Genomic DNA, 57,671 nt, shown 5'->3' on the forward strand with positions numbered 1-57,671 from the left:
CAATTTCTTACGCTTGGATAAACTTCGCGTTTCGTCTTTTGAGCTATCGTCGTTATCGTACCAGGAAGACCAGTAGGGGCGGCGTTGTTTGTCGTCATCGTCATCTTCTTTGAAGAAGTCCTCTAGATTGAAGCTGACCCAATAGGCGGACGCATATTTGAGGAAGAAGACTTTGTAGGTCTTCGGTGGCGGTGCGATGTCGACCATCAAATCTTCCAGAATGTCGAGTGCAGCGGGGTCGTCGCAACTGATGACGAGACGTCCATCGTGCGTACGGCGGATCGAGATAGGCGGCGCTTCGGCTTTGCGGACGTCCGCGGGACGCCCGGCTTGTTGATTGTTGCCCGCATCGGCTGAGGCTGCATCAACCGGCGCTGCTTCAACCGGTTTCTCAGTGGCCGGTTCTTTAGCCGCCGCCTTTTCTTCATAGAAATTCGCCAACTGCAGGCGCGGTTGAATCGGTCGGGCAGCGGTCTTGGGTTCGGCCGCTTCATCCTGTTGTTCCTCAGCCGGTTCGTCTGATTTCGGAGTTTCAACTGGCTCGGGGAGAATCAATTCATTGGGAGCGATGTTCGGCCAAATCTTCCGTAGGCGTTCTAAAACCTTTTCGGAATCCTCGGGAGATACCGCTTCCATCAATCGCATCTTGCTGCGGTTCTGGCCGGGAGCCCGGATTTCGCCCAACTTGACCAACAGCTCTTCCACCGAATCCAACTCAATGTCGTTGGCCCACAGCAGCAGGCGGTTGTTGTCCATGTCGGCATCGACACGGAATTTGTCATCTTTTTCGTCCTTTTCATTGGACCCGTAACCGCCATATCCCCAATAGCGCGAGCGGCGGTTGTCCTTTTTCTCTTCTTCGCCACCCATCATGAATTTAATCGAGCCGGCGACCTCGATCGCATCCAGCCGTCGCAATTTGATCACGTCAAACCGCCGACCGCTGCCGTCGAGCTTGGCGATCAATTTGCGGATCATCAGATGGTCGGTCATGGAGGCTTTGGCGATGATGGCCTTGTTCTTTTTATCGACTTCCAATTGCGTGCCGATATCCAAGCCCCCCAGGTCTTCCAACATATTGACCAACGTTTCGGGGTCGGTCGCCGCCAAGCGATAGGTTTGCATGCGGTCGATGTTGTTAAACAGCGAGTCGGACGGATCGGCAGCTACGTCCAGCGATTTGATGGCTTGCGTGATGATGGCCATTTTGTTGGGTGGTGCCGTTGCCATGATGCTGTTGCTGCGGGAATTAACAATCAGCCGCACTTCTTCGGGAGCCGAAGCACCGGCATCCCCTCCCTTTTTTTGCTGTTGTTGCTGCATGCGTTGCATCATTTGTTGCATTTGCTGCTGCATCTGGGGATTCGCAGCGCCGGAGACTTCGGCTGTTCGTTTGATCCCCAGAAGATCTTGTAATTGCACCAACGTTTCTGAAGCGCGGGTATGCTTGAGAAAGAACTCCTGCATCACACGGTCTTGACCGATATCGGATTTCTCCATCAATAGATACGATTGGATCTGCCGCAAATTGGCAACGGTATCCATCGCTTCCAGACGATTGAGCGACTCCACTGCGTCCAGGCGGCCATGTTCGGGGCTGATCAACGGTTTGAGTTGTCCTGCCAAATCCTTGGCAATCAACGTATCGAGCACGAACGATGTGCGGACGTATTCGTGGGGCATCAACTTGGCGAGTTCCTCGGGCGTGACCTCCGGTACGACAGCGGGGTTGAGTTCTTTGATCTTCTTCAGGCTGACCACCGAGAGCATTTCTTCATGCAGGATCATGGTGTAACCCCGCGCCAGCAGGTGGCGATTGATCACGTCGCGAGCTTCGTCGACCTCGTAACTGCGGGTTGTGACAAAATTCAAATAGTCGCCCGGCAATTCCTGCCAGTCCAAGTTGAGATGCGCAACGTCGGCCAACTCCTTGAGTACGACCGGCCAGGGAGCGCCACGGAAATTGAAGCGAACTTCGCCATCACCCAGTCTCTGGAGTTTGAGATCTTCCGGCTTGGGCTCCTCTTCCGGTTTAGCGGGCCGCTTGACGGCTGACGTTCCCGGTTCCGCCTTTTTATCATCCGGTTTTTTGTCTTTGTTCTTGTCGTCACCCGGCTTAGCATTGCCGTCTGGTTTGGCTTGTCCCGGTTGAGGTTGGCCAGGCTGCCCTGGTTGAGAGGGCGAGGAGCGCCGACTCCGTACTCCTGCAGGGACGGCAACAGCTTCTTGGGCCTGACAGAGTTCGGGCAATCCGCTGAGCAACAACCCGCAAACAGCCGACAGAAATATGCGATGCATGGAGCGCATGTGAGACTACCTTTTCGTGTTAGAGAACGCATTCCGAACGGTATTTTTTACCCGTATCACGCAAGTGTGAGTACTCGCGGAAGAATCGATCGACACGGGGCTTGCCTGTGAAATCACGGCGAGCAAGAAATCTCGATTTCCCATTTTATCACGGAATAACTTGGCTACAACTGCGAAATGCTCAATCGCGGACTGTTTAAGAAGATGCGACGGGGAGCGAAATTTGTCTATTTTTGCGTCAAACAGGCGTGAGGAGACAGGCTTGAGGTGGTGAGTGGGAAGTCCATTTCGAACTGGCGGACTAGGCTCTAAGCTTCTCCCCCCGCGACCAATCACGAGAAATCGCTCCCCCGATTCTGGCCGCCGGCCACTAGCCACCGACCACTCTACACAGCCGACGACCCTGGTATATTCCCTAGATCACGTTGCATGGATTGCAGTGATTTGAGTAGAATTCACATCAATGCCGCGTGATGCGTTGTGGGCCCCGCAATGACGTGGGACGATTGCCCCCATTTAGGTTGGGAGAAACCGACGATGTTGCAAGTCGATATGGGAAACACGGAAAAGTACTGCGACGGCATGAGTCGCCGCAGCTTTGTACAGTTGGGCGTCGCCGGCATGGCGACTGCGGGATTGGCCGACGTGTTGCGTGCCAAGGAAACTGCGGCAGAGGGTCAACGGGATCGCTCAGTCATCTTGCTGTGGCTCGATGGCGGACCGGGGCACTTGGATCTTTACGATCTGAAACCGGAAGCACCGGCTGAGATTCGTGGTATGTGGAATCCCATTCCTACGAACGTCCCTGGGTTTGAAATCAGCGAACTGTTTCCCCAACAAGCAAAAATCGCCGACAAGTTTTCAATCGTCCGCTCACTCCATCACGGCACGGGCGATCACTTCGCCGGTGGGCATCGTATGCTGACCTCCAAAGCGATGGGTGTCAGCGGCGGGAACAAATCGGGCAAATTCCCTTCCCTCGGTTCCGTGATCACGCGCGAGTTGGGTGCCAAAAACCCGGGCATGCCCAGCTACATCAGCGTACCGGTTGCCAGTAGCATCGGCTTGCGTCCGGGCTACTTCGGCGGAAACTGGTTGGGCGTGCAACACGATCCGTTTCAGACTGGTGGGGATCCGAACAAAGATAAATTCAAAGTCAAAAACCTGAACCTGGCAAAAGGGTTGTCTTTAACCCGGTTGGAGGATCGCCGCGGGTTGTTGACGCAACTCGACACGATTCCCCGCAATGTCGAAAAGACCGCCACGTTCGATGCCATGGACCGGTTCGACAAAAACGCGTTTGAATTTGTCTCCGGTAAAAGCGCGCGGGAGGCTTTTGACCTCAGCCGTGAAGATCCACGGATTCGCGATCTCTATGGACGGCATACCTGGGGCCAAAGCACATTGTTGGCGCGACGGTTGGTCGAAGCCGGCGCACGGTTTGTCACTTGCCACTTTGGTGGCTGGGACAGTCACTGGGATCTCGAATCGAGAATGAACTCGTATTTGCCGCGGGTCGACGCAGCTGTGTCTGGATTGTTCAAAGACCTGGAGCAGCGCGGGCTGTTGGAAAGCACCATGGTTGTGCTCTGCGGCGAATTCAGCCGCACACCACGGATCAACGACGGTGGCAATGGCGGTCCTCCGTTGAGCAAGGGGACACCCGGTCGCGATCACTGGGGGGCTTCGATGTTCTGCCTGATGGGTGGCGGTGGCATTCGCGGCGGGCAGATAATCGGCTCGACCGATAGCAAGGGCTATCGACCGCTTACCCGCGCCGTCCGTCCGGAGCACATCCATGCCACAATCTACAAAGCCATGGGACTCAACCCGGCGCTACATCTCTTAGACCATCGCGGTCGCCCAACCCCGGTCCTGGAAGATCCCACCCCGATTTCGGAATTGCTGTAACCCCCGGCGCGGGTTCCACAATTTCAACCTTCTTTATGCGCGTCGGCGACGTTGCGAGTAACGTCGTTGAGAATTGATTGTGCGATCGGTCCATGGGCGGCGAACTTGAAAACGCGGGTGCTTTCTCCCGTGATGTCGATTTCAATCCGTAGCACATCGTCAGGCAAGACGCCGGCAACGCGGTCTGCCCATTCGATCAAGCAGACGCCTCCGGCTTCAAAGTATTCCTCGACGCCCAGATCCAGAAACTCATCGACGCTGCCCAACCGATACGTATCGAAATGAAAGACCGGCAGTCGACCGGCGTATTCTTGGATCAATACGAATGTTGGACTCGTAACCAACTTTTCGTCGACCTCCAGCGCCTTGGCAACGGCACGAGTCAGACGCGTCTTACCCGCACCGAGGTTGCCCACCAAAGCAATCACCGCCCCCGCTCGAGCAGCGCGTCCTATGGCAGCGCCTATTGCAGCAGTTTCGACTTCGTCATGTGACGTGTACGTCCAGGTTTTCGGGAAGGATGATTCGGAGCCGGGCACAGTGGGGCTTTCTCAATCAGCTGTCGTTACGGAAAATCAAAACCGGCGGCAATTATAACAGATGCTTCCAGCCTGACACCGGTAGGGGGATCACCTCACCGGCTGCGGTGCGCAATTGCATTTCGTTCCCGTCAACGACCGTGCCGATTCGCGACAGTGGGATCTCCAGCGGTGAGTTGGCCAACAACCGTACAGCGTCATCCTCTGAAACGGTAAACAACAACTCAAAGTCCTCACCGTCGGAGAGGGCATGTTCCCAAGCAGAGCGATCGTCTTGGCCGGCGGCGGTTTGGGCGGCTGGGCTGATGGGGATTGCCGACTCGTCTAAAATAACTCCCACGCCGCTTTCTTCGACAATGTGCTGCAAATCCGCTGCCAAGCCGTCGCTGACATCGAGCATGGCATGCAGGTCCACGGTTTCATGTAGCTTCAAGGCTTCGTTGATGCGGGGCGTGAAGTCGAGGTGTTTGCCCGCTAGACTGCCGCCCAATTCTCCGGTGACAAAGATCGCGTCACCTGGGCGAGCGCCGCTGCGGGTTACGGCGCCGCGGTCGGTTGTTTCACCCAAGGCGGTGATGCTGATGACCAGCGGACCTTGCCAGCTATTGGTATCTCCGCCGGCGATGGCGACACCGAATTGGTCGGCCAACTCCCCGATGCCGGCGTACAGTTCCTCGGCGAATTTCGCGGGGATACCACGGGGCAGGGCGAGGCTGATGACAGCTGCCAAGGGGCGTCCGGCCATCGCGGCAATATCGCTGAGATTGACCGCCAGTGCTTTATGGCCGATTTGCCGGGGCGTCGCCGGGGGCATGGTAAAATGCACCCCTTCCATCAGCATGTCGACCGTGACCAGACAGTTCGCCGGATTTGGAAAGGCTAATGCTGCGGTGTCATCGCCGATTCCCAGCGGGATACGTTCATGAGCGCGGGTCTGTTGGCGAATCCATGCGATCAGTTCAAATTCATGCCGGCCGGTGTTCACCCGAGTGGACCTTAGCTGATTGGGGTTAAAGAGACTCTCGCCCGGATTGTAGGCCCGTACCGATGTGCTGGGAAGGACCGTACGTCTCGGCGCATAAAAACACCGGACCCCAGCTAGCCACGGCGCTGGGATCCGGCGTTAGTCTTCTTACTGCAACCGGTGAGTCAAGGTGATGACAGTCCTAGCATCACGCAGCAGAGTCAGTAACTTTCAATCATGTGTCCATACCACCTGCAACACTAGTCTTGCAGGGGAAGGCTCAATGTTTTTTCGATAATTTGCTCTCCGCGAATGATATGGCATTTCACAGGTGCCAATTCCGAAGCGGCCGAGTTGGCGGTCAGCGATTTGCGTTGTTGATTGAAGGCATACGTCACATGCGTAATCTTATAGGCTTCCCACAACGCCAAGCCCACAACCACATCGCCGGACTTCACTCCTTTGGCAGCCGCTGGGCCGTTGGCACGGACTTCGATGACCTGCAATCCGCCCTTGTAGTGTTTTTGATACTTGTTGGGCAGTTGGTTTTGGCTGATGGAACGGAATCGCAAACCGAGAATCCGCCAGACCATTTGCTGTGGCGTATCTCCACGATAGGAACTGGTGTCACCATTGTTGGCACGAGCCACGATATTCGTGAGGGGTCGTTCGCCGTTGCGTCCGATGCGGAGTTGCAGGGCGACCTCAGAGCCATCGCGTCGTACTGTGACCGGCACCTCTTTGCCGGGATTGATTCCCAACAACGCTCGTTCGAAGTCTGCCCGATCCGACACTGCCACTTTACCCGCCTTGAGGACTTCATCGCCGGGCAACAACCCCGCTTGGAAAGCCGGGCTGTCGGAATGCGTTCCGCTGACAACCATCTTCTTCGTTTCAGGTGACCGGACATCCTTGGTGAGCAAGCCGTGGTAGGTGCCGAATTTTTCGTTGTCCAGCAATCGCGAAATCGTGCGGCGGGCATCATCGATGGGAATCGTGAAGCCGATTCGTTGTGCTCCGGCACGAATGGCGACGTTAATGCCGATGACTTCGCCGTCCAAGTTCACCAACGGCCCACCACTGTTGCCGGGATTGATGCTGGCGTCGGTTTGGATCAGGTTTTTGTAGCCGATCTTTTCATTGACTTCGACATTACGGCCCAATGCGCTAATGATGCCGCGAGTGATCGTGTGGGTGTATCCAAACGCATTGCCCACAGCGAAGACGGTTTCGCCTCGCATCAAGTCACAGGATGTTCCAAAGGGAGCGACGGGCAGCGAGCGTCCGAAGTCGACTTTGATGATCGCCAAGTCCTGACGGCTGTCAAAGGAGATGACATTGGCTTTGGCTTGCGTGCCATCGATCAATTCGACGCGAATCGCGTCTTGGTCGACGTTGTGAATCACGTGCTCGTTGGTAACGATGTAGCCTCGTTCGTCAACAATCACACCGGTTCCCATGCCGTTCACCTTTTTCGGCGAGCCGAATACAGGGTCTTTGGATTGGGTTTTTTCGGTGTGGATATTAACGACAGATTTTTCGACACGCTGGACCGCATTGACCAGCGGTGTCATACGGCGTTCCGATCCAACGCCGTCATTCACCAACCATGTCAAAAGGAGCGCACAACAGAGTCCGGTAATTTGAATCCGTGGTTGCATAAGTCGGGTTCTTCTCGGCGCGGGGGTCTCAAACCGAGGTTGCATCCAGCAACTTCCGGTTCAACGAATGGCAGCGTCATCAAACTGCAGGCGAGACTCAGATCCGTTGTATCTCGATACCAAAGGTCGGGGCGATGTCCGTTAGAATTTCCAATCGGCCACGCAACCCAAAATTGGTTACCCTTCCGCTGCGGGGTCGGCACGTAGTGTCTGTAGCGATTAGGTAATTCGCTAATTGGGTGAATCCGCATATCTCGAAACATTTTCTTCTCAAGTCAACGTACGCTAGAATGCTGTTTTGATATGCCGACACGGCAAATCTCATAGCCTACCGAGATGCTGTGATTTGTAACGGCCACTCAAAATGCTTAACCCGAACGGTCCCATACTCAAATGGCCCCGACCGGGTGGCAACTGCAAACCCGTTTCCCTCAATATAGACAGCAAAGAAACCCGCCATGTCTCGTCGCGAAAAACTCGAGGAATTATTGGCCGCAGATCCGACCGACACTTTTCTGCAATACAGTATCGCCATGGAATACCGAACCGAGGGTGACCTGCCGGCCGCCGAAGTACGATTTCAAACCTTGTTGAAGGCGTCGCCCGACTACGTCCCGACATATTTTCGGCTGGGCGAGGTGTATACGGAACTCGATCGGATCACCGACGCGCGCGAGATCCTGACAACGGGCATCGAAACCGCTCTGCGTATCGGCGACCAGCATGCCGCCGGCGAAATGACCGAATTCCGGGCGAGCTTGGACGATGCCGGATAGGCCGCACTGCAGGTGACGCGGAGATTTCTCAAAACCCTCGACGTTGACAGTCGCAGCAGCTGCTCACTTCGCCCACGACGGCAACACCTGGGTGTCGATGCCGAAGATGGGGATCACCAATAAATAGGTGACCGCAGTGATGAGCAATACGCCCAGCAGGTTCAACAAGATTCCATAGCGAACCATGTCGAGCACGCGAATCCGACCCGAGCCAAATACGATGGCATTGGGGGGCGTGGCAATCGGCAACATGAAAGCACAGCTTGTGGAGACCGTTGCCGGTAGCATGAACAAACGGGGATCGATTCCCAAGCTGACGGCCGCTGCTCCTAAGATCGGCAAAAAGATTTGCGTTGTGGCGACGTTGGAAGTGAACTCCGTAAGAAACGTCAACAGCAGGCAAATTCCCAGCACCATGACCAGGGGATGGCTACCGGCCGCATATTCGGTGAACAGGGTCCCGAAATAAACAGAAAGCTGAGAATTCTCAAACCCAGCAGCAATCGCAAAGCCGCCTCCAAACAGCAACAGCAATCCCCAGGGGAGTCGCGATGCTGTCTCCCAATCCATCAGGAACCGCAGTTTTCCTTGTTCATCGCGTCCACCGGGCAGGCAGAACATGAGCACGACCATCGCCATCACCGTGGTGGAGTCATGCAGAAAACGATGCGTGAACGAACCGGCGATTTGGCGTGCGGCCAACCAGTTTTCTAGCCAGGTTGCCCAACCCTCAAAGATAACGTGATCCTGAAACTGGAATTTACCCCGCAAAACCCACAAGCAGGCGGTCATCACAAATACGCCGAACATCAGCATTTCGCCCATGGTGGGCGGTCCCAACTCTCGAATGCGGTCGCGAAAAAAGCCGCGTCCCAGCGCCGCCAATTGCGGCTGCGGTGGCATTCTTAAGGTCAACAAGACCCACGCGCAAAAAATCAACAGCATCCCCAACGGCACAAATGCCATCATCCATTGTCCGGCGGTGATTTCCGGTCCCTCGGCAAAATGCTGGTCCCAGACTCCCAAAAAGGCGATGTTCGTCGGCGTCCCCACCAAGGTTGTCGAGCCTCCCATGCTGGCGGCATAGGCGATGCCCAGCAACAGCGCCAAGGAGAGCCGCGACAAATCGGGGCGCTCTCCCGATTCTTGTTTGGCGGACAAGACTTCTTCGAGCGAAGTTAAGATCGCCAGCGCGATGGGCAGCATCAAGAGCGTCGAGGCGGTGTTGCTGATCCACATCGATAAAAATGCCGTAGCGCACATGAACCCCAACACGATCCGTCGCGGGCCGGTGCCGATCAGTCGGACGATATGAAAAGCGATCCGTCGGTGCAGTCCCCAACGTTCGATTCCCAACGCGATCATGAACCCGCCCATTGCCAACACAATGCTTTGGTTCATGTAGGCCGTGGGGACTTCCTTAGCGGGCTGAATCCCCAAGAGAGGAAACAGGGCCAACGGCAGCAAACTGGTGGCGGCAATGGGAACGGCTTGCGTGACCCACCACATGACCATCCACAAAACGACTGCCACGAGTCGATGTGCCTCGACCGACATACCTTCGGGGAGGGGACTGAACAACACGCCCAGGAACAGCAGCGGTCCGCACACCAATCCGGTCCGCCCTACCGGTGTCGGCATTGCCTCGTATGCATTGGAAGACATTGAGCTGCGGAGTTTCCTTATCGCGGCTGTTCGACTGATTGTTATCGAATCTTAAGGATGAACGAACTGATGCCCCTCGGGCCGGACGGTGAGTACCGGGCAGGGAGCTTTGCGGACGACTTTTTCAGCCTCACTGCTGGTCAGCATGTGTGCAATCGCGCCGTGGCCGTGTGTGCCCATGACGATCAAATCGATTTCATTTTCGCGAGCGAAATTGATGATCTCCACAAAGGGTGTGCCATGCACCCAGTGCAATTGGGCGTTGCAGCGTTTTTTGTCGTCGTCGGTCAGCCACCCCTCCATGCGTTCTTGCGCATATTGCTCGAACTCCGCTTTCGACGGCATGGGATAGCTTTCAAACATCGGCAGATAAATCACAGGGTCGACGATGACATGCAGCAAATGCAACGTCGCGCCAAAACGCTCCGCCATTTCCACAGCATAGTTAGCCGCTTCGAGACCGGGTTCGGAAAAGTCGGTGGGCAACAGGATATTTTTCAGTTGGATCATGACGTTTATTCAAACTCGCAAGGCCGTTTTTTTTTCACTCAAACGTTCCGACACAATACCACGGCGGGAATCAGGCGACCAGTCGGTTTGTCGCACCGGGGGCTACTGAACGTATAGCTGTTTGCTGATACGGCAGTGCGGATTTTTCATCGAGTTTTGTACTGCTCACCTCGTTGATAATTCCCTCAAAATTGCTTAAAATCGGCATTGTTGGAATGTCGGTTTTTCGTCGAACCAGCTGAACGAAACCCGTGCCGCAAGTTATTTTGTAGAAAAGGGTTGCGAAACTCGTCTTCGCTGATGGATTGGCAGCAAGACTCCCGGGCACGATGATTTGTGTGCGTGCCTCGATCCGGCGACGAATTCGGCAGATTTCACCTCTCCATTTGGCGTTCTTCAGGCTGAAGTTCGCACGAAAGTTGGCTGGGGATTTTAGCAAGCCCGGCAAATAATCGCGGCGTGTCAGACGCCCTGGAACCGATGGAACCAGCGGCCGAAACCGAACCGCGATCCGTATTCATTTCGCGGTGAATGGATTCCTTGGCGAATCGATTCGCCGAATTGAAAATATGTGTATAGCCCTCAAGGAGGCCAGGAATTGTCGACAGGAGACGCAGAGAACATCCAGCAGATGGATATTCGCGATGAGATGCGGAATAGCTATCTGACCTATGCGATGAGCGTAATCGTCAGCCGCGCGTTGCCCGACGTGAGAGATGGTTTGAAACCGTCGCAACGTCGCATCCTGGTGGCGATGAATGACCTGAACCTGGGCCCGAGCAGCGGGCGAGTGAAGTGTCAAAAGATCTCCGGCGACACGTCGGGAAACTATCACCCGCATAGTGGTGAAGGGGTTTATTTGACGCTCGTGCGTCTGGCGCAGGAATGGAACATGCGCCAAGTCCTGGTCGACAAACAGGGGAACTTTGGTTCGCTGGCCGGATTGCCGCCGGCTGCCGCGCGTTATACCGAAGCTCGGCTCTCGGCTGCGGCGACGGAAATGCTGGATGACATCCGCCGCGACACCGTCGACTTTGTGCCGACCTACGATCAACGGCTGACCGAGCCGGTCGTGTTGCCTTCGCGGTTCCCGAATTTGCTGGTAAACGGTTCCAACGGGATCGCGGTCGGCATGCGGACGATGATTCCGCCGCACAATTTGGCCGAGGTTTGCGATGCCGTGCAATTGCTGATCGACGAACCCAACGCCACGCTCGATGATTTGATGGGATGCATCCAAGGTCCGGACTTTCCCACCGGTGGAATCATCTGCGGACAACTCGGCATCCGGCAGGCGTTTAAAGAGGGACGTTCGACAATCGCCGTCCGGGCCCGTACGCATTTCGAACAAGAGAAAAACCACGACGTGATCGTCGTCACCGAAATCCCTTACCTGCAGACGCGTGACGGGATTCGTGAAAAGCTGGAACAAGTGGTCCGCGAAGGTCGCATTAAAGAAATCTCGCAGATCGTCGATCTCACCGACCGTACGATCCCCGCGTGGCAAGTGCGACTGCATATTATCCTCAAGCGGGACGCGGATCGTGAAGTTGTGTTGAACCAACTCTTCCAGTATTCCCCCTTGCAAACAACGCTCAGTTTGAATTTCGTGGCCCTGGTTGGCAGCCGTCCGAAGCAGTTGTCGCTGAAAGAAATCCTCGAAGAATTCGTACGACACCGCGTAACCGTGCTGCGGCGGCGGACTGAGTTTTTGTTGGCCGAAGCCAAAAAGCGTAAGCACACCGTCGAAGGCTTGTTGATCGCGCAGATCAACATCGACAACGTAATCAACACGATTCGGCAGTCGCCCGATCGCAAAGAAGCCTGTGTGCGGCTGCAAAGTCTGGAAGTCGCCAGCGAATTGATCGCCCGCGCCTTGGGGGATCACGGATTCCAGTCATTCCTGGCTGAACGTCATCCCGGAGCGGAAGCCCCGGCAGCGCTAGAGAATTATGGACTGACCGCAAAACAGGCTGAAGCGATCGTCGCCATGCAACTCGGCTCGCTGGCCGGGTTGGAACGAGAAAAACTCGGTGAAGAACACCGCAAACTGTTGGAAGACGTCGACGAATTCCTGCGGTTGCTCTCCGACGAAGCCCACCTGCTGGCTGTCATCCGCGACGAGATGGATCAACTCAAGGGAAAATTCGGCGACACGCGGCGGACCGAAATCAATGATGAAGAAGTCGGCAACGTCAGCAAAGAAGAGTTGATCACCGAAGAAACCATGGTCGTCACGCTGTCGCATCGCGGATACATCAAACGCATCAAGCTCGACAGCTATCAAGCGCAGAACCGCGGTGGCAAGGGCATTATGGGTGCCAAGTCGGATGACGAGGACCCCATCGAACATCTCTTCGTTGCCAGCACGCACGACTATTTGATGTTCTTCACCGATCGCGGAAAGGTGTACTGGCAGAAGGTCTACGACCTGCCATTGGGCAGCCGCGTCGCTAAAGGGCGCGCGCTGGTTAATCTTGTGCGTCTCGAGCCGGACGAGAAGATCTTCCATTGTCTGGCCGTACGTGATTTCGACGGAGAACGGCAACTAGTGCTGGCCACCCGTAATGGCATCGTTAAGAAGACCGCCCTGTCCGCTTACAGCCGCCCGCTGCGTGGCGGATTGATTGCCGTCAAATTGGACGAAGGGGACGAACTGATCGGCGTGGCGATCGTGGGGCCGGGAGAAGATTTGCTGCTCGCCTCGGCCAACGGGATGGCGATTCGTTTTGCCCAAGAAGACGCACGCAGCATGGGCCGCAATACGCGGGGAGTCAAAGGCATTAGCCTCCGCGAAGGGGACTATGCTGTCGGCATGGTCGTCGCCGATCCGGAGTTGAACCTCTTGACCGTTTGTGAAAATGGTTTTGGCAAACGAACGCCGATCGGGGTCGTTGATCATGACGAGCCAGACACCGAGGACACAGATACCGGCGAATCGGATCCGTCTGCTGTTGAGGACGCTCCCGAGGAAACCGAAGCCGCGTCGGAAGAAACGGTCCGCAGCAGCATGAAATACCGCCGGCAAAAACGGGGCGGCAAGGGGGTCATCGATATTCGTACGACGGAACGCAACGGCAAAGTGGTTGCCGTGACAGCGATTTCAGAAGAGGACGAAGTCTTGATGATCACCGCCGGTGGCAAAATTCAACGTGTGCGGGTTGCCGATATTTCGCAGGTCGGACGCAATACGCAAGGGGTGCGGATTATCCGGATGGGCAAAGACGACAGACTGGTCTCTTTGGCCCGCGTACCTCAAGAAGAGATTGACGAGGATGCGGTCGCTGAGGAAGAATAGGTGTAGACCCACTGCCTGCAACAAGGCGGTTCCCTAAAACTCCTCGGCATCCCTGTGACCGTTCGCCTCATTTTCTACAAATACGACTGACTTCGAAAAGATTGAATTCGAAAAGGATGAGGCGATGCGTCTACTAGTAACCGGTGGCTGTGGGTTCATAGGATCGAATTTCATACGCCAACAATTGCAGACCTATGACGACGTCTCGATCGTCAATCTCGACCTGCTGACCTATGCGGGCAACTTGGAAAATCTCCGCGATGTCGAAGACAACCCACGATACGAATTCGTGCGGGGCGACATCTGCGACCGCGAATGTGTGAACAAGATTTTGGAGAGCCAACCGGTCGATGCGGTGATCAATTTCGCCGCAGAAAGTCACGTTGACCGTTCGATTCTCGATAGCGGCCCGTTCATTCAAACAAATATCGTGGGGACACAAATCCTCCTCGACGCCAGCCGAGCCGCCAATGTGGAGCGTTACCTACAGGTCTCCACCGACGAAGTTTACGGCAGCTTGGGCCCGACCGGTTTGTTCACCGAAGAGACGCCTTTAGCGCCGAGCAGCCCTTATTCGGCATCCAAGACCGCGGCAGACCTGTTGGTCAATGCTTATCACCATTCCTTTGGCTTCCCGGCGATCATCACGCGGTGTTCGAACAACTACGGCCCCTATCAGTTTCCTGAAAAATTGATCCCGCTATTCATTTCCAACGCAGCAGCGGACTTGAAATTGCCCGTCTACGGCACCGGCACCAATGTGCGGGACTGGATTCACGTCGAGGACCATTGTCGCGGTATCGATGCGGCGCTGCGTCGCGGGAGCATTGGCGAGGTTTATAACTTCGGCGGCGGCAATGAACGGACCAACCTGGAAATCACGCACGGCATTTTGAAATTGTTGAACAAGCCCGAAAGCTTGATCCACTACGTCACCGACCGCCCCGGACACGATCTACGGTACGCCATCGATTCCAGCAAAGCCGAACGAGAATTGCAGTGGCAGCCCCAGGTCAATTTTGAACAAGGGCTACAGGACACGATCAATTGGTACTTGTCGCAGGCCGAGTGGACCGCCCATATCAAGAGCGGCGAATACCAAACCTATTACGAAGAACAGTACGGCAAACGACTCGAATAAATCTGATTCAACTTTGATGTTAATGAATCACCCGGCCGCCAAGACGTAGGGCAGTGGCGGTCCCCCATCCGAATGAAACGAACGGTCAAGGCAACGAGGACGACAACATATGAAGATTGCAATGGTGGGGACCGGCTATGTCGGTTTAGTGACCGGGACATGCTTTGCTGAGAGCGGCAACGATGTGACCTGCGTGGATATCGACCAAAAGAAAGTCGATATGCTCCTAGGCGGCGAAGTGCCGATTTACGAACCAGGTTTGACAGAACTGGTCAAACGCAATGCTCAAGCGGGACGATTGCATTTCACCACACAGCTGTCAGAAGCTGTCGCCGATTCGCAATGCGCGTTCATCGCAGTCGGCACCCCGCAGGGCGATGATGGTTCGGCCAACATGGGCGCATTTTGGAAGGTCGTCGATTCACTGGCACCCATCCTGCCCGACGATTGTATCGTCGTTGTCAAAAGCACCGTTCCCGTGGGAACCAATCGTGCGGTTTCGGAACGTTTACGCGAATTGACCGGCCGTGTCTGTGACGTTGTCTCCAATCCCGAATTCCTCAAAGAAGGTTGCGCGATTGACGACTTCACCAAACCGGACCGCGTGGTCGTCGGGGTCGAGCGTCCTGAACCTGCTGAAGTTCTCAAAGAGCTTTACAAACCATTTTTACGCACCGAAAAGCCGTTCCTCTCCATGGGTTTGGAGAGTGCGGAGATGACCAAATATGTGGCCAACTGCATGTTGGCCACCAAGATTAGCTTCATCAACGAAATGGCGAACGTCTGTGACGGCGTGGGCGCCGACATCAACGATGTGCGACGCGGCATCGGGCACGATGCACGCATCGGCTTTTCGTTTCTATTTCCGGGCGTGGGTTACGGCGGGTCTTGTTTCCCCAAGGATGTCCGGGCGCTGGCAGCGGTGGCAGCAGCTCACAAAGTCGAGTCACAGATGCTGGACTCCGTCGACAAAGTCAATCAAGCACAAAAAACGGTACTGTTCAGCAAACTGCAGCGGTATTTCGAAGGCGATTTCTCCGGCCGTACAATTGCCATTTGGGGCTTGGCATTCAAACCTCGCACCGACGACATCCGTGAAGCCCCGGCGCTGGTGTTGATTGATCAATTACTGGCTGAAGGTGCTACGGTGCGAGTCCACGATCCTGTGGCAATGGACAATGTCAAACAAATCTACGGCGACAAGATTACCTATTGGGAAGACCAATACGCCGCTCTCGAAGGGGCGGATGCGTTGGCCATCAATACGGAATGGAACGAGTTTCGCAATCCGAAGTTCGACCTGATGTCCAAGAATCTGACACAACCGATCATTTTTGACGGGCGAAATCTTTACGATCCCGCTAAGATGCGCGATCACGGATTCCATTACGAGGGCATCGGCCTGCGTTAAGCGCCCGATGGAAAAGGGGTGCCACTGGCGGCTTGTCCGCCAGTGCAAACAGCGTGACCAGAAAAGCAGTGCTGGACCAACCAGCAGTAGCACCCGGCGCGCCCCATAGACAATATCTATTTGAGGCCGTTCGGCGCAGCCGGACACCTATTATAAAACGGAGTGATCAGTCGATGGACAACGAATTACGCGGCACCTGTCAAGGAATCTTGGATCGCATTGTTCAGCTCAGAGACTCTCTTTGACTTAGCTGGCAAACAGACTCGCTCGCAGGAAATCAACGAACTGATGGGGGCTCCCGGATTTTGGGACGACCAAGAGAAGGCGCAAGCGCTGGTCGGCGAATTGCGCCGGATCACACTGACGATCAAACCGTTGACGGAGTTGGAAGAAAGCTCCGAAGAGATGGAAGTGCTGATGGAATTCTCCGAGGAGGACGACTCCGGCGAGAGTACGACCGAATTGGAAAGTCTCGCCAAGCAACTTGAAAAACGTCTGGAGGCGATGGAACTCAAGGCGATGATGAGCCGACCCGAGGATGGTTGCAACGCCTATGTCAGTATCCAAGCCGGCGAGGGCGGCACCGACGCATCCGACTGGGCGGCGATGTTGTTGCGTATGTATCAGCGTTGGAGCGAAGACAACGGCTACTCGACAGAACTGATTGATATCTCCGCAGCGGAGGAAGCCGGAATCCGCAGTGCCACGATCGCCATCCGCGGCGATTATGTGTACGGATATCTGAAAGGCGAAGTCGGCAATCATCGGCTGATTCGCATTAGCCCGTTTGACTCCGCCGGCCGCCGTCAAACGTCCTTTGCTGCTATCGATATTGTGCCTGAAATCGAGGACGATCTCGACATCGATATCAACTGGGACAAGGATGTGCGAGAAGACACCTACCGCGCCAGCGGGGCAGGGGGGCAGCACGTTAACAAGACCTCGTCGGCCATCCGCTTAACGCACGAATCGACCGGTGTGGTTGTGCAATGCCAAAACGACCGCAGCCAACACAAAAACCGAGCGACAGCGCGGAAGATGTTGCAGGCCAAGCTGTACCAAATCGAGCAGGAAAAGCGGGACAGTGAATTGGCCGCCAAGCGGGGGGACAAATCCCGTATTGGATTTGGTGGTGAAACGATCCGCTCCTACGTGTTGCATCCGCAACAACAGGTCAAGGATCACCGCACAATGCATACCTCGTCCAACCCCACCCGCGTTTTGGACGGCGACTTAAATGCGTTTATCGAAAGCTACCTGCGGTGGAGCTTGACGAATTAGGCTCGCGGCTTGAGGGGTGAGGCCTGAGGAAAGTGCGCGCGTCGTTTGGCCGTCTATTGATATCAATCGGTGACTTCGGCCCAGACGGCCAATTGCACGGCGGCGTCCAGCGGCATTTCGCTCACCCCCAAGGCCACGCGTGTGTGCCGACCGGCGTCGCCGAATAACTCGACGAGAAGTTCCGAAGCGCCGTTGAGCACCTGTGGCTGATGCTGAAACCCCGGAGCGGAGTGGACATAACCTTCCACACGGACAATCCGCGAGACCTGTTGCAGGTCACCGATGCAGGCTTTGATCTGCGCCAGGGCATTGACTACACAGATCCGGGCAGCATCGATCCCCTGTTGTTCGTGCAGTTCAGTCCCCAACTTTCCGCTAAAGACGATCTCCTTACCGATGAAGGGCAATTGCCCACTGGTGACCACCAGGTTGCCGGTCCGCAGCACGGGAACATAGTTGCCCACCGCTGCCGGCGGGGTGGGAAGATCGTAACCAAGTTCTTGCAGCTTTTCTTCGATCGTTTGGCTCATCGAGCTGGCTCGCAGTTAATTCGTGGGTTGGTATTTGAGTGACAGTTCAGCGGACGCGCATCATAACCAAACTCGCCCCGCAAGCCCAATGCCTACGGTCAGGTTTGCCGTCACGCGTGCTAAGCCGCGCTACGCCATTTATTGCGAGGAATCGCCCCCAGCAAAATGACGGCCATCTGACTGACCCAGAACATGGCCAAGGCTTTGAGCACACCGTCGGTAAAGCCGTAGGAATGCAGGCCGATTCCTAATTCGTTCACGCCGAACCAGGACCAAGCGGTGACGATGTTGCCGAAGATGGCCAGCATGGCCAGCCCGCGATCTTTGACCATTCCGCCCCAGCGGGCATGCAGAATCAACGCGTTCCACAACACAATGATCAAGGCACCGTTTTCCTTCGGGTCCCAACCCCAAAAACGTCCCCACGAATCATCGGCCCATAATCCGCCCAACACCGTGCCGAAGAAACTAAAGAACAGGGCAAAACAAACCGTGCCGTAAATCATGCGGCTCATCGTCTTGCTGTTTTGTGGTGTGAATGTGGTGGTAAAGACACCCCAGATTACATAGATCAGACCCAACATGCCGGCCACGAATGTCGTCGCGTAACCCAACGTAATGCAGACCACGTGTGTCGCCAACCAGAACTGCGTGTCGAGCACTGCTTGCAACACGCCGATAGTATCGCCATCGTTGGAAAGCATGTGCGCGATTCCCAGGGAGACAAAACCGGCCGTTGAGGCAATTACGTTGCCGACCCCGATTTTGAAGATCAGTTCCAGCACAATCCCCATCAACACAGCCGCTAGTCCGATGAAGACCGCCGAGCTGTACAGGTTGGTCACCGGGGGACGGCCGGAGATATACATCCGCATGATCACCGCTGCCATCTGCACGCCGCACAGCAAGACAATCAGCCAAAAGGCGGCGCGATTGAAGGGACGGGTCCACCCCAACCAGGAAAGTGCCGTCAGCACAAATGCCAAGATATACAGCGCTGCCGAGTAATAGAATGGCGATGCATGGTTAAACCATGCTTCGGCATTGACCTTGGCAGGGCGGTAATCGACCGGGCGCTCTGTGGCCAACAATTCGTTGTAATCTTCCACGCCGCGATTAAACGCTTTGGCATCTCCCGCTTTATAGGCATCAAAAATCCCCTTCAGCGCCGCCGTCGCAGGGTTTCCAGCTTCACGCTGCAAATCCACGGTCATGAAATAGTTGACCCATGCCATCGAAAATGGTTCCCAACCGTCCCCAGTGGCCTCTTCGTCCTGCGGGGTTGGTACTGAGCGCGGCGGTTGCATGCGGCTGAGGGCCTGGTTCGCCGCGCGGGCACGCTCCAAGACTTCCTTGGTGAGCATCAAGGTTTTCATCGCTGCTTCGCGGTTGTTCTTGAATTCCTCCTCCGTCGGCAAGGGGGGGAACTCGGCAGCTACGAATGCGGCTTGCAGCAACGTATAGCGGCGGACGCGTTTGTCGAGTTCTAAAACCTTGCGCTGAAACACGCTGAGGTGTTCGGCCCCTTGGTCGCGCGAGACCTCCCGCGCTTTATCGACCTGCTCGTTAAATTCCACCGCCTTAGGCCGCAGTTCCGATAACGAATACAGATACCCTTTACGCGGCTTGAGACCCAGATTCTGCTGAACTTCGAGGTTCTCAATCCGAAAGACCCGATGCTCTTCAGCCGCATCGGTCCCCGCTGCGACATCCAAAAACCAGCGGATGGCGGGTTGACGTTTGACGTTGTTGTCCTTGAAATCCTGCTTGTTGGAAATGATCCGCATGCTATTGCGGGCCAATGTGTCGAACGGCTTCACGCGGCCTTCGAAGACCAACGGCAATTTGCCGAATGCGTACAGATCCATTTCGCCCTCAGCTGTCCGAGGCGGCATCGAGACGCGGAGCAGATACAGTGCGCAAATCCCCACGATCAACACCGGGAACCACTGCGCGGCCATCCCGGCCAAGGTCTTGTCAGGCTCTTCGAGCGGAGGCAGCACGCCGTCGTCATCCGTTTTTGAGGAGGACTTCTCGACCGCCTTGGCCGCGGCAACGGGGCGGGACTGGCGATCCATGAAACGGATCAACACCATGCCAAACTGCGCCAACATGCCGATGACCACAATCATGCAACAGACATAGGGAATCATCCAGCCTGGGTTGCTGACGACCTGCAACGTGGTCGTTTCGGTTCCGGTCCGTGGATCTTGAAAATAACCGCTTTGATAGAACGTTTCTCCGGCGAATCGCAACGGGTTGTTCATCCAGATTTTGACTTCACGATCAACCTTGCGCGACTTATCTACGAGTTGAATATTCGAGGAATAATTCCGCGGGGTATCGGTGCCCAGGTAGTCATCCTTGCGAACGTCGAGCAGCGTGACCTGATAGTCCTTATAGGTTCGCTTGAACCGCATCGCCACGTCGTAGGCTTTCCCGTCAGGAGCAGCCACCGAATCGCTGAAATCGACGTTCGATAAGAAGAGGCCGACGAGGTAAGTCCCCAATTCCTCGCCTGTTTTTTTATCCGTGAATTTCAAATAGGCGGAGGTCAAATCGACGCTGCTGTTGCTGTCCGCCCCGGTACTCGCCTTGGCTTCATCAACCGTCCATTGCTGCCCCACACCCGCGGTCGCTGGCGTTTTTTCGCCCGGCTTAAGTTTGCGGGCATTGGAATTTTGCAGGAACTTGACAACTTCAATGTCAAACGGCAAGAACTCATGTTTGATTTTCGCGCCGGTTTTGAGCATCGATTTGGGGATCACAACGACGTCGTCGGTTTCCTTCCCCGAGGGATCAATGACGGCGAGTTCCACTTCGCGGATGTCGCGGACGAAGTTCGCTGTTTGGTTTTCGCTGACCGTTAATTGCGCTTCCTCGTTGGTCAGGCCCACGTACAGTTCGTTGAACATCAACAGCGCGATGCCCCAGTGCAACAAGACGATCCCGCCCCGTTTTTTGAACAGCAGCAGACATCCCCCCAATAACACCACTCCGGCGAACGAGGCTTTGATCAACTGCCACAAAATCCGCATTTCCGATTCGCCCAGGAATCCGGCGTCCGGTTGGAACACGTAATACAGGAAGAGGCCGCCAATGGAGACGTTGACAATTGCCAACGCCCAGCACAGCAATTTGCGCTGCGTGCCGACTTGAAAGAGCGCATATCCCGTTCCCAACCAGGCTGCCCCCAGTCCGGCCAACGAGAGATACCACAATGTTTTCCACTCCAATTTGGGAGCGATTGAGAATCCGGCCTGGTTGGTTCCACTGGCAATCACCAACCAAGTCACAAACATGCCGACGGCGAGCAATGCAAATCCCGCGATCCGCTGCGATCCTTTGGCTTGCAGTTTAAAACGAATGCCGTGGGCAGCGAGCAAGTTGATGCCCATCAATCCGCCGATCAACCAGCCGCCGGGAAACGGAAAGGTCAGCGGCAAACTCACGGTCTCGGAGATTCGAAGCGACTCAGGAATGTCCCAACCGGGGAAGAACGAGGGGGGGAACAAGACTTTCAGTGGAACCCAGGCAATCGCGGTACGGAAGTAATCATCCATCACCTGCCAAATGTCATCCTGCGCCTGAGCCAACGTGCCGATCAACACCAGTACGATCGCCAATGCGAACAGCACCACGGTGAATTTCAGCGAGGCTAACGGCTTGAGCAGCGGATTGATGTTGGCGCGCACAGAGAGTGAGTCCAGGCGTTCATCGTCAAGTGCCACGGTCTTAGAATGGGTTGTGGTACCGGCCACTTTAGGCTCCGTCAGAAGAGGAAAACTGAATCGATCGCAAGAACGTCTCGAATGCGGGCTTTTCACGTGCCGCCAACGCAGACGGGGCTCGCAATTTGAAGAACCAAACGTTGCCCGCACGCATGACAATCGCCCCTAGAATTGTTTCTTGTTTTGCCGCCGATTCCGGACCGACCAACTCGACAAACAATCCTTCCGTCCCGCCGATCGACATCTGTGTCGAATTGGCTTTTAAGTCTTCTTCGGTGGTGTCGGGCAAATTGACTTGCCCCCGCCAACGATTGATATTCGCTAACAGGCCACCCACATTTCCGGGGAGGCTGATGGCTGTGACTTCCCCGTTGTTGTCTCCGCCAGGAATTTCGAAAGCAGCTTTACGCATTCCCCCGGCGGCAATCTCCTTCCAACCCTCTGGAACTTCATACGTTAATTTCTCAGCCGCTGCGGGCGCGGAAGGCGGCATGGGCGGCCGTGCCGATTTGGGTTGTTTCGGAGCCGTATAACGCCGGATTTGATCCTGATTTCCAAATCCAATTTGAGGACCCGACAAAAACATGCCAGCCAACAAAGGAGCCATGCAAACCAGTTGAAGCAGAAATGGGCGGCCCGCTTTGGACCAATTCGTGATCAGAAAATAGAACGCGAAAAAGGGGATAAACAGACATCCCAGGCACGACCAAATACTCTTCTCGTAGGCTACCAATAAAAACCAAAAACTAGCCACGAGGCCACCGACGCCGCCGATGACCTGCAACAGCATCCCAAGTATTTCCATAGCAATAAATCCTCCGGGGGAAATCACCCCGGCTAGGTCGAAAGTTATGTCTAAATGTTGGTACCGGCAAATGCCCGTCCCATACGTTACTTGCTCAACGTTTCAAGCAATGAAATCCTTGGAGCCATGTTACTCAGGGAGAATTGTTGGGCAAAGTTGGCAGCCTATGTGGTCTGCCGAGGAACAGGTTGAAAATCAGGAATGCGCGGACCGAGAGCGCCTGATAACGCCGCGGGGAACCAGCGCGGGGGGAGCCTGAAAAAACGGGTTTTCCAGGCCAACGCCATGTTTAGGAGGGTTAGATCTTATTATAGGCCCGCAGTCCGCAAAAAGTACACGCTGACTTGTCGGATGTGCTGAAAAATACCGGGAAACCCCCGCGCACCCGGAAAACATGGCGTACACTTCGGTGCTGAAGTCACCGTTTCTCCTCGACACCTAAAACCCCAAAGGTAGCATGATGCTACGCGCAGCAATATTCGCCTGTGGAATCTTCGTTTCCCTCTGCGGAACCGCATTCCTCATGACCGATAAAATCGTAGTTTTCCCCAAACGCGAAGCGGTCGCGCTGATGAAGTTGGAAGCGCCCCGGCGTGATCCACTGGGAGCGATACTCTACGGCGCCGTCGCCCCGCGCCGCGAGATTGTGGTCCCCGAATGGGCCGCTTATGCGACTCTCTCCACCGGAGCCGTCGCGGCTGTACTGGCACTGGGTAAGGGACGTTGAGCTCTGTCCGTTCACAAAACCGCGAAGACAATTGCTTATTGATTCTTGGATTCGTCCGTACGAGGATCGGTTCGCAAATAACGCTCCAACGCCAACCCCAATCGCTGGCCAATCATCTGATACCCGGTTGGATGACTGTGCGGCGTGTTCCAGGCGGTTTCTAAAGTCATGCCGACCACGTGGTCCCGCATGTTCTGTCTAATCCAATTGGCCGAAATCCGCTTCCACAACGGATCGTATTGCGGGCCGGTGGTCGGTAGATCTTTTTCCAACGGCCAAGGCTCAACGAACTCCAAGCGGCTCGCAGCGATAAAACGCTCTTGGTGCCCACGTTGCTGTTCGGAGACCAAACTCGGTGCGGCAACGTAAAAGTACGGCCGCGGCGAATTGGCGCCGGGATTGTGTAAGTCAATGAACGCAACCAAACGTTGTTGCTGATCCAACGCTTGCAGTTTTTGCATGGCAGCTTTGACGGCGTTCCATTGCGTGTCGGCAAACCATCCACGATTGTGATCGTAGGGACGTTGGTTCTTTCCGCCATTGCCTGTCGCCGTATTGTCGATGTCCATGATCGGCACGAAATAGACAACTGTCTGTTTGCGCAGTTGCACGGCGCGGGGATCATCACCCGTGAGCCATTCCACGAATCCGCGTCCCACCCAACTCGCGCCCGATTCCCAAGCGTGTTGCCGCGCTTGGACCCACACCGCCATCCGCGTGCCGTCATCATCGCCACCTTCGGTGACAGTGAGCGCAGGAACAACGCGACCGGCACGTGTGCGACAAAGCGTAAATGCCTTCGCATGCGGAGACGACTTGTCCAGTCTTTTGGCCAAAGCTTCGGCGTCGCTGGGAACAAACGGCGGGCCCCAAGCAAACCAAGCGGTGGTTGCATCAATCTTCGCCGTCCAGACAGCGCGATCCTTGTCGCGCACGCCGGGCTGGGTTTGCGTCCACTGCTTCTGGTCGATGCTCATTGCCGCTCGGCTCGGCAACGCCCAATTCGCGCTGAGCGCTTGTCCGTTGGTGCGTTTGAGTTGGTCCGCCACAACCTCCAAGCGAATGGTTTCGCCCGGCTGAATTCCGTCCAGGCGAAAATACCACCAACAGGGCCAACCGAATTGGGGATCTCCGGCCGGGCGGATCGAGACGCGACGTGCGGTTTGATCAATCTGCACAACCTGAGCCGATCCGCCGGGAAAATCGGACGTGACCCGAAGCTCCTCGGCGCAAAGCGTTGTCGTACAAACAGCGATCGCGAAAAACGCCGCAACGCCTTTTACAATGTCAGACAGCATCCGGTGAAGCTTTCCGCTTACGATATGTGCGCACCCTTGGTCTCGACATACACCGCATACAGCGACTGGCTGGCGGTCATGAACAGACGATTGCGTTTCGTGCCGCCGAAGCAGACGTTGGAGCAAATTTCGGGCAGCAGGATTTGCCCGATACGGTCGCCATCGGGAGCAAAGATGTGCACGCCGTCGTAACCTTCGCCAACCCACCCGGCACTGGCCCAGATGTTGCCATCTTCATCGGCGCGAATCCCGTCAGCGAATCCCGCCTTGCCGTCGAGTTCCATTGACGCAAACACTTGGCGATTGGCCAACGTCTTGCCGTCAACGACATCCCAGACTTTGATGTCTTTCGGTGCGTCGGGGTAGTGCGACGCCCCGGTGTCGGCGACGTAGAGTTTTTTGTAATCGGGTGAAAAGCAGAGGCCGTTGGGTTTGTAGATCTCGTCAGCGACCTTGTCCATCTTGCCGGTTTTGGCATCGATACGATAGACCGCTTCCTTGATATGCAGTGGTCCCTTGACCCCTTCGTAGTTCAGCAAGCTGCCGTAACCCGGGTCGGTGAACCAGATGGCCCCGTCGTGAGGGTGCACGACCGCATCGTTGGGAGCGTTGAGCGGTTTGCCTTCCCATTTGTCGGCCAAGACAGTCATGCTGCCGTCGTATTCATATCGCACAACGCGGCGGTGTCCGTGCTGACACGAGATTTGCCGTCCCTGATAGTCGAAGGTGTTGCCGTTGCTGTTTCCCACCGGATTGCGAAACGTGCTGACATGTCCGTCTTCTTCCAGCCAGCGATGTTGGACGTTATTGGGAATGTCACTCCACAACAAATACTTCCCGACTCCGTTCCAGGCCGGCCCTTCGGCCCACAGCGTGCCACGATATAGCCGTTGAATCGGCGCGTTGCCCAATTTGTATTTGGCGAATCGAGGATCTAAGACCACCACATCGGGATCGGGATATCGAACGGGTGGCGCATCAGGACCGTAATCCCGTCCAAAGGCGAGATTGGCCGTCGCTGCCGCAGTTGCCGCAGCGGTGGCCAGAAACGAACGGCGTCCCAATCGAACGGCGGGCGCGGACGCCGGAACGTTCTCCTCAGCGTTTCCGTTGGCGATTTCAGTCATGGTTGTCTCCTCTCAAGGTGGAAGGTTCATCGTGACGGTTTGCGAAACAGAACGCGACTCAACCGCAGTCCCACATCACTCGAGTCAGATCACTAGAGCCGGATAAAGATGTTGTGCTTCTCAAGATGGCGTACAAACAGATAGTTAATGGCCATGAAGACAAACGTGATAAACCAGCAGTACCACAAAGGCGAATCATTCGGTGCGAGGTTATGCATCGAGTGTCCCACGACGTGGTGGATCGCATAAGCGGCCAGAGGATTCATACCGAAGGTACGGAACACGCCGATATGCATGCCGTTGATATCCGACAGCAAAATGAACAACGCATAAATCGCAATCGCGACCCCTGTGGCGAAGAGGATAAACGAAACGCTGACCATCCGCTTGTACATCATCCAATAGTTCCACTGCCGTCCATACTCGTAGTGCTGCGCACCTAAAAGGCTTCGGTTGAGTTGCTCCAATTCTTTCTGTTGCTTCTCATCCAATTCCGGCATCGCTTCTAACTCATCTCTCTTTTTGAGACGGTCGTTGACAGATTTTTGATCGGGGTGCGGCGGCATGACAAATGGCGGTTCGGCCAACAGGTCCGATAACCCGCGGCCCGCAGCCTTGCTGAAATCAGGGATCATGGGATCCTGCGCATACTTTGCCACGTCGCCCGGTTTTTGCGGAGCGTTGTTCGCCATTTGCTTGAGGAGCGGCTTGGGTTTTTTCTCTTTCCCTTTTTTGCCTTTCCCTGGTTTGCCCTTGGCCTTTTTATCCTTGGCCGGTTTGCCTTCTTCTTTCTTGCCTTCTTCTTTTTTATCCGTTGCTTTTTCGCCTGCGGTCTTTTTGTCCTCGGCCTTTTTGTCCTCGGCCTTTTTGTCTTTGGCTTGGGATTCTTTCGCCGGCTCTTCCTTTGCCGGCTCTTCCTTTGCCGGTTCTGCTTTTGCTGGTTCTGCCTTCTCTTTCTGGTCCTTAGCTTTTTCGTCGCTGGCCTTTTTGTCTCCGCCTTCTTTTTCGGAGGCTTCTTTTTTCGCGGCTGGTTTTTCCGGGGCTGCGGGGAGCGGGGTGTCGTAGAACCGTGTGCCGCAAGAGAGTATGTAGCCGATGATCATGAACACAGCAGCAAACAGAAAGATCTTGCCACCGGCGTTTTTGCGGGTATTCGTCGCCAGAATGTCATAGACCAGCGAACCGGCCAACATGGCTACCGACCAGGACATGATTCCAAAAAATCCGCCATCCCAACACCGATTGCCGCCCGTCTCCCAGAGCTGCACCATCCAGTTGTGCTCATAGCCGTGTACGAATCCCCAGTTGAACCACCACGAGAAGAGCATGTGGAAGACCAAGCAACCGATCATTGCCAGAAACCTGACCAAGGGTCCGGCGGCGATGACCGGCATCACAAAAATCTGACAAACGGCAATAATGCTGAGCACTTCCCAGAGGTTGGACTTGATCAACCTCATGATGAACTGAGTGGTCTTTCTGACTTTCACCTCTTTCATCATTCCGCTGTCGCCGTCGTCGACTTGAATGGTTTCTTCGGCGCTAAAATCACTCCAGTTTTTAAATTCGCCTCCAAAGCCGTACAACATCAATGACACCAAAATTAACGCGAGCGAGCGACGAAAGTAGGTCGAGTAGGTTGTCAGCGCACTGAATTTCTCCAAGCGTTTCAGGATCGTCAACCGATAGGAGAATCCGACGGCGAAGATGAATCCCGGCATGATCCAGTCGGCGAACGTGACGTAGTTGTCGTTATGTTTCCAAAATGGACTGATGGCTTGGAAGTGAGCGAAGTTCACGATGAACATGCTCAGCACGGTAAAACCGCGAAACTGGTCCATGGAATCCACACGGCCAAGTGTCGGTTGAGAACTCATAATAACAACGCCTTCAGTCCGAGAATCGAGAATAATGCTATACGCTGGCTATCAATGTATTGACGGTCGGAACATTAAGTAGACCGCACGAGATGCCAATAGGAATCGTTCAAATTTATTGAGACATGACCGGACGACCGGGTGGCGGATTGCGCGGTTGTTGCCAATCCCAGTCGGTCGTGTAGTCAATATCCAAGTAGGGGGTTTCCACCGGTTTGCCCCCTTGTTTCTTAGAAATTAGCAGCGCGTCCAACGCACCGCTAGTGACCAAGGTCCGCTCAGCGGGCCAGGTCGGTTGGCCGGTATGAAACATTTTCTCCGCCCCCTCCAATAGGAAATTGAAGTGTGCGAACGGACGGGCTTCCTGCGTCCAAAATAAGGTCGAGGTGATTTCGTCGCTGTCCGCTTCGCGCCACGCAACCGACCACCCTTGCAGCGCGGGATTGAGTTGCAGCACACTGGCCCGCAATCCGTCCTGATAGTCGATCACAAACAGCACCGGGTGCGGAACCAATTCTCGCATGTCTTGGTCGGGAGAAATCGGGCGTGCTTTTTGGCGGGATAAAGCGGCGCGAAACAACTCTTGATCGTACACGCCCCGCTCACCGGCCTCCCATACCGCTTCGTCTTCCAGGCAATAGACCGACTTGATGCCGGTCTCGCCCCCTTGACGTCGCTCGGCGAGGCATTGCACCATCTCTAAGGCATGAAACCCATATGCGTCGAGTGACCCGTAGGAGACGGCGACGATCTCTTCCAGCTTCGCGCCTCGCTTGGTGTTCGCCGGAGGATACCGCCACAATCCCGGCAACGAGGACCCCGCCATAAAGGGGATCTTGAGCCGCTGCGTCGCATCATAGATCTCTTTGGCGTCGGCCCAATTGTCGGCGACATGCTTGTCATGAAAAATTGGGACCACCCGGCCGCTGCTTTCAAAGACTTTGCGAACTTCGGCAAACAGCCGTTTCTTGGGATAGATTGTCTGTCCGGTGTCTGACTTCGGATATTGACCGTGCTCGGCGATCAACAAAATGCCGTCGACGGCAAGTTCCCCCGTTCCCAGCGTCAGAGCTCCTTCGATCGTGTCGAAAACCGGCACGCCATGCTCTTTGGCTAAGCGACGACTCGTGTCGTTTTTGGGGACTTGATCGGTATACAGCGAAACGAGTTGTAGCTTGGGAAACTCGCCTTTTCCATCGAGAGTCTTGGTCAGCATCAACTGGCTGACAATGACGTCGGCATGCGAGTTATGCCGATATTCGGTGACCACAGCGGCGATGCGCGGCAATTTTTGTTTGGCCGGCGCAACAGCAGCATCGTCAGCACTCACTCCACCAGGGGCGGCAATCCAACCGATCAGCGGAATGACCAATACCAGACAGGCAAGAGTTGTTCCGAATATGCGCTGCATTAGACATTTTCCAGACAAGGTGAGAGTTCATTTGCTTCCATGCTAAGGAATCCGCCCCGCATTCGCCATCTCACGACCCACAACTTCGATTTTTAGCTGAACTTCACCGGGCAAACGTCACTTTGGCAGAAATGGCATACACGACTGCTCAATCCCGGGTGAGGCCATCACAAATCTCTTGCGAAGAGGACCATCGCACCACAACCGAGGTCGCCGCTGCTGCAGTATCACTCGTCCGGACAACAGGTTGCGACAACGTTATTTGTGGACTTGCTATCGCTCTGTTGACCGGTCATAACAGGACCTCTCCGCCGTACATTCCCGACAGCATCCAGGGCAACCTCGGCCGTGCGGCCTTAGCAGACAACAACGTGCTAAATGCAATAAAATCAAGTGCTTTTGGCATTTCAGGGAGGATTTTCATGGCCACTGTTACGCCAAAAACCAACGAAGCCGATCGCCTGCCCCCGCAGGATATTGAGGCGGAAAAAAGCTTGTTGGGCAGTATGTTGCTGGTCAACGACGTGATCGACGAAGTCGTCGAGTTAGTGACGCCCGATCACTTTTATGTGAAAGCCCACATGCAGATTTGCGATGCGATTTATCGCATGCACGAATCGGGCAACCGCGGGATCGATGTCGTCACAGTCGCCGAACAACTGCAACGAACCGACCTGCTCGAGGAGGTCGGCGGTGTCGGACATCTGAGCGAAATCCTCAACACCGTCCCGCACGCTGCTCACGCAAAATACTACGCACAAATTGTCCGCGACAAGGGCATCTTGCGGAATCTGATTTACGCCTGCACCGATATTCTTAGTGAGAGCTACGACACGTCTCAAGATACGGTCGACATCCTCACCAAGGCGGAACAGACGATTTTTCAAATCGTTGAGCAGCAAGAAAACACCGACAATATTGTGCTCAAGGATATTCTGATGGATGCGTTCGACCGCATCCAACAGAGGCGGGAAAAAGAGGGGAGCATCAGCGGACTGAGCACTGGTTTTACCGATCTCGACAACCAGACCAACGGGTTTCAACCGTCGGAATTGGTGATTCTTGCCGCACGGCCCAGTATGGGAAAAACCGCATTTGTGGTGAACATTGCCGAAGCCGTCGCTCGTAACGCCCGTGATCGTTTGCGCGACGAATACATCAAACGCGGCGAGGAGTTGCCCTATGGCACAATCCCTGAAGGGGGCGTGCTAATTTTCAGCCTCGAACAGTCCAACTTAGAATTGGCCGAACGGCTGCTGTGCATCACTGCCAAACTGGACGGGCACAAAATGCGCAAAGGGGATCTCGACGATGAAGAATATGATCGTGTGATGCATGCCTCCTCAGAGTTGGGCGGCATGCCGATGTACATCGACGACAAACCGGGCCGCAATATGTCGGAAATCGGTGCCATCGCCCGACGTCTCAAGCGCAAACAAAATATCAGCTTAATCATCATCGACTATTTGCAATTGATCGAACCAGAAGACAAACGCGCGCCGCGGGAACAACAGATTTCACTGATTACGCGGCGGCTGAAATTCCTGGCGAAAGAAATCCACGTCCCCGTCATCGCCTTAGCGCAGCTGAACCGTGGCGTCGAGTTGCGAGAAGACAAACGTCCTCGCTTGGCGGACTTGCGGGAAAGTGGAGCGATCGAACAAGATGCCGATATCGTGATGTTCTTGCATCGTCCGGACGCCTATGACCCCGAGGATTCGCCCGGCAAAGCGGAAGTCGTCGTGGCCAAACACCGTAGCGGTCCCACCGGCATCGTAGACCTGACTTGGCAAAAAGAATCGATGCGATTCGTCGATTACAGCCATATCGCCGAACCGGACGGCGGATATTTCGGTGACGACGATATGGGCGGGTTTTGACCGAGCATTGAACCCTTGTTCGCTCACGGGTGTCCCGTAGAATATACGGATTCGTTCTCCCTGCGCTTTCATCCCGCAAGTTATTGAATTCTGGAAGTCCCCTCATGGTAAAAGTCGCCATTCTCGGAGCGACGGGTTACGCCGCCCTGGAGTTGATCAAAATCCTACTCGCTCACCCCGAAGTGGAGATCACCGCTCTCACCACACGACAGGAGGGAAGTCCGCACGTCCAAACCATTCACCCCAGTTTGCACGGTCGGTTGGACCTGACTTGCGACAATTTGACGACCGATGAGATCTGCCAAAAAGCCGACGTCGTCTTTTGTGCTCTGCCGCACAAAGCGAGCATGGAAGTCATTCCGCAATTGCTGGCCGGCGGCTGTAAAGTGGTTGACCTCAGCGCCGACTATCGCCTGAATGATCCAGGCGTTTACGAACAATGGTACGGCGAGGTCCACACCGATCCCACGCGACTGGGGAACACGGTGTATGGCTTGCCCGAGATTTGGAGCGACCGCATTCCTGGATCAGAATTGGTCGCCAATCCGGGTTGCTATACGAGCACATCGATCCTCGGACTCGCGCCGCTGATAGCGGGGGGGCACATCGAGCCGACTGGTATTTTTATCGATGCGAAGAGTGGCATTTCCGGAGCGGGTCGCGGACCGAAATTGACGACGCTGTATCCCGAATGCAACGAAAGCGTCGCCGCCTACTCCGTGGGTCGCCACCGTCACACGCCAGAGATCAACCAGATTCTCAGCGAAGTCGGCGGCTGCCAGGTCGAGGTTGTCTTCACCCCGCACCTGATGCCCATGGACCGCGGTATCTTGTGTTCGATGTATACGAAACTCAAAAGCGCGATTACCGAAGATGAATTGCTGGACGTGATGCGGAAGTATTATAGCGGCAAACCGTTCGTCCGCATCGTCGAACATCTACCGGCCACCAAAGACGTCACCGGCAGCAACTTCTGCGACATCACCGTCCGCCGCGTCGGCGACAACGCCATCATCTTCAGCTGCACCGACAATCTCATCAAAGGCGCAGCGGGCGTAGCGGTACAGAATTTCAATTTGGTATGCGGATTTGAGGAGACGATGGGCTTGTTGCCGTGACGTGGCATCCCCATGATTTGATCGACGCCTTGAGTCTCGCGACCGCTGGGTACGGCATCACATTTTGGCCGTTGGCCTACTTTCCAGCATAGCCTGGGGCACTCGCCGCCCCAGGACCGCAGGTGTCGCAAACATCATTGGCCAACGGCCAATCTCACCCTGCCCGTGATTATGGTCTTCGGCCAATGGTGCCGTTTGCCAATCGAATCCCTGGGGCGGCGAGTGCCCCAGGCTACGATGATGTTTGGCCGTTGGCCAAACCGAAACCCAAATGGTTCGCCATTTGCAGCGCAATAAAAAATCCCCCGTGGCAATATCGGCCAGCGGGGGATTTTCGTTGTGTCTGTGACGTTCAGCAGCCGCGACGTCTTAAGTCGACGAGGTCGGGACGACCCAGACTTTGACTTCGGTTTCGACATCGGTGTGCAGGTGGATTTTCACCGTGTACATGCCGATTTCTTTCAGCGGACCTTCGAGGCGGACCTGGTCGGGTGAGATGTCGTATTTGGCCGCTTTGAGGGCTTTGCTGATTTCCGGAGCGGTGATCGATCCATACAGATGCCCTTCGGGATTGGCGTTGGCTTCGAGCGTCACGCTATATTCACTGAGTTGTTCGGCCAAGTTGCGGATCGACTTAATACGATCTTTTTGCAGTTCGGCTAACCGGACGCGGTGACGTTCGACCATCCGTTTATTTTCGTCGGTGGCGATCGTGGCCAGTCCCTGCGGAACCAGATAGTTGCGAGCGTAACCTGACTTGACGCGTACGATTTCCCCCTGCTTTCCGAGTGCAGGTACATCCTCGGCCAACAGCAATTCGGCATTCCCTTTGGGCACGCCCGAACGCATGGCATGGAGACGTTTTTTGGACATAGTGTCAATTTCCCGTATGGTAATCTTCAAAAATTTGTGGATTGTCTGTTTTGTCGAAACGGCCATGCGTCTCAATCGCCGCGGGCCGTGTCACTGAGTGACGATTTGTCTGGCTGGGATCAATTTGGTCCTAGAAAGGTACCTCATCATCCGGAACGTTGCCACCACCACCTGAGGGACCGAAGTCGTCTTGTGGTGGAGCCTGTGGTCCGGGATCGCCGCCGCCGTAACCGGATTGGCTGCTGCTTCCGCTGTAGCCTCCTCCGCCGCCGCCGCTGCGACCACCACCGCCGCCACCACCATCGCCGCGGGAACCAAGCATTTGCATCCGTTCACAAACAACGCGCAACTTGCTGCGGCGTTGTCCGGATTGTTTGTCTTCCCAGGTGTCGAGTTGCAATCGCCCCTCGATGAGGACAGGACGGCCTTTGGAGAGGTATTCACCGGCCACTTCCGCCTCGCGTCCCCACAGGGTGACGTCGACAAACGTGGTTTCTTCTTTACGCGAGTTGGATTGCTTGTCGAACCAGGTACGGTTGACCGCTAACCCAAGCTCAGAGACCGCTGTCCCCGAGGGGATATAGCGGACTTCTGGGTCACGGGTCAAATTTCCGATCAGGATGACTCGGTTATAACTCGCCATGAGACGGTTTCCCCATATCTATTGTTCATGCGAGGTCGATGCGTCCTAGACCTCAGCAATCGCAAGATCAAGCAGTTGTGACTTCCTCGGACGCTTCGCCTGTGGATTCCTCAGAGGCCGATTCCTCGGTTGCCGCTTTTTCCTCGGTTGCCGCTTTTTCTTCTGTTGCCGCCTTTTCCGCTGGTGCGGTGGGGGACTCACCGTTGGCGACTGCCACCATCGGTTCGACCAAGGCTGCGTCGAGTTTGATGGTCAGGTGCCGCAGAACGATGTCGTTCAGCTTGCACAGACGGGTCAACTCATCCAGGTTTTTGCCTTCCATTTTCAGGTAGGTCAAATAGTGAAGTCCTTTGCGTCGGCCTTCGACGGGATAAGCCAATTTGCCGTCCTGCCACGGCCGTGCCGCTAAGGTTTCCGCGCCGACCCGTTCGAGGATCTTATTGATCTCGCCCAGTGAGCCGTCCGGATCGCCGGCGTACTTATTGCTGTCGATGAGGAACATCACCTCGTAGGTATTGACCGCCACGGCCGCGTCTCCCTGTCCTAATTTCTCTGGCAAAAGGTTTTGCTGAACGTGCGACTTACACGGGATATAGTTTTTAAACTGTCCCAGTCGCGCCGCCAGATCGCACTGAATCGCTGTTATGTTATTTCCGAACTATTTTGTCCGCCTGTTTTACTGATCTGCCCGTCTTACTTCTCCGCCGCATTGAACGCGTTCATGGCCGCTGCAATTCCTTGCTTGGCCCAGCACTCGACGGCGTCAGCCGCGCGAGCGACGGCCAAATCCATTTCGGCACGTTCTGCTTTGGCGAATTTACTGAGAACAAAATCCGCGCCACTTTGAGTCCCCGGCGGAGCCCCGACTCCGATACGAAGTCGCGGGACCTCATCGGAGCGTAAGTGATCGCAAATATTCTTCAGCCCTTTTTGCCCTCCGGCGGAACCAGACTTGCGTATCCGATTTCGTCCGACGGGCAGATTCATGTCGTCGCAAATGACGAACACGTCTTCTAACTCGATTTGATAAAAACTGACAGCTGCCTGGACGCTCCGGCCGCTGGCATTCATATAAGTTTGCGGAGCCAACAACAAAACCTTCGTTGTTCCGATCAGGACGTCGGTGGTTTCCGCTTCAAATTTTAGCTTCGACGGGGCCGCATTCCATCGACGGGCAAGTTCCGACACGACATCGAATCCAATGTTGTGTCGCGTTCCTGTATATTTTTGACCGGGATTCCCCAGTCCGACCACAAGTTTCATTACACATCAAACTCAGTCAGGCCCGGCACTGCAAGGCCGAACAACCGCTACACAAAACGCTGTTATTGCTCGTCCGCTTCTTCCGGTTCCTGCCCAACCAATTCCGGCTCGACGGGACCGCCACCGGCGATTCCCTCTTCGATTTCTTCCTCAGACATCGGCGCGTTAATCCGGACGACCAGTGCGGTCGGATCATCCAAGAGCGTAGCCCCCGGAGGAAGTTCCAAATCACTGACATGCAGAGCATCGCCGATTTGCATTTCGGCTACCTTCACAACAACGTGATCAGGAACCTGATGCACCAAGCATTCGAAGTTGACCGTCCGATGCGGTTGATCCAACACGCCGCCGCCGATCACGCCTTCGGGGGTACCCCGTAGTTCCAACGGCACTTCCACCGCAAGCCGCTTGGTGGGATCGATGCGTTGCAGATCGAAATGCTGCACGTATTGCGAAAACGTATCCCACTGAACTTCGCGAAAAATTGCCGTGGCACTTTCACCGCCGACTTCCACGTCGACGACCTGCACCCCGCCATAAATCAGCGGACGCAGAGCCTCTTCGGTCGTGCTCAGCGCGACGGTGTCTTTATCCAGGCCGTACAAACTGCCTGGAATTCGCCCCGTGGCCCGCAGCCTACGAGTTGCTGCCGTGCCGACTTTTTCGCGAAGATCAACTGCGAGTTTTGTATTATCCGACATTATGCAAACGCCTTACTGTCCAACGTCGTTCTGAATTGCGTCGTGGAATTGTTTCTTGATAGACACTCACCGGCCATCAATGCGGTTACGAAACCTCAACCCTCTCACTATCGATCGGGGTGCATAACGACCATTCTGGCCGCTTGCGCGCGAAGTTTCGCACGCTCAGACCGAAACTCACCCCAGTGATGCGCACCAAGGATAAGGTTCTCCCTACTACCTTCCCCCCGTCGGGTACGCACTCTACACGCTAAGCCATTGCGCGGGGAGGCTTTCCGGAGGACCGGAGGGAATTCGCCAAAATAACGACATCCCCCCAATTCTGCAAGCGGTCGAGTGAGAATCAGTACTGTTTCTGCGGGGGAATTTCATGTCGGTGGCGTCGCCAGGGGGCGAGCGCCGATAACCATAGGGAGAATAACGCCTTACGTCTGGTGCACCATGCGGCTCCTGCCGATTATGACGGCTATGGCCGGGGAGCGGAACTGCGATTGTCGCATTTACCACCTGCTTGCCGCCGGACAACTGGAATAACGCCCACTTACCGAGAAACTGATTTACGAGAAATCCTAGAGTTCTGAGCCACCTGGCAACCTGCCTTGGTGGCAATTTGCGGGTTTTGGCGGTTGTGACCATCGCGTGCCGCTACCTTGAAATCTGTAGGGGCAGCGAGTTCCTACTTGCCAACTGGACCTGCAGACTCGACAATGACATTGCCAACATTATTGAGCCGGTGGAGTCGGGATCTCCCGACGAACGTGATGCGCGAAGCAGTCGACGTTGCGTTGCATTGGCTTGGACACGGGCATGACACATTCGATTTGTCGTGCATCCGCGTGGTTGGCAAGCGGCTCGTCAACGAATTGACACCACCTGATAATGGATGAGGCTCTATGGCCTCGCCGGGAGTCTGGGAAGTATGACACGGAGCGCGCCGGTTGTCCGCATGATAAGAATGGCTTTTGCCGTTTTGGTCGTCTCGGGCGGATTTGGTTTGTGGTGGTCAAACGCAACGACAGCCGAAGAAGGGGATTCGGTTCCAACCGAAAACCAGGAAACCGACCCTGCGGCGCCGCAACCGCAAACGGCCGAGGAAACACCGGCCGACAAACCGAAGGCGGCCGACAAGCCAGCCTCGGAACCAAAATTGCGAAACCCGTTTAAGGATTTCCTCAACGATGTGCTGACGCCGGGTGGCAAGACTGACGACCCCAAGAAAGCTGAAAAGAAAAAACAGCCTCCCCAGCCCCGCAAGCAACCACAGCGACCGATCAAGGACCCGCGCAAGCATACGTCAACCAGCGAACCCAGCGATCCGCGGATCCCTGACCCACGCACACTGCGCAAGGCGATGCAAGAGGCTCGGCTGAGCATTGAACGTGAAAATTGGAAAATTGCCGTCCGCCAACTCCAATACATTTTGGATTTGCCGGAGGATGCATTCACACCGGGCAACGGGCGTTCCTGGACTTCGCTGAAAGACGATGCTCGACAGCTACTGGGTAGCATGCCGGCCGAGGAATTGCAGACGTATCGCGCCGCCTATGATGGAGTCGCCGCTAAACAACTGGCCAAGGCCGTTGCCGCCGGAGATTTCTATGCGGTCGCATTGGTCGGCCGTAGATACTTCCACACCAAAGCGGGACAACAGGCAGCCGATATTGTCGCTTCGCACTACCTGGATCGCGGCGAATTTGGGTTGGCCAATCACTGGTTCCAGGCATTGCTCCAACCGCAGGCAGACATCACGTCCTCTCCGGCATGGCGTGCCAAAGCTGCGCTGGCGGCCAAGCTCTCCAGTATGGCCGCTCAGGGAGCACAGTCCCCCTTGGAGATGGAGATCCAACAAGATGATGTGGCAAGATTGGGTGGCGAAAAGAAAAATCTCGCTGCTTGGCTGAACGAAATCAACGAAGTCCCCCGTCCGGAACCGACGCTGTCGGAATGGCCCATGTACATGGGCAATGCCCGTCGGACGGGAATGCCCGATGGTGGCGAGCCGTTGTTGCTATCACGGTGGTACGAACCATTGACTCGCAGTCATCGTATCGAAACTCAAATCCAAGACTTGGTCGAAGATCTGAGTGACGAAAATTTTGCCATGCTGCCGTCGCTGATCCCCTTAATGGTGGATGGCAAACTCATCTATCGCACGCTGCGGGGAGTGCGGGTGACGGAAGCGGCAACGGGTGCTCCCCTGTGGGAAACCCAGGATCGTGTTTCGGCGGAAAGCCTGTTGTCCAATGATAATTTGAATGGAGCTTGGGGCTTTAGCGGACGGCGTGTATTTGCCAACTTTCGCGGATATTCGTCGCAATCGTTCACAAAAAACCCGCTCGCCAATCTGCTGTTCGAAGACGCGAACTATGGCATCATTAGCAGCGATGGCCATCGACTGTTTGTGATCGAAGACTTGGCAATTTTGACCAAGCAGCCGCAGCAGTACTGGGGCTCCTCGCAGGAATCAATCGACCGGTTTGGCCAAGATTGGTCCAGTAACAAAATTGTGGCGTACGACCTGAACACAGGTCGCCCGCAATGGGAAATTGGCGGGACGCTGCATGGCGATACTTTTGAATTGCCATTGGCCGGTTATTTCTTCCATGGCGCGCCAGTCGCCGACGGCAACGAACTGTTTGTCATCGGCGAAAAAGAACGGTTGATCGAGCTGATTTGCCTGGAAGCGGAAACCGGCAACGTTCTCTGGAAACAGGCCGTTGCGCAACCGACCGCCAAAATCGAACTCGACATCGTACGGCGCTGGTACAGTGGGCAGATTGCCGTCGGCAACGGAACGATTGTCTGCCAAACCACGACAGGACTGATCGCAGCGGTGGAACGTCGTTCTCATGCCTTGTTGTGGTCGAAGGATACAGCACAATCGCGCAGGTCGAGCAGGAGACGCATGCGGGGCCGAAAACAGGAGGACGTCGCCCCCACGAAGCCTTTGAATAAATGCTGGTTCCCGACTCCACCGATCATCGCCGGAAATCGAGTACTCATCACGGCCCCTCGAAGTAACGTGTTGTACTGTTTCGACCTGATCACCGGCAGTGATCAAGCGGGCCGGGGTTGGAAGACCCCCAAGACCTCCAGAGGCATGGAACTGCTGTATCTGGCGGGCGTGTTTAATCAACGCGTGGTGATGGTCGGCAAACGACACGTGAAGTGCTACGCCCTGCACAACGGGTTTGATGAAAAATGGGATATCGATCTCCCCTCGTCCCCTTGCGGCCGGGGTGTGGCGGTCGCCGGCCGGTACTACGTGCCGTGCGAAACGGGCGAACTTGTGGGAATCGACCTAGAGACCGGATCAATCGCCGAAAGCCTCACGCGCCCTGTCGGCAGCCGCGGGCTTGGCAATTTGGCCCTGTATCGCGGCGCAGTGATTTCACTGAGCCCCTTCGGTGTCGAATCATTTGAACAACGGCACACCATCGAACAAGAAATCGCGGAACGCAAAAAACGAGACCCGCACGATGCCGTCGCACTGCTGCGGGAGGCGGAAATAGCCGAGTTAAATCGCGATGTGACCACAGTGCTCGATCGAGCCAGAACCTTAGATCCCGACGCATTGTCGCCGGTTGATCAAACCCGGTTCCATGCTCTGTACATTCGCGCATTGACCGGGTTGATCCAGTCGGACTATGCCCAACATGATGACGCTGTCACGGAACTGCAACAGCTCTCCGTCACGCGTGACGAACGCCAGGCCTATTTGCGATTGGTTGCCGACCGCCTCGTCGAGCGGGGTGAGATCGAAGATGCGTTTGAAAGTTATGTCCAGTTAGCGACGTCGATTGGACCGAACATGATTCAACCGGTCGCCGATTCGCGCATGAAAGTCCGCGAGGACCTTTGGCTGGCGGGGCGCATTACCGACCTTTGGGCTCAAATCCCCTCCGCCGCGCTGCCCGATTTCGACAATCGAGTCGCCGCACTGGCCGATGAGGTGGCTGCTGGGTCCATCGAGGAACAAAAACAGTGGTTAACACTGTTTGGCTTTCACCCGGCTGCACTCAAAATACAAGAACAACTTGTAGAGCACTACGCGAACAACGGCAATTTCGTAGCCGCAGAGGATCTTTTGGATCAGATTCGCGACCAGTCTTCCGACGAAATTGCCGCTCAAGCGGTACGGCGCAAAGCCGAGTTGTTGCTCAGCGCCGGCGCCGCCGATGCAGCGGCCGACACGTACGCTGAGCTGGAACAACAGTACGGAGCGACTCCACTTCCCGGCGGCAAAACGGCTGCCCAGGTCGCGCAGGCGTTCCGTGCTGACGAAAACGCTCCCCACGAGCTCAAACGACATCTGTCTCCCAACTGGGGAAATGGACCAATGACCGCGGTGCGGATGGGCCATGATTACTCGCAACAAGACAGCCTATTGCCGTTGGATGGCTTGGACCTCGACACACCGTTTTTCAGCCGACATCAATTGCACGTGCGCAGCTTGCGGCAACGACTGGAAATTGTGCGCGGCGACAGTGACAACTATCTAGCCTCGATTCCATTGCGGGGCGATTCACGACGCGAAAACAATAGCTTAACGGCACACAGTCGCGGGCATCACATCCTGCTGGTGAACCAAGGCATGCTCCATAGCATTTCGCCATTGGAGAAAAAAGTACGCTGGGCTCACCCGGTCGAAGTCGCGCCTCAGCACTCGACATACCAATCCGAATCCGGCATGAACCTACGGATGAAGACCTCGTTCGATACAGCCCTCAGACAACGCGGGGGCCGCCAACCACAGTCGACGAATTTGTTCGACGATCGGCATTTTGTCTGGCGATCGGGCCGAGAATTGACGGTCATCGATACGCTCACCGGCGAGATTTGTTGGACCATGGAAAACGTGCCGTCGAATGCCCAGTTCTTTGGCGGAGATGGATTGCTCTACCAGCAGGAAGGGAAAAACAGAAAGAATCTGATTGCAACCCGTATGCTGGACGGCAAACGGATCGATTTGCCGCACTTAGCAGATTTCACAAATGGAGTCAGTTCCAGCCGAGCGAAACGATTTGTGGGACGGTATGGGTTGTTCACCAAGAAATCCGATAAGAACGTGCAAATCTCCCTCAGAGATCCGCTCGATGGCGCGGAAGTCTGGAGCCGCGAATTCCCAGCCAAGTCGCTGTCGGTCCTTAGCAATGAACATCAACTGTTCATCGTCACCCCCGAAGGCAAGTTTTCGCGGTTAAACCTGAAAACCGGTGAGCTACGCCTCTTAGGCGAAGTGGACTTAGATGTCTTGAAGAGTCGCAGAACCGTCTATTGTGTGACGGACAACCAAAACGCGTATTTGATCATTGACTGGGCTCCGCGGCGATCGACGGAACGCTTTAGCGGCAATCTTTCAACGATCCGCATTAACGGAAAGATTTTCGCTTTCAACCTAGACGATCCGAGCGACCATTGGGTTTACAAAGTCGAAGAACCGCGACTGCTCATGCTGTCGGGATTACAGGACGCTCCGCTGCTCGTGCTAGCACGCCCCCAATCGGAAACAATCGGTCGGCGTCCTCGGCAGATGATCAGTAAGGTCAATTTGGTGGCAATCAACAAACGCAATGGCGAACAAGTCTTGGATGCGACACTTCACATGCAACCCAACTTCCAAAAAGCTCATGTCAACTTACCAGGCAAATACATCGAGCTACAGACCTACAATGATCGGGTGCGGTTGATGCCCATGCGCGGGGAAACCGCAACTGTCACCCCCCCGACGAGCGAATAAATCGCGACCGACAGCCTGCCGCCGAATGGTGCCCCTCGACCGTATTTGGTTGCCGCGCCGACACCGAAATCGGCATTCAGATTTCTCTGCGGACTTGCCGTCAGATTTTCCGGCGTTAATCTAAGGATGTGCACTCGTTGGTTCGTTTGAGCCACGCTCCCCACCGAAATTCCTCGATAGACTCGATTCACCATGCACGACTTTGAATACGAAGCTCCCACGACCGTCGCGGACGCCGTTGCCATGCTGGCAAAGCACAACGGATCTGCTCGAATTCTGGCTGGCGGCACCGATCTGATCGATCAAATCCGCATGGGGCGATTCGCTCCGGATGTGGTCGTAGACATCAAAAAGGTCGAGGCCCTCCACAGCATCGACATCTCAGCAGACGGACTCAGATTAGGCGCCGTCGTCCCCTGCTATCAGATCTACGGCAACGAGACAATTTGCCGCGACTATTCGGCACTGGCCGATGCGACAAAGATTATCGGCGGCGCGCAAATCCAAAGCCGGGCATCGGTCGGCGGAAACCTATGCAACTCCGGACCCGCAGCCGATTCCACACCCGCATTGATCGCACTGGGTGCGCAAGCAATGATTGCCGGACCGAACGTAATACGCGAAGTGCCCGTCGAGAAATTCTGCACAGGGCCGGGGAAAAATGTGCTGCAACCGGGAGAGCTATTGACCGCACTGGTCATGCCCGCGCGACCTGCCCACAGCGGATCGCACTACTTGCGGTTCATTCCCCGCAACGAGATGGACATTGCCGTCGTCGGGGCCGGGGCTTCGGTGGTCTTGGACGAATCCGGCAAAAATTTTGTTTCCGCGCGGATTGCGATCGGCGCGGTCGCTGCCACACCGCTGTTCGCAGAAGAGGCAAGCAACCTATTGGCCGGTCAACCGGTCGGAGACGAAGCGATCGAAGCGGCAATGGCCGCCACGCGAAAAATCGCGACACCGATCGACGACATGCGGGGCACCGTAGAGTTCCGCAAACATGTGACTGGCGTTTTGACGCGCCGGGCTTTGGAAAAAGCGATTGAGCGCGCCCGAGCGAACACGGGAAGTTAACGCCGACTAGGTTTTCGATTTCATAAAGTCACGCCCACAATCCTTCAATTGATGTTCTTCAGGATTTTCTCATGGCGAAAAAACGGGTTGTCACCACGACCATCAACGACCGGCAGGTTGAGTTTCTCTGCCAACCACGGCAGACGTTGCTTGAGTCCTTGCGCGACGTGTTGAATATGACCGGCACCAAGGAAGGGTGTACCAACGGCAATTGCGGCGCCTGTACTGTCCTGATGGACGGACGCCCGGTTGACTCCTGCCTGGTGCTCGCTGTCGAGGCGGAAGGCGCCAATCTGGAAACGATCGAAGGGGTTGCTCCCAGTGACGGACTGGATCCGATTCAAACCGCGTTTTTAGAAAACGCTGCCTTGCAATGCGGTATCTGCACGCCGGGCTTTATCATGGCGACCAAAGCACTGCTGGAATCCAATCCGCATCCCACAGAAGATGAAATTCGCTTTTATCTGGCGGGCAATTTGTGCCGCTGCACCGGATACGACAAAATCGTTCGCGCCGTCTTGGACGTTGCGGAATCTCGCGAGGAGGTGAGCGCCTGATGGCTACCGTCGAAAAAACACAAGATCAAGAATCGTCCACAAACGGCCAATACAAAGTCATCGGCACCCGCCCGATTCGTCACGACGGGGTCGACAAAGTCACCGGCCGCGCGCGCTATGGTGGCGATACGCGGCTGACCGGCATGTTACCGGCCGCCATGCTCCGCAGCCCCCATGCGCATGCCAAGATCATCTCGATCGACACTTCAAAAGCCGAAGCCTTACCGGGCGTGCGCGCGGTGGCCACCTCGGCCGACTTGCCCGATGCGACCGATAAAATCGCGGACCTGGGCGAAGGTTCGGTCAATCTCAAACACCTCAGCGATAACGTCCTGGCTCACGATCGAGTGCTCTATCGCGGTCATGCGATTGCCGCCGTCGCTGCCGATGACATTCACATTGCCCAAGAGGCGGTGGGGCTCATCGAAGTCAAATACGAGTTGTTGCCGCCGGTCATGAACGTGCTCGATGCGATGAAGGCGGATGCGCCGTTATTGCACGACGACATCAAAACCAACGACCTTGGCGAAACTGCCGATCAACCCAGCAACATCGCCACACACATCCGTTTTGAAAAAGGGGATCTCGAAGCGGGGTTCGCTGCAGCGGATGTAATTGTCGAACGCGAGTTTCACACCGCCACAGTCCATCAAGGCTATATCGAACCGCACAACGCGACTGCCCTGTGGAATGCCGACGGTCACATTACAGTCTGGATGAGCACACAAGGCACGTTCACCGCCCGTCAGCAAACAGCAGAACTGCTGGATGTGCCGGTCTCCCGCGTGAAAGTGGTGCCGATGGAAATCGGCGGCGGATTTGGTGGAAAAATCTCTGTGTACTTGCCACCCGTCGCTGCGATCCTGTCGAAGAAAACCGGACGTCCCGTGCAAATGCTGATGAGCCGCACCGATGTCTTCGAAGCGACCGGCCCCACCCCCGGCTCGACAATTCGCGTGAAGATGGGAGCCGACAGTAAAGGCCGCATCACAGCCGCCGAAGCTTGGTTGGCGTATGAAGCCGGTGCATACCCCGGTTCGCCGGTCGGCGCCGGTGCGATGTGCGTCTTCGCCTGCTACGACGTTCCGAATGGCAAGGTCGACGGCTTTGACGTTGTGGTCAACAAACCACGAACCAATGCCTACCGTGCGCCCGGCGCGACAAACGCGGCCTTCGCCACGGAAACGGTGGTCGACGAACTCTGTGAAAAACTAAAGCTCGATCCGGTCGAGTTCCGCATCAATAATGCGGCCAAGGAAGGGGTCCGCCGAGTCGATGGCCCCGTCTTCCCACGGGTCGGCATGATCGAAACGGTGGAGGCGATTCGCGATTCTGAGCATTACCAGACTCCGCTGGAAGGCAAATTCCGAGGACGGGGAATGGCCAGCGGCTTTTGGTTCAACGTGGGCCTCAAATCGACCGCCCAAGCCACGGTCAATTCCGACGGGACCGTCGCATTGATCGAAGGTTCCACCGACATTGGTGGCTCACGGGCCGGTATCGCCATGCAATTGGCCGAAACACTCGGCATCGCCGCTGAAGATGTTGTGCCGACAGTAGTCGACACCGATAGCATCGGCTACACCGATGTGACCGGCGGGAGCCGCGTGACATTTGCCACCGGTTGGGCCGCCTATTTGGCAGCCAAGGACATTCAAGGCCAGTTGATCGAACGGGCCGCCAAAATCTGGGACTGCGATGTCGCCAAGATCGACTACAAAGATGGCGCGGTCGTCGGACCCGATGGCAAACGCTTCACGTTCAAAGAAATCGCCGCTGAGGCGCAGACTGTTGGCGAACCGGTGATCGGTCGCGGATCGGCGGATCCACAAGAACCGGGTGGCGCATTCGGCACGCATGTGGTCGACGTCGAAGTCGACATCGACACCGGCAAGGTCACCATCTTGCGATACACCGCCGCACAGGACGCCGGCACGGCGATCCATCCCGCCTATGTCGAAGGACAAATCCAAGGTGGCGTGGTTCAAGGCATCGGCTGGGGACTCAACGAAGAGTATTATTACGACGACAAAGGCACGATGCGGAATTCGACCTATCTCGATTACCGCATGCCCACGTCGTACGACCTACCGATGATCGATACCATCATCGTCGAAGTCCCCAACCCCGGGCACCCTTACGGAGTTCGTGGAGTCGGAGAAGTCCCCATCGTTCCCCCGCCGGCTGCATTGGCCAACGCGATTTACGATGCCATTGGCATTCGAATGCACGAGCTGCCCATGTCCCCGCCAAAAGTGTTGCACGAAATTCTCAAACAGCAATGAGGCTTGGTTGAGGAAGTCGTGGGTTTTGACAGGGGGCACGCGGAGTTTAAGGAACGAAATATGCCCACAGCTTTCATGCCTCCCGCGCTTCGCAAGCTCACCGGCGACAATGATCGCATTACGATCGAAGCGCACACGGTCCGTGAGGCGATCGCTGAGTTGGAGCATCGGTATCCGGGCATCGAGGCACGATTGACCGCTGATGGGGCAATCAAACCGGGACTAGCGGTCGCCGTAGATGGCAACGTCTCCACCCAAGGCATGTTGCAGAAACTAAAACCCGACAGCGAACTGCATTTCCTACCGGCGATCGGCGGCGGTTGACCGCAAACATCGAAGAACTCCGCGTGATGCCTTCGAGACTACCGGCCAGAAACGTCTACCCCGCACTCGCCTTGCTGTATCAACCTGTAGGATCAGTCGGTGGTCTGATGTCCTGCGAGTATGATTTTTAAACGCAGGTTGTGTCAGGCAGCTGCCTCACCTACATCTCTGGTTCAACTCTCTAACTTCGGACCTTGCGACAAGACATTCATGCCAGCCCCCGCGTACCCATCAATATATTTTGATACCTGGGGGGGGGGGGGGTGGAAAGATCAAGCCGTTGTCAGTAGGCGAGGTGGTCCTAGACTCGCTGACGGTTTGGTCGATCGGTCGGATGAGCGTTAGACGGAAACCGCCTATTACACACCAAGACGTGTGGAAAACGAGAAAATCGTTGGTAAAATGCAACTTACGAAGAACGGTGGCCTGCGCATGAGGTTGCAAACTTGCAGACTACAAGTGATATGCTGATCAAACCAAAACCAAGCTATTTGCCTAGGTCGACCGTGTATCAAACGCTGGTAATTCTATCCCTATTGCCGATACTTGGCTGCTCAACTGACCCTAAGATGCGAACTGCTGACGAAATCTATTGCTCCGAACTCGACAAACGCGGCATCGGGTACTCCGTGACGCCGGAAGGACTTTACGAGATTCAAATCAACGACCAAATAGTCACAGTTAGTCTCGAAAACATCCGCCGCATTTACGATCGTGACGGCGATGCTGATGCCATTGTGCGATTCGTCGAAAATGTTGACACCGATTTCTTCGCTGAAATACCGTTATGGGATGATGTGCAGTCGTATGTCCGGTACTCACTGGAAACGTCAGACTATGAAACGGGTTTTGACGACGTTCTGTTTACTACCATCACCGACCAGCTGAATCAGGTATTCGTTTTCACATCCGCCGACGGCACCCAAATTACATGGATCAACGAATCGATGCTTGATGACTGGGGTGTCACTCGCAAACAAATCGTTGAACAAGCTGAAGAAAATATGGCCGCAATCGTCGCCGAAACCAAAATCGAGGTTGAGGACATTGCTGGCAACAAATTGGGGATGATCTCCACTGAAGAAACACCGTTCAAGGCTTCCCTTATTTTGTCCCCAGCGTTCCGCGATCTTGTTTCACCAACTCACGGCTGGCCGGTTTGTGCCGTTGTTCCGTGTCGCGATTTCGCCTACGTTATTCGCAACGACAATCGTGATTTCCTGGCTCGTCTCGGTGGTGTCGTAATCAAAGAATATCGCAACTCCGGTCATCCGATCACGAAAGATGTCCTTCAAGTGTCGGATGAGGGAATCACTGCAATTGGCACGTATCCTAAATTTGAATAAACGGCAAAAAACGAAACGTTGGGCGCAAGTGGGCGGCAACGGCAGTTTTGAATGCAATGTCACACGCGCCCGCGTGTGAACGTGGTCGTTATGCCAGACCGGGGAGGCGCTCTTGATGGCACGTGACAAACACCACCTCCGCCTCCGGGAATTGCCGCGTGGAAGACGTCGTCGATGTGTGTTGCTCGCCAGTGGAATGGCATGGTTCGCCTTCAGTCTATTCCTGCTGGACATCGCGTTTTGGATTTGGATCAAGCCCAATGCGCCCGATGCTGCAGCCATTACCACATTTGTATTGATAGGCGTTTCGATGGGAATCAGCCATGGCACTCATGCAAGACTGACATTGAAGGACCGTGAATCAGAAGATTTCGTAAGCCAACCCAGCGTCTTCGACTTTTCATTGCTGGCACTGTCGTTAATGATGGTGATTGTCGGCGGAAGCGTCGCGATTGCGAATTACTAGCTGAATCGACACCGGTAGCAACACCAAACATTCGATCGAGCCAATTCATGTCTGACTCATCTACAGATATTCGTCCGATGACTGACAGTGAATTTGATGAGTGGACGGATGTCCGATCGCGTGGCACCAGCTACTTTCGCCGAAAGTGTTTCATCATCAATTCAATAGGTGCAGCAATCACGATCGCGATCCTGGCCGCGGTGCAGTACACAGAAATCACGCCCGTGTGGGTGCGTTTGATGCTGCCTGTCGGCTTAATCCCCTGCATGATTATGCTCCCCTTCCTGCTGCACTTGTTTATTACACCACTACTATGGACAAGCTATGAACAACAATACGCCAAGACTCTGGAAAATCGAGCTACAAAAAAGAGCAATGATTAGTAACTTAGGTCATGCAGCTGCCTGACCTCCTCGCTGAAATCGTTGTTCACCACGCCCAGGAGTCTTCAATGAGAATCTTGAACCACCGTTGGACGTGTTTGCTGTTCGCTCAGTTATGCCTCTTGGCCAACCTCCCCGCAGCGATGGCGGATGAGACCACGCCCGTCCGTTTCCATGTCGTCGATGCGGACAGCAACACACCATTGCCCTGTCGCGTATATCTGCGATCCGCCACGGGGACGGACTACCACGTCGAATCGGCTGACTCGGCTGGGAGTGCGGTGACGTACGACGTGAAACGGTCTGCGGAAAGTTTTGAAAAGCATACCACTGTCTCGGCGCATCCTTTTACGGCTGATCTGCCGCCGGGCGACTATACGGTCACGGTGGAACGGGGCAAGGAATACCGTCTCGCAAAGAAAACAATCACCGTAGGGACCGCGCCCGTTGAGGAAACAATCCGTTTGCAGCGGTGGGTCAACATGGCCGAGCGCGGCTGGTATTCCGGCGATACACACGTGCATCGCACTGTCGCGGAGCTGCCCAACGTGATGCTGGCCGAGGATCTCAACGTAGCATTGCCGCTGTCGTATTGGGTTCGCGATGCCTATACGCCCCCGGCTCAAGGGGATAAGTCCGTGCCGGCAAAGGCGGAGTTAATCCGCGTCGATGCAACGCATGTGATTTGGCCGTTGAACACGGAATACGAACTGTTTTCTGTCAACGGCAAACGGCATACCTTGGGGGCTGTGTTTGTGCTGAATCAAAAACAACCGCTGCGACTAGCGGCACCACCGGTTGCCCCGATTGCCGCCGAAGCACGGCGACAAGGTGCGCTGTTGGATTTGGACAAACATTCCTGGCCCTGGTCGATGATGCTGGTGCCGGTGATGGACGTGGATCTGTTTGAGCTGTCCAACAATCACATTTGGCGGACGCAGTTCTTTTTCAAGCAGTGGACGATCGAGCAACTTCCGCCCGGCTGGGAGATCGAAACCGACGGCGATGGTTTCACCGAACGAGGCTGGACTGATTTTGGATTGAAGACGTACTATGCGCTGCTGAATTGCGGGTTCAATATGCGGCCGACAGCGGGGACCGCCTCAGGCGTGCATCCCGTGCCGTTGGGATTCGGTCGAGTGTACGTGCACCTACCCGACGGTTTCAGTTATGACAAATGGATGGCCGGATTGGATGCGGGACAGAGTTTTGTCACCACCGGTCCGATGCTGCCTGCCACATTCAACGGCAAGCCGGCCGGGACGACGTTCGTGCACGATGCGCCCACGTCCGTCCGTATCGAAGCCACCGTGCTGAGCGATACCCCGCTGGAATCGGTCGAGATCATCAAGAATGGTGAGATAATTCGCACGATTGCACCGACAGCCCAGACCGTGGTTGGCAATCACCATGAGCAGGTGATCAACGAAACGATCCCGATCGAGGGAACATCGTGGATTGCGGTACGTTGTTTTTCCCGCCCGCCGACAGGCGACCGCCGCCGGTTTGCGCACACCGCCCCCGTGCATATCACGATCAAAGACCGTCCTCTCCATCCACGACAATTCGAGACGCAGTTTCTGACGAATCTCGTGAAACAAGAACTCGTACGCAACCGGGGCGTGCTGAGTGACGATGAACTGGCCGAATACGAGCGGGCGCTGCAGGTCTATCGCAAGCTACATGCGACGGCGATTCCGAGCCGGTGAGTCCAGCATCAACTCGCTTCGGGCGCCAATTGAAACTGCTGGTCGACCGCGTACGTTTTCAGCTGCTGCGACGCTTTGAACCCGGCGAACAGGCCGAACAACGCGAAGGCGTGAAATCCGACACTGAGCCATTCTTGAAAGAGTACAAACAGCAGCCCATCACAGGCGTAGACCAACATGCCAATGATGAACACCCATGTGTGCGCGCGATTGGCCAAGTAGCCCATGCCGGCAAACATTCCGGCAATGGTCACACTGATCGCCAACGCAATGCCGGTTAACACCATCGCCGCAGTGGGATTCAAATCCTGGGCGACCAACATGGCCATAAAGTCGATAACCTGCGTGATGCCCAAACCCACCACGAAATTCCAGTTCGCCCCGCAAGCGATAATCACCGAATTCACGACCGAAAGCGCTGCGATCCAATAGAACCAATTGGCGCCGGAATGCAACTGGGCCATCAACTCGTCAGGCTGCGAGCCTTCGTCTGAGGGAATGGAATGTCCGGGTGCCTCGTAGACTTCGGTTTCATCGTAATCTACAGGTGCATCATGCGTCTCGGGTTCAAGATGCCTCTCGGTTTCATCATAAGTCTCGGGGACTTCCCGATCCGCTTCGTAAAAGTCGTCGGTTGGCTGCGTTGGGCGGTCTTGGCTGCGGTCATCGTACATGGGCGCGTTCTCTGGGACATGACAGGGCTATTTGGCAACGGCCCATATTTTGCCACCTGAGAATCTGGATTTCCACATTTTTCCGGGATTGTGGTGAGATTTTCCAGAGTTCGGTCGAGCTCCCCAATGTGCGTGAACGAACCGCAGCAGGGGGTTTTGAGAACTGCGCAGCAGTGTCGCCAATAAAAAAACGCCCCTGACCGTTGCAAGATATGCAACGCGAGGCGTTTGAGGTTTTCCTGGTGAGAAAACAATTGCGGCGGGAACGATCAACCGTCGTTGCCGGCCAGCGGTTCTTTTTTCTCAGTTAGCACGGGACAAGTCTGGGCAAGTTCCGCATTGAGTTCGGTATACTCGGCCCATTCTTCCGGAAGATTGTCTTCATGGAAAATGGCTTCGACGGGGCATTCGGGAACGCAAGCCTCGCAGTCAATACATTCATCGGGATGAATGTACAACATCGACTCGCCTTCATAAAAGCATTCCACCGGGCAAACCACCACACAGTCGGTGTACTTGCAGCCAAAGCAAGGTTCGGCGACAACGTGGGTCATCTGACTCCCTTTCTCAAGCGTTGAACATCTCTAAATAAAACAAACGCAATCGGTTCAAAAATCAATCAGCTACCATTTCAAGTCGGCATCCGCAGGCGGTTGACAGAAACGATTCTGCTGATTTTTCTCAGCGGCATTGTTGCAGCAAGTTTACAAACCGAAAAGCCCATGAACATCGAGAACTGTTAGATTTTCGCCCGATTTAACAAGTTGAGACCAAGTCTCAATTGATTGGTAATTCCCCGGCAGCCAACTGTCAATTCCAAACGCCCACGAATTTGGACATCGGGTCATTTCGATTCCGGCTCGCGAATGTAAATGGGGTTGGAAAGAATCCAAATTCGCGGCTCCCCTTCAAGGTTCAACCAGATCTCCACGCGGTAAATCCCCGGTTCCTGGACGGGAAATTCGCCGGAGCGGCCCAGATCGCGGGCGACTTCGACGCCGTTGCGAATCAGACGAAAACTGCCGGGCAACGGCGCGGCGGCGTGGAGCGTCATACCGGAAATAAATGGCAGCTCGCTCCCCATTTCGTAGTTATTGCCATCGGTCTCCAGCTGAAACAGAAATCCAGTCGGATCGGCGATCCAATCAAACGCCACATACGCCCGGCCATTTTGTAAGGCCTCCCGCACGTTTGCTTCGGTGAGATCCTTCATCAACAGATGCGTGCTGACGTGGTGCAGACTGCGGGCATAGGGGTCGAGATCGAGATCAAACACCACGTCTCCCGCCTTCTTGCCCAACAACAGCGGCTTGATCAACGGTAGCTTCTCGGGATCAATCAGGGCGACCTTTTCTCCCAAGCCGTCGTCGATGCGTAGATTTCCATCCTCTTCAATCGTGGCTTTGAGACCTTGGTTGTGGTGGGCATCGTTGGCCGAGACCCCGGTATGCGGTTTGATGGCGCACATGGCATCCCATTTCTTCAGGTAATCTGCCGGGTAGTTTTGCAGGGCGGCAAAAACGCCCTGTGGATATTCTCGCAGCGCCGGTCCCAGCTTGAGCATCAAGGCCAACGGATCGCGAAGCACGCGGATGAACCGCGCCTCGTCTTTGAAGTCGGCGTGCGTGTTATAAATCTCGCTGCCGGTCAATCCGGTCAGTTCCCAATCCATCCGTTCTTCCAAGTGGCACAAAAACGACATTCCACCGTTGGGCTGCACAGCATCGACGAATGCCTGCGGCTCAGAACCGAGTTTGTCCTTCACGCTCGCCGTGGGAAAGGACAACAACCCGGTCGTCTCCGCTCCGGGGATCAGCAATACGCCATCGACAAGACCACGATGCCCGTCAGTAAAAAAATCGTAGTCGACTGCCGGATGATTGGTGAACATCAACACGCGCACGCCGACCTCCTTAGCAGCCTTGACGATTTCCTCAACCGTGCCGTTGCTATCGTGTGAGAGAAACGAGTGCACGTGCAGACAGGCCCGATAGTCGGTGAATTCGCTCGTTCGCGTGACCGGCTGCCGGTCGGTTTTGAGCGTTTCGACGGCGACTTTGAGTTGTCGCAATTTGTCGAGATCCAACCGATCCAATGCATCGGCAGCAATACTGCAATTGGAATCGGCTAACAGACACAAGGTGGCGACGATGACCCAGCATGTTCGCAGGAGTGAAGAATGATTTCGCATGACAGGTTTTTCCCTAAAGACACTTTTTACATCGTGCTTTAATGTTATTACGCGGGGTCGAGCGTCTGTTTCGAATTTTGGTCTTCCGCTTCATGTTTGCATCGCCCGATGCCGCTGTCTAGAGTGGGTGCAGAGACAGCGACTGGGATTGGTCGCCCGATTGCTCCTAGGCTTCGAGATGTTGAAGTATGACGACTCAGCAAACGACAACTGGCAATGCGACGCCGGCCCTCTCGCCGGATGGTCGGATTTATTCGATCGACCAGTTTCGCGGTTACACGGTGCTGGGCATGTTTGTAGTGAACTATTTGGGGCATTACCGCTGCCACTACAACTTTCACCACAACGACTATTTTCTGAGCTATGCCGACACGATCATGCCCTCGTTCATGTTCGCTGTGGGGATCTCGTTTCGCTTAACGATTTTGAAACGGCTAGCCGGCGGCGCTTACCTGAAGACGTATTGGAGTTACCTCAAACGCTGCATTGCGCTCTGTTTGATTTCGATGGCGATGTACGGCATCGGACAGGACTTCGACAGTTACCAAGAGTTTTTCACCGATCCGACCAGCGACGAGATTGCCCAGGCCGAGTGGGATCAGTTTGTCGCGGGCGATGCGGAGGCAACCATTCCGCCGCACTTCAAAGATCAATGGTGGCTGTTAGCCAAGTTGATTGCCAAGTCCTATCTCTGGGAAACCTTGGCGGTGATTGGCATCACGCAACTGTTTGTCTTGCCGTTTGCGAACCTGCGGTTTTGGTATCGCTTCGTTGTGCTCATTGTTCTGGGAGCCGCGCATGTGGCGCTGAGTGAATGGTTCAACTGGCAATTCTTTTACGGCTACACAATCGACGGTAGCTATGTCGACCTGCCGAGCGGTCTGAACAACTGGATGGGCGAAATCTGGGGCACCGGGTCCAACCGCAGTTGGGACGGCGGGATCTGCGGGATCCTCACCTGGAGCGTCGCCATGCTGGCCGGCACGCTGTGTTATGACCTGATGGCCGGGAACTCCTCGTCGCAGACGATCAAGAATCTATTGCGGTGGGGCGTGCTGTTTCTCATTGCTGGATATGCGATGTCCTGCCTGTCGTGCTTGTACGACCTGCCCGCCGATCCGGACTCGACCACCCAGTATGTTCCTGCTGCGGCGGATAAACGGATTACGAATTCGCGCGGCAAGGCGAAAGGAGGAATGCGAGCCCAACTGGCAGCTTCACCTGTGATTCCCGATTGGCGAGCAGCGCAAGGCCGGTCCTTCACGTCATTCTTTGCGGAGCCGCCGTTCGTGGCTCGTCCTGAGAACCGGTTGGTGAATTATTGGATGATGCAAAAACGCTTTGCCTCGTTGCCGTATGTGGTTTTCGTCTCGGGACTGGCGTTTGTGCTATTGGCGTTGTTTGTGGTGATCACAGATATCGGCGGCATTCAGATTGGCGTGTTTCGCACGTTCGGCATGAATCCGTTAGCCGCTTATGTGTTACACAAACTGGTGCTGATGAATGTGGTCTTTCACGTCGTCCCCAAGAACTCCGCTGCCTGGCTGTATTGGAGCGGATTGTTTGTGTATTTGGCGGTCGTGTATCTCCTGGTGCGTGGTCTGGAGAAACAGGGCGTTTATATCCGGCTCTGAATTCGGCTGGAATCTGCCCTCTCGCGGGAACTACAGCGACTCTATCGCGGCAACACTTGCGTTCAGTTGGCTGACCGGACACCATAGAGGTTGCCATTTTGGCAATGACCATAAGTAACACTCGCCCTCCATCTCTGCCGAGGCACTTATAAGGAACAGATTCCGTGACCGATACGAATCCACAAAGCTCGTCGCGCCGTCATTTTTTGGGCAACATGGCACTGGGCGGTTCCGCCGCATTGACCGGACTGGCAGCCGGTTGTGCGAAACAAGACGAGCAAGCAAATGCCGGTGGGGCTGACGGGCAAAAACCGCTCAAGGCGGCCTTCTCCAATGCCGGGCTGCAAAGCACTTGGTGCGCGCTGGGCAAACAAACGGCCGAGTTGTGGGGCAAATTGCTGAACGTGGAAATCGAGTGGTTTGACGGCGAATTTGATCCGGAAAAACAACGCAATAAAATTGACCAGATCGTCGACCGCGACTGGGATTTTTGCTGCTTCCAAGCGGTCGCCATCGACGCCCTAGCGCCGCCGACTGAGATCCTCCGCGATCGCGGCATCCCGGTGATCTCCATGGACACCTTACTGGTGCCGATGGACAAAATGCGCAAGACCGGCGTCTGGACTCAAGTTTCTCCCGACCATATTTTCATGGCCGAATCGAGCACCAAACATCTGGTCGACAAAATCGGCGGCAAGGGCAAGGTGATTCATATTGGTGGCCTCAGCGCACATAGCGGCGCGCAGGACCGCAAAACCGGATTTGAAAATGTCGCTTCGCAACATTCTGACATCGAAGTCCTCGGCGGCGGCGTGGTTTGGTGCGATTGGAAAAAAGAAATGGCCCGCAACCAATTCGAGGCGCTGTTGGAACAAGAGCAAGAACCGATTGCCGGCGCGTTTTTTCATAGCGACGACATGGCGCTCGCCTGCGTGTCGGCCATTAAAAACACGATTCACAAGGACATGGTCATCACTGCGGTCGATGGGCAAAAAGAAGGCCTGCATGCGGTACGCGATGGCCAACTGGCCGGCACTACGGTCAACCCGGTCTGCCGCATCCACCGCACCGCTCTGACGCTGGGCCAGTTTTACGTTCGCAACAGCGAAAAAATGGACGAAGTCCCCCTCGAAGTCATCACGCCCGGACCCTTGGTCACGCAAGAAACTGGCAATCTAGAAACGATGCTCTACCTCGCCGACCCAGCGCATTGCCTCGTTTGATTTGTGTTTGACAAATCGCGCAGGCTCCCCCTGTAAGAACGATCGCCCCCAAACTTTTCTCCCTCTCCCTCTGGGAGAGGGCCGGGGTGAGGGCCGCACGACCCAAGACGTACCCAATCAAGACGCTCTACAAAAATGATCCGAACCGCCCCTCCGCTCCTGCAATGCACAGCCATCACCAAACGCTTTGGCGGTGAAACCGCGCTGGACGGCGTCGATTTTTCGCTGCAAGCCGGCGAGGTGCATGGTTTGGTCGGCAGCAATGGCGCGGGTAAAAGCACGTTGATGAAAATCCTGGCCGGTGCGTTGCCCGATCACGGGGGACAAGTCCTTCTCAATGGAAAACCAACAACGCTAGGAAATCCGCTTCAAGCGCAGCATGCGGGCATCGCGATGGTTTATCAAGAACTCTCCGGTGTGGGACAAATGTCCGTCGCCGAGAATCTGTTTCTCGGCCGCCAACCGACGACGCGGCTGGGACGCATCGACTGGAAATCCATGCGGCAGCAGGCGGCGGAGTATTTGGCAGAGATCGATATTCATGTCGACGTCCGCAGCCGACTAGACAGCCATCCATTGGTCATCCGGCAAATGGTGGAGATCGCTCGCGGATTGCACAGCGGCGCGCGGATATTGATTCTCGACGAACCGACCAGCGCGTTGAGCCCGCCCGAGACGCGGCGCTTGTTTGATTTGATTGCACAATTGAAACAGCGCGGCGTCGCAGTGATTTTTATCAGCCATTTCATCGAAGATGTGCTGGAAATCTGCGACCGCGTGACCGTCCTGCGTGACGGTCGCCGTGTGGAAACCGTCCGTTCCGAAGCTGTCGACAAGCATAGCCTGATTCACACCATGCTGGGGCATGCACTGAATCGCGCGGCAACGGCTTGCGAAACAGCTGTGACACTGCCGCCACAGACGGAGACACCGTTCGTCCTGATCAGTGAAAACTTGCAGCTTGCGGGCACATTCTCCGATGTGAACCTCCAAGTCGCCCCCGGTGAATGTTTGGGCCTGTATGGTTTCGTGGGAGCGGGACATCAGGAACTCGCGCACGTCATCGCCGGTGCCCGCAAACAGGATGAAGGCGCGATTCATTTCGATGGCTACCGTATGAAACCGGGAAACACGCATCGCGCGGTCCAAAAAGGAATCGTCCTCGTCGCAGCCGATCGGGGACAGACCTTAGTCGGGGGCGCGGAAATTTATAAAAATGCCACGTTGGCGCATTTGAAACGGATCGCCGATAAGTGGGTCACCTCGGGGCGAGAAATCACAGCAGTCAATCCGCTGATAAACCGCGTTGGCTGCAAGCCAGCGGCGCCACGCATGAAGGCGGGTGATTTGTCGGGTGGCAACCAACAAAAAGTGGTCCTCAGTAAATGGTTGCTGGGAGACGTGCGGGTTTTAGTCCTTGAGGAACCGACGCGAGGAATGGACGTCGGCGCCAAGGAGGAAATCATGCAACTAGTTGCCGAACTCAAACAACAGGGAACAGCAGTCATTCTCGCCTCAACCGAGCCGGAATTGCTGCTGGAGCACGCCGATCGCATCGCCGTCTTTCGCCGCGGCACACAAACGGCCGAATTCTCCGACTGCGAACTCGACAAAGCCACCCTAATGCGGCACGCTTGACCGGCAGATCGTCTCTTGCATTGGAATCAGATCCCCGCAGCAGTTACCATGAAGGCTGTGAGAAACTGCAGGAGAAATATGCTTGCTGCAGATGTTTACCTGCCAAGAACGCTCACCTTCATAAGACGTGGCTAGAACCAGTTTAAAACCCGGTTGTGCTTGCTCTCGAAACGTTTAGATCAGTGTCAGTGAGACGCGTCAGAGGGTTTTGAAACGACTTCTAAGGATGTTTGAGGATGCGGCTGTGAAACAAACCATTGCCTTGGGCCTGTTGCTAACTTTCTTGTCGCCATCGCTGGCTGCGGCGGACGATTGGCCGACGTACATGCACGACAATGCCCGGAGTGGCGTCTCGGGCGAAACGCTTAAACTTCCACTACAGCTGGAGTGGGATTATTCCACGCCTCTGCCGCCACAACCCGCCTGGCCCGATTCGGCCAAGTGGGATGGGTGGTCGAAAACCTACAATCTGAAAACCCGGCAAGTCTTTGACCGCGTCTACCATGTCGCCGTCGGCGACGGTGCGGTCTATTTCGGTTCATCGTCGAGCGACCAAGTCTATTGCTTGGATGCGGCCACGGGAAAAAAACGCTGGTCCTTTTTCACCGAAGGCCCTGTGCGACTCGCTCCGATGCTGCACGATGGACGGGTCTATTTTGGCAGCGACGATGGGTATGTGTACTGCGTGGAAGCGGCTGATGGGAAATTGGTTTGGAAGCACCGGCCCGGTCCGCATCCGCGACGGATTCCCGGCAACGGCCGCGTGATTTCTGTCTGGCCGGTCCGCGGGTCGTTAGTGTTACAGGACGGCCTGTTGCACGGTGCGGCGGGTATGTTTCCCTCCGAACAGGTCTACGTCTTCGCCCTGGACCCCGCCACCGGCGAGGAGGCTTGGAAAACCCCGCAAAGCGACCTACCGGTGCAAGGTTATTTGCTCGCGTCGTCGACGCGGTTGTATACGCCTTCGGGACGGAACAAC

At 55.5% G+C, this 57,671-nt stretch carries 44 protein-coding genes (2 of these 44 cut by a window edge); 22 read left to right on the forward strand and 22 right to left on the reverse strand.

Going from position 1 to position 57,671, the window contains the following annotated elements; genetic code table 11:
- Positions 1 to 2,307, reverse strand: the 5' portion of a protein-coding gene (locus Mal52_RS24425; protein WP_145379130.1) for a secretin N-terminal domain-containing protein. It extends 636 nt beyond the left edge of the window; only the first 2,307 of its 2,943 coding nucleotides appear in the window; it begins with the start codon at positions 2,305 to 2,307; the stop codon falls past the left edge of the window.
- Positions 2,308 to 2,844: 537 nt separating this feature from the next.
- On the opposite strand from Mal52_RS24425, the gene Mal52_RS24430 reads away from it, so the two are divergent.
- Positions 2,845 to 4,218 (forward strand): DUF1501 domain-containing protein, encoded by a 1,374-nt coding sequence (locus Mal52_RS24430; protein ID WP_145379131.1) that lies wholly within the window; start codon positions 2,845 to 2,847, stop codon positions 4,216 to 4,218.
- Between the two features lie 23 nt (positions 4,219 to 4,241).
- On the opposite strand, the gene tsaE is transcribed toward Mal52_RS24430, so the two are convergent.
- The 3 genes from tsaE to Mal52_RS24445 form a co-directional block, all read right to left on the reverse strand.
- Entirely contained in the window at positions 4,242 to 4,757 is a 516-nt protein-coding gene (gene tsaE / locus Mal52_RS24435; RefSeq protein WP_145379132.1) for a tRNA (adenosine(37)-N6)-threonylcarbamoyltransferase complex ATPase subunit type 1 TsaE, read from the reverse strand.
- A gap of 52 nt (positions 4,758 to 4,809) precedes the next feature.
- Positions 4,810 to 5,742 carry a thiamine-phosphate kinase gene (locus Mal52_RS24440; protein WP_145379133.1) on the reverse strand — a complete coding sequence of 311 codons (933 nt, stop codon included), beginning with the start codon at positions 5,740 to 5,742 and terminating at the stop codon, positions 4,810 to 4,812.
- A gap of 239 nt (positions 5,743 to 5,981) precedes the next feature.
- Entirely contained in the window at positions 5,982 to 7,382 is a 1,401-nt protein-coding gene (locus tag Mal52_RS24445) for a trypsin-like peptidase domain-containing protein (protein ID WP_197534444.1), read from the reverse strand.
- A gap of 458 nt (positions 7,383 to 7,840) precedes the next feature.
- Here Mal52_RS24445 and Mal52_RS24450 point away from each other — a divergent pair, with 458 nt between their 5' ends.
- Positions 7,841 to 8,158, forward strand: a complete 318-nt coding sequence (locus Mal52_RS24450; RefSeq protein WP_145379135.1) for a tetratricopeptide repeat protein — start codon at positions 7,841 to 7,843, stop codon at positions 8,156 to 8,158.
- Between the two features lie 63 nt (positions 8,159 to 8,221).
- Here the strand turns inward: Mal52_RS24450 and Mal52_RS24455 are convergent, their stop codons facing one another.
- The 3 genes from Mal52_RS24455 to Mal52_RS24465 all read right to left on the reverse strand — a co-directional run bounded on the left by Mal52_RS24455 (position 8,222) and on the right by Mal52_RS24465 (position 10,772).
- Positions 8,222 to 9,823, reverse strand: a complete 1,602-nt coding sequence (locus tag Mal52_RS24455) for an SLC13 family permease (protein ID WP_145379136.1) — start codon at positions 9,821 to 9,823, stop codon at positions 8,222 to 8,224.
- A 51-nt stretch (positions 9,824 to 9,874) separates the two neighbouring features.
- Positions 9,875 to 10,333: a universal stress protein gene (locus tag Mal52_RS24460; RefSeq protein ID WP_145379137.1), complete on the reverse strand. Its 459-nt coding sequence runs from the start codon at positions 10,331 to 10,333 to the stop codon at positions 9,875 to 9,877.
- Between the two features lie 70 nt (positions 10,334 to 10,403).
- Positions 10,404 to 10,772, reverse strand: coding sequence for a hypothetical protein (locus Mal52_RS24465; RefSeq protein WP_145379138.1), 369 nt, complete (start codon positions 10,770 to 10,772; stop codon positions 10,404 to 10,406).
- 192 nt (positions 10,773 to 10,964) lie between these two features.
- Here Mal52_RS24465 and gyrA point away from each other — a divergent pair, with 192 nt between their 5' ends.
- The 4 genes from gyrA (at position 10,965) to prfB (ending at position 17,464) form a co-directional block, all read left to right on the forward strand.
- A complete protein-coding gene (gyrA, locus tag Mal52_RS24470; RefSeq protein ID WP_145380770.1) occupies positions 10,965 to 13,631 on the forward strand; it encodes a DNA gyrase subunit A in 2,667 nt (888 codons plus the stop codon).
- A 124-nt stretch (positions 13,632 to 13,755) separates the two neighbouring features.
- Positions 13,756 to 14,772: a dTDP-glucose 4,6-dehydratase gene (gene rfbB / locus Mal52_RS24475; protein ID WP_145379139.1), complete on the forward strand. Its 1,017-nt coding sequence runs from the start codon at positions 13,756 to 13,758 to the stop codon at positions 14,770 to 14,772.
- A 109-nt stretch (positions 14,773 to 14,881) separates the two neighbouring features.
- Positions 14,882 to 16,183 carry a UDP-glucose dehydrogenase family protein gene (locus Mal52_RS24480; protein ID WP_145379140.1) on the forward strand — a complete coding sequence of 434 codons (1,302 nt, stop codon included), beginning with the start codon at positions 14,882 to 14,884 and terminating at the stop codon, positions 16,181 to 16,183.
- Positions 16,184 to 16,356: 173 nt separating this feature from the next.
- A protein-coding gene (prfB, locus tag Mal52_RS24485; protein WP_197534445.1) for a peptide chain release factor 2 occupies positions 16,357 to 17,464 on the forward strand; the annotation gives its coding sequence in 2 pieces (ribosomal slippage) (positions 16,357 to 16,425 and positions 16,427 to 17,464; 1,107 coding nt in all).
- Positions 17,465 to 17,526: 62 nt separating this feature from the next.
- On the opposite strand, the gene Mal52_RS24490 is transcribed toward prfB, so the two are convergent.
- From Mal52_RS24490 to Mal52_RS24500, 3 genes are all read right to left on the reverse strand, one after another.
- Positions 17,527 to 17,994 (reverse strand): RidA family protein, encoded by a 468-nt coding sequence (locus Mal52_RS24490; protein ID WP_145379141.1) that lies wholly within the window; start codon positions 17,992 to 17,994, stop codon positions 17,527 to 17,529.
- 119 nt (positions 17,995 to 18,113) lie between these two features.
- The gene (locus tag Mal52_RS24495) at positions 18,114 to 21,755 is read right to left on the reverse strand and encodes a cytochrome c biogenesis protein (protein WP_145379142.1); all 3,642 of its coding nucleotides are present in this window, start codon (positions 21,753 to 21,755) and stop codon (positions 18,114 to 18,116) included.
- Position 21,756: 1 nt separating this feature from the next.
- On the reverse strand, positions 21,757 to 22,530 hold the full coding sequence (locus Mal52_RS24500) for a hypothetical protein (protein WP_145379143.1): 774 nt from the start codon (positions 22,528 to 22,530) through the stop codon (positions 21,757 to 21,759).
- 523 nt (positions 22,531 to 23,053) lie between these two features.
- On the opposite strand from Mal52_RS24500, the gene Mal52_RS24505 reads away from it, so the two are divergent.
- Entirely contained in the window at positions 23,054 to 23,257 is a 204-nt protein-coding gene (locus tag Mal52_RS24505) for a hypothetical protein (protein ID WP_145379144.1), read from the forward strand.
- Positions 23,258 to 23,292: 35 nt separating this feature from the next.
- Here Mal52_RS24505 and Mal52_RS24510 read toward each other — a convergent pair whose 3' ends face one another.
- The 4 genes from Mal52_RS24510 to Mal52_RS24525 all read right to left on the reverse strand — a co-directional run bounded on the left by Mal52_RS24510 (position 23,293) and on the right by Mal52_RS24525 (position 28,970).
- Positions 23,293 to 24,555, reverse strand: a complete 1,263-nt coding sequence (locus Mal52_RS24510) for a M14-type cytosolic carboxypeptidase (protein ID WP_145379145.1) — start codon at positions 24,553 to 24,555, stop codon at positions 23,293 to 23,295.
- Between the two features lie 17 nt (positions 24,556 to 24,572).
- Positions 24,573 to 25,682 (reverse strand): SMP-30/gluconolactonase/LRE family protein, encoded by a 1,110-nt coding sequence (locus Mal52_RS24515; protein ID WP_145379146.1) that lies wholly within the window; start codon positions 25,680 to 25,682, stop codon positions 24,573 to 24,575.
- Between the two features lie 92 nt (positions 25,683 to 25,774).
- Complete coding sequence (locus Mal52_RS24520; RefSeq protein ID WP_145379147.1) at positions 25,775 to 27,559, reverse strand: hypothetical protein; 1,785 nt, start codon at positions 27,557 to 27,559, stop codon at positions 25,775 to 25,777.
- Positions 27,560 to 27,674: 115 nt separating this feature from the next.
- Positions 27,675 to 28,970, reverse strand: a complete 1,296-nt coding sequence (locus Mal52_RS24525) for a hypothetical protein (protein ID WP_145379148.1) — start codon at positions 28,968 to 28,970, stop codon at positions 27,675 to 27,677.
- A gap of 422 nt (positions 28,971 to 29,392) precedes the next feature.
- On the opposite strand from Mal52_RS24525, the gene dnaB reads away from it, so the two are divergent.
- Both dnaB and argC read left to right on the forward strand, forming a co-directional pair.
- Positions 29,393 to 30,850, forward strand: coding sequence for a replicative DNA helicase (dnaB, locus tag Mal52_RS24530; protein WP_145379149.1), 1,458 nt, complete (start codon positions 29,393 to 29,395; stop codon positions 30,848 to 30,850).
- A 104-nt stretch (positions 30,851 to 30,954) separates the two neighbouring features.
- The gene (gene argC / locus Mal52_RS24535) at positions 30,955 to 31,968 is read left to right on the forward strand and encodes an N-acetyl-gamma-glutamyl-phosphate reductase (RefSeq protein ID WP_145379150.1); all 1,014 of its coding nucleotides are present in this window, start codon (positions 30,955 to 30,957) and stop codon (positions 31,966 to 31,968) included.
- A gap of 369 nt (positions 31,969 to 32,337) precedes the next feature.
- Here argC and rplI read toward each other — a convergent pair whose 3' ends face one another.
- The 5 genes from rplI to Mal52_RS24560 form a co-directional block, all read right to left on the reverse strand.
- Entirely contained in the window at positions 32,338 to 32,841 is a 504-nt protein-coding gene (gene rplI / locus Mal52_RS24540; RefSeq protein WP_145379151.1) for a 50S ribosomal protein L9, read from the reverse strand.
- 130 nt (positions 32,842 to 32,971) lie between these two features.
- Positions 32,972 to 33,484, reverse strand: coding sequence for a single-stranded DNA-binding protein (ssb, locus tag Mal52_RS24545; protein ID WP_145379152.1), 513 nt, complete (start codon positions 33,482 to 33,484; stop codon positions 32,972 to 32,974).
- Positions 33,485 to 33,551: 67 nt separating this feature from the next.
- On the reverse strand, positions 33,552 to 34,010 hold the full coding sequence (gene rpsF, locus Mal52_RS24550; RefSeq protein ID WP_231962435.1) for a 30S ribosomal protein S6: 459 nt from the start codon (positions 34,008 to 34,010) through the stop codon (positions 33,552 to 33,554).
- Between the two features lie 167 nt (positions 34,011 to 34,177).
- Complete coding sequence (gene pth / locus Mal52_RS24555) at positions 34,178 to 34,747, reverse strand: aminoacyl-tRNA hydrolase (RefSeq protein ID WP_145379153.1); 570 nt, start codon at positions 34,745 to 34,747, stop codon at positions 34,178 to 34,180.
- A gap of 62 nt (positions 34,748 to 34,809) precedes the next feature.
- On the reverse strand, positions 34,810 to 35,448 hold the full coding sequence (locus Mal52_RS24560) for a 50S ribosomal protein L25 (protein WP_145379154.1): 639 nt from the start codon (positions 35,446 to 35,448) through the stop codon (positions 34,810 to 34,812).
- A gap of 919 nt (positions 35,449 to 36,367) precedes the next feature.
- Here Mal52_RS24560 and Mal52_RS24565 point away from each other — a divergent pair.
- From Mal52_RS24565 to Mal52_RS24605, 9 genes are all read left to right on the forward strand, one after another.
- On the forward strand, positions 36,368 to 41,188 hold the full coding sequence (locus tag Mal52_RS24565; protein WP_197534446.1) for an outer membrane protein assembly factor BamB family protein: 4,821 nt from the start codon (positions 36,368 to 36,370) through the stop codon (positions 41,186 to 41,188).
- A gap of 192 nt (positions 41,189 to 41,380) precedes the next feature.
- A complete protein-coding gene (locus Mal52_RS24570; RefSeq protein WP_145379156.1) occupies positions 41,381 to 42,262 on the forward strand; it encodes an FAD binding domain-containing protein in 882 nt (293 codons plus the stop codon).
- 71 nt (positions 42,263 to 42,333) lie between these two features.
- Positions 42,334 to 42,819 (forward strand): (2Fe-2S)-binding protein, encoded by a 486-nt coding sequence (locus tag Mal52_RS24575; protein WP_145379157.1) that lies wholly within the window; start codon positions 42,334 to 42,336, stop codon positions 42,817 to 42,819.
- Positions 42,819 to 45,104, forward strand: a complete 2,286-nt coding sequence (locus Mal52_RS24580; protein WP_145379158.1) for a xanthine dehydrogenase family protein molybdopterin-binding subunit — start codon at positions 42,819 to 42,821, stop codon at positions 45,102 to 45,104. Before Mal52_RS24575 ends, Mal52_RS24580 begins: the two co-directional genes overlap by 1 nt.
- A 60-nt stretch (positions 45,105 to 45,164) precedes the next feature.
- Positions 45,165 to 45,428 (forward strand): MoaD/ThiS family protein, encoded by a 264-nt coding sequence (locus tag Mal52_RS24585; RefSeq protein WP_145379159.1) that lies wholly within the window; start codon positions 45,165 to 45,167, stop codon positions 45,426 to 45,428.
- A 464-nt stretch (positions 45,429 to 45,892) separates the two neighbouring features.
- Complete coding sequence (locus tag Mal52_RS24590) at positions 45,893 to 46,774, forward strand: DUF1444 domain-containing protein (protein WP_145379160.1); 882 nt, start codon at positions 45,893 to 45,895, stop codon at positions 46,772 to 46,774.
- Between the two features lie 115 nt (positions 46,775 to 46,889).
- Positions 46,890 to 47,240, forward strand: a complete 351-nt coding sequence (locus Mal52_RS24595; protein ID WP_145379161.1) for a hypothetical protein — start codon at positions 46,890 to 46,892, stop codon at positions 47,238 to 47,240.
- A gap of 47 nt (positions 47,241 to 47,287) precedes the next feature.
- Positions 47,288 to 47,623: a hypothetical protein gene (locus Mal52_RS24600; protein ID WP_145379162.1), complete on the forward strand. Its 336-nt coding sequence runs from the start codon at positions 47,288 to 47,290 to the stop codon at positions 47,621 to 47,623.
- A gap of 68 nt (positions 47,624 to 47,691) precedes the next feature.
- The gene (locus Mal52_RS24605; protein ID WP_145379163.1) at positions 47,692 to 49,332 is read left to right on the forward strand and encodes a CehA/McbA family metallohydrolase; all 1,641 of its coding nucleotides are present in this window, start codon (positions 47,692 to 47,694) and stop codon (positions 49,330 to 49,332) included.
- Positions 49,333 to 49,340: 8 nt separating this feature from the next.
- Here Mal52_RS24605 and Mal52_RS24610 read toward each other — a convergent pair whose 3' ends face one another.
- From Mal52_RS24610 to Mal52_RS24620, 3 genes are all read right to left on the reverse strand, one after another.
- On the reverse strand, positions 49,341 to 50,006 hold the full coding sequence (locus Mal52_RS24610; RefSeq protein WP_145379164.1) for an MFS transporter: 666 nt from the start codon (positions 50,004 to 50,006) through the stop codon (positions 49,341 to 49,343).
- Positions 50,007 to 50,275: 269 nt separating this feature from the next.
- Positions 50,276 to 50,560: a ferredoxin family protein gene (locus Mal52_RS24615; RefSeq protein ID WP_145379165.1), complete on the reverse strand. Its 285-nt coding sequence runs from the start codon at positions 50,558 to 50,560 to the stop codon at positions 50,276 to 50,278.
- A gap of 290 nt (positions 50,561 to 50,850) precedes the next feature.
- Positions 50,851 to 52,197 (reverse strand): PHP domain-containing protein, encoded by a 1,347-nt coding sequence (locus tag Mal52_RS24620; RefSeq protein ID WP_145379166.1) that lies wholly within the window; start codon positions 52,195 to 52,197, stop codon positions 50,851 to 50,853.
- Positions 52,198 to 52,385: 188 nt separating this feature from the next.
- Here Mal52_RS24620 and Mal52_RS24625 point away from each other — a divergent pair, with 188 nt between their 5' ends.
- The 4 genes from Mal52_RS24625 to Mal52_RS24640 all read left to right on the forward strand — a co-directional run.
- Positions 52,386 to 53,831 (forward strand): heparan-alpha-glucosaminide N-acetyltransferase domain-containing protein, encoded by a 1,446-nt coding sequence (locus Mal52_RS24625; RefSeq protein WP_145379167.1) that lies wholly within the window; start codon positions 52,386 to 52,388, stop codon positions 53,829 to 53,831.
- Between the two features lie 164 nt (positions 53,832 to 53,995).
- Complete coding sequence (locus Mal52_RS24630; RefSeq protein ID WP_145379168.1) at positions 53,996 to 55,054, forward strand: sugar ABC transporter substrate-binding protein; 1,059 nt, start codon at positions 53,996 to 53,998, stop codon at positions 55,052 to 55,054.
- Between the two features lie 135 nt (positions 55,055 to 55,189).
- A complete protein-coding gene (locus Mal52_RS24635) occupies positions 55,190 to 56,692 on the forward strand; it encodes a sugar ABC transporter ATP-binding protein (protein ID WP_145379169.1) in 1,503 nt (500 codons plus the stop codon).
- A gap of 244 nt (positions 56,693 to 56,936) precedes the next feature.
- Positions 56,937 to 57,671: the 5' portion of a PQQ-binding-like beta-propeller repeat protein gene (locus Mal52_RS24640; RefSeq protein ID WP_197534447.1), read on the forward strand. It continues 642 nt past the right edge of the window; only the first 735 of its 1,377 coding nucleotides appear in the window; its start codon is at positions 56,937 to 56,939; its stop codon lies off the right edge, out of view.

The sequence above is a fragment of the Symmachiella dynata genome (assembly GCF_007747995.1).
Lineage (GTDB): Bacteria > Planctomycetota > Planctomycetia > Planctomycetales > Planctomycetaceae > Symmachiella > Symmachiella dynata.

Bases quoted from the DNA above. Each gene is read 5' to 3' on its own strand.
- Mal52_RS24625 (WP_145379167.1), top strand. From the start codon at position 52,386: ATGACGACTCAGCAAACGACAACTGGCAATGCGACGCCGGCCCTCTCG.
- argC (WP_145379150.1), top strand. From the start codon at position 30,955: ATGGTAAAAGTCGCCATTCTCGGAGCGACGGGTTACGCCGCCCTGGAG.
- Mal52_RS24510 (WP_145379145.1), bottom strand. From the start codon at position 24,555: ATGCTGTCTGACATTGTAAAAGGCGTTGCGGCGTTTTTCGCGATCGCT.
- Mal52_RS24430 (WP_145379131.1), top strand. From the start codon at position 2,845: ATGTTGCAAGTCGATATGGGAAACACGGAAAAGTACTGCGACGGCATG.
- Mal52_RS24525 (WP_145379148.1), bottom strand. From the start codon at position 28,970: ATGCAGCGCATATTCGGAACAACTCTTGCCTGTCTGGTATTGGTCATT.
- Mal52_RS24445 (WP_197534444.1), bottom strand. From the start codon at position 7,382: ATGCAACCACGGATTCAAATTACCGGACTCTGTTGTGCGCTCCTTTTG.
- dnaB (WP_145379149.1), top strand. From the start codon at position 29,393: ATGGCCACTGTTACGCCAAAAACCAACGAAGCCGATCGCCTGCCCCCG.
- Mal52_RS24490 (WP_145379141.1), bottom strand. From the start codon at position 17,994: ATGAGCCAAACGATCGAAGAAAAGCTGCAAGAACTTGGTTACGATCTT.
- Mal52_RS24600 (WP_145379162.1), top strand. From the start codon at position 47,288: ATGTCTGACTCATCTACAGATATTCGTCCGATGACTGACAGTGAATTT.
- Mal52_RS24610 (WP_145379164.1), bottom strand. From the start codon at position 50,006: ATGTACGATGACCGCAGCCAAGACCGCCCAACGCAGCCAACCGACGAC.
- Mal52_RS24505 (WP_145379144.1), top strand. From the start codon at position 23,054: ATGACCGATAAAATCGTAGTTTTCCCCAAACGCGAAGCGGTCGCGCTG.
- gyrA (WP_145380770.1), top strand. From the start codon at position 10,965: ATGGATATTCGCGATGAGATGCGGAATAGCTATCTGACCTATGCGATG.
- Mal52_RS24595 (WP_145379161.1), top strand. From the start codon at position 46,890: ATGGCACGTGACAAACACCACCTCCGCCTCCGGGAATTGCCGCGTGGA.
- Mal52_RS24500 (WP_145379143.1), bottom strand. From the start codon at position 22,530: ATGGAAATACTTGGGATGCTGTTGCAGGTCATCGGCGGCGTCGGTGGC.
- pth (WP_145379153.1), bottom strand. From the start codon at position 34,747: ATGAAACTTGTGGTCGGACTGGGGAATCCCGGTCAAAAATATACAGGA.
- Mal52_RS24575 (WP_145379157.1), top strand. From the start codon at position 42,334: ATGGCGAAAAAACGGGTTGTCACCACGACCATCAACGACCGGCAGGTT.
- Mal52_RS24615 (WP_145379165.1), bottom strand. From the start codon at position 50,560: ATGACCCACGTTGTCGCCGAACCTTGCTTTGGCTGCAAGTACACCGAC.
- Mal52_RS24580 (WP_145379158.1), top strand. From the start codon at position 42,819: ATGGCTACCGTCGAAAAAACACAAGATCAAGAATCGTCCACAAACGGC.
- Mal52_RS24620 (WP_145379166.1), bottom strand. From the start codon at position 52,197: ATGCGAAATCATTCTTCACTCCTGCGAACATGCTGGGTCATCGTCGCC.
- Mal52_RS24565 (WP_197534446.1), top strand. From the start codon at position 36,368: ATGACACGGAGCGCGCCGGTTGTCCGCATGATAAGAATGGCTTTTGCC.
- rplI (WP_145379151.1), bottom strand. From the start codon at position 32,841: ATGTCCAAAAAACGTCTCCATGCCATGCGTTCGGGCGTGCCCAAAGGG.
- ssb (WP_145379152.1), bottom strand. From the start codon at position 33,484: ATGGCGAGTTATAACCGAGTCATCCTGATCGGAAATTTGACCCGTGAC.
- Mal52_RS24560 (WP_145379154.1), bottom strand. From the start codon at position 35,448: ATGTCGGATAATACAAAACTCGCAGTTGATCTTCGCGAAAAAGTCGGC.
- Mal52_RS24590 (WP_145379160.1), top strand. From the start codon at position 45,893: ATGCTGATCAAACCAAAACCAAGCTATTTGCCTAGGTCGACCGTGTAT.
- Mal52_RS24585 (WP_145379159.1), top strand. From the start codon at position 45,165: ATGCCCACAGCTTTCATGCCTCCCGCGCTTCGCAAGCTCACCGGCGAC.
- Mal52_RS24570 (WP_145379156.1), top strand. From the start codon at position 41,381: ATGCACGACTTTGAATACGAAGCTCCCACGACCGTCGCGGACGCCGTT.
- Mal52_RS24515 (WP_145379146.1), bottom strand. From the start codon at position 25,682: ATGACTGAAATCGCCAACGGAAACGCTGAGGAGAACGTTCCGGCGTCC.
- Mal52_RS24480 (WP_145379140.1), top strand. From the start codon at position 14,882: ATGAAGATTGCAATGGTGGGGACCGGCTATGTCGGTTTAGTGACCGGG.
- Mal52_RS24450 (WP_145379135.1), top strand. From the start codon at position 7,841: ATGTCTCGTCGCGAAAAACTCGAGGAATTATTGGCCGCAGATCCGACC.
- Mal52_RS24460 (WP_145379137.1), bottom strand. From the start codon at position 10,333: ATGATCCAACTGAAAAATATCCTGTTGCCCACCGACTTTTCCGAACCC.
- Mal52_RS24455 (WP_145379136.1), bottom strand. From the start codon at position 9,823: ATGTCTTCCAATGCATACGAGGCAATGCCGACACCGGTAGGGCGGACC.
- Mal52_RS24520 (WP_145379147.1), bottom strand. From the start codon at position 27,559: ATGAGTTCTCAACCGACACTTGGCCGTGTGGATTCCATGGACCAGTTT.
- Mal52_RS24635 (WP_145379169.1), top strand. From the start codon at position 55,190: ATGATCCGAACCGCCCCTCCGCTCCTGCAATGCACAGCCATCACCAAA.
- rfbB (WP_145379139.1), top strand. From the start codon at position 13,756: ATGCGTCTACTAGTAACCGGTGGCTGTGGGTTCATAGGATCGAATTTC.
- Mal52_RS24605 (WP_145379163.1), top strand. From the start codon at position 47,692: ATGAGAATCTTGAACCACCGTTGGACGTGTTTGCTGTTCGCTCAGTTA.